Raw genomic sequence first — 47,691 nt, 5'->3', positions numbered from 1 at the left:
CTTGGCCATCGAGACGCCGATCTTGGCGGCCATGGCCGATGAACTCATCAGCGCCGCGAAGGCGACGCCCAAAAGCAATTTCTTCATTGTATCTCTCCTCCACTTTTGGTGTCCGGTTGCACCGATCTCTCCGGAATCCCCGATCTGCCTGGGGAATCTCTCCCTGATATCCATTTCGTTCCGCAGCGTGCCGCCAACGGCTGGACGCCGAACTGCCCTGAACGGATGTTCCGGAACGAAAGAACCAAAACCCACATATAGTGAAATATTTATTCCATTTGACGTTGGGGCGTCAAGGGCGATTCCAAATTCGGGCGCGCGATTTTCTGCCTGCTCTGATAGATTCTATCATTTCTGGCGGGCGGTTCATGGCGGCGGACTGCAGGAGCGCTCTGTCGCTTCATCGAAACGCCCTATCTCTGTCCTGGCGCGTCCCGGACGGAAAGCCGCTGCGCATTTTCGCGAAATTGCTTCAGATGTTTTCCGGCAAATAGATGTCGAAGGGCAGGAAGATCTGACCCGGCGCATTGGCCGCGCCGGCTTCGATGGCATGCGCCATCCGATCGACGAGCTCACGACAGAGCGCGGCAAGCGGCGTCGAGATCACCATGGTAAGGATGTTGTCGGCGAGCGCGGCGCGCGATTCGGCGTTGATCTCGTTGCAGACGACCACCGGCATGTTGCCAGGCTTCGCTGCCCGCAGCGCCGAGACGGCGCCTTCCATGCCGCCGCCGGCGACGTAGCAGCCGACGAGATCCGGATACCGCGCCAGAAGATCGATCATCGCGTCATGGGTTACCTGATTGGCCTCGAGATTGACCAACGTCTCCAGCACGCTGAAATCCGGCGCATGCTCGCGGAAGAAGGAGCGGAAGCCGATCTCCCGCAGCTCATGGCCATGGAAGCGATGGCTGCCGACGAAAAGGGCGACCTTGCCAGGCGTCCTCGCCGCCCTGGCGATCATCCAGGCCGCGGTGCGGCCGACCTTGCGGTTGTCGAGGCCGACATAGCCCTCACGGACGCCGGCGGCGAAGTCGGACAGAAGGGAGAAGACCGGCAGTCCCCTGGCCTTGAGCGCCTCCACGACGGCGGTCAGCGTCGGATGGTCCGGGCCGACCACGGCAATGGCCCGCGATCTCGCCGCCAGCCTGCGCATCTGGGCGGCGATGTCGTCCGGGGCCAGAGAGCTGGCGAAATCGACGGTTGCGACGCCGCGGAAGCGCTGCGATTGCGCGACCGCCAGCTCGAGTTCCCGAGCGAAATCACCATAGAAAACGTCATTGCCCCGAAGCAGCAGAAAGCCCAGACGATACTCGGGCAGTTCCTGGCGCATCCGCTGCTTGATCAGGCCGGCGGCGTGATAGCCGATCTCGGTCGCGGTTTCGTAGACGCGGCGCGCGGTTTCCTCCCGCACTGGGAGGCGATTGTTGAGCACGCGGTCCACCGTGGCGACGCTGACGCCGGAGACTCGCGCCAGATCAGTAATGGTCGGCCGTTTCGCCATGATCGCCCTCGTTCGATTGCCTGATATCGATACCTGACTTTGATATGAAATGATAGAAACTATCTTTGTGATGTTGATTCTATCATGGCTCGGCGTTATTTCTGAGCAAGGAGTTAGTTGATGATCGGTATTCGCATGGCGAATGCCCCGCCATGGGAGGCAATCATGACCGCAGCGCCGTCCCGGCGTGATTACAGCCTGATCGGCCGCGACGCCCGGCTTGCGGTCGAACACGGGCTGTCGGCGGCCGAGTGGTATCACACCGACATTCCCCGCAAGCAGATGAAGGAGCTGATGCAGCGCTCCGATGGCCCAGCGATCCGCGACACGGCGATCTGGCTGGCCGCCCTCATCATCAGCGGTGCCGGCGCTGCCTGGTTCTGGGGCAGTTGGTGGTGCGTGCCCTTCTTCTTCGCCTATGGTGTGCTCTACGGCTCATCCACCGATTCCCGCTGGCACGAATGCGGCCACGGCACGGCGTTCCGCACGCAGTGGATGAATGACGCAGTCTATCAGATCGCCTGCTTCATGATCATGCGCAATCCGGTGACCTGGCGCTGGAGCCACACGCGCCATCACACCGACACCATCATCGTCGGCCGCGATCCTGAGATTTCGGTCATGCGGCCGCCGGACCTGGTGCGCCTCGTTCTTGGTTTTGTCGGCGTGCTCGACGCCTGGCATGCGATATCAGACATGCTGCGCAATGCCGCCGGCAACATCAGCGCGGCGGAGAAGACCTTCATTCCCGAACAGGAGCAGCCCAAAGCGATCCGTGTTGCCCGCATCTGGACGGCGATCTATGCCGCGACCATCGCGCTGGCGCTCTCCACCGGATCTTTCCTGCCCCTGATGCTGGTCGGCCTGCCCAGGCTTTATGGCGCCTGGCATCACGTGATGGTCGGCCTGCTGCAGCATGGCGGCCTTGCCGACAATGTCACCGACCATCGGCTGAACAGCCGCACCGTCTACATGAACCCGATCAGCCGCTTCATCTACTGGAACATGAATTACCACGTCGAGCATCACATGTTCCCGATGGTGCCCTACCATGCGCTGCCGAAGCTGCACGCGCTGATCAAGCACGATTTGCCGGCGCCGACCCCGTCGATCCTGGCCGGCTACCGCGAGATGATCCCGGTCTTCCGCCGCCAGCTGCGCAACGAGGATTATTTCCTCAAGCGCGAGCTGCCGCCGACCGCCAGGCCGTACCGCGAGGAATTCCGCAACGACGCCGTCGCGGTCGCGGCTGAATAATCACGCGCCGCCGTGCGATCCCAGGGGAGGACTGAATGAACGATTGGGTCGAGGCGTGCGCCGCCGGCGACATCGACGAAGAAGACGTGATGCGCTTCGATCATGGCGGGCGCACCTTCGCCATCTATCGCAGCCCGGACGACGAATATTTCGCCACCGACGGACTTTGCACGCATGAGAAGGTGCATCTCGCCGATGGGCTGGTGATGGACGACATCATCGAATGCCCCAAGCACAATGGCCGCTTCAACTACAAGACCGGCGCGGCCAGGGGCGCGCCGGTCTGCGTCAACCTCAGGACCTATCCGGTCAAGGTCGACGCCGGCAAGGTCCTGGTTCAGATCGGATGACCGGCATGGCGCGGGGGATGCTGATCATCGGAGCCGGCGAATGCGGCGGACGGGCCGCGCTTGCCTTGCGCGATCTCGGCTATGACGGGCCGGTGACGCTGGTGGGTGACGAGCCGCATTTGCCCTATGAACGTCCGCCTCTGTCCAAGGAGGCGATGGCCAGCGATGCGCCCGCAATCAAGGCGATCGCCAGCGACGAGATCCTGACCGAAAAATCGATCCGGCACGTCCATTCCGTCGAGGCCGTGGCGATCGAGCGCGCGTCGCACATGGTACGCCTGTCGGACGGTTCGGTGCTGGCCTACGACAAGCTGCTGCTGGCCACCGGTTCGACGCCGCGCAAGCTGCCGATGCCTGGGCTTGGCGTGCGCTGCGTCTATCTCAGAACCTTCGCCGACGCGCTGGCCATTCGCGCCCACCTTCGTGCCGGCAACCGCATCGCCATCATTGGCGGCGGGTTCATCGGCCTTGAACTTGCGGCAGCCGCGCGCAAGCTCGGCGCCTCGGTCACCGTCATCGAGGCGCAGCCACGTATCCTGATGCGCGGCGTTCCGGCCGAGATCGCCGAAATCATCCATGAAGCGCATGTCGCCGAGGGTGTCGACGTGGTCTGCGGGGAAGGCATCGCCTCCATCGCCGACGAGGGCAAGGAGGTGCGGGTGACGCTTGCCGGCGGGCGCGAAATATCGGCCGACCTCGCCGTCATCGGCATCGGCGCCGTGCCGGTGACCGGGCTCGCGGCCGAAGCCGGCCTGACCATTGAAAACGGCATATCAGTCGATGCCTATCTGCAAACCGCTGATCCCGACATTTTCGCCGCCGGCGATTGCTGCTCGTTTCCGCTCGCCGTCTATGGCGGCCGCCGCGTGCGGCTGGAGGCCTGGCGCAATGCACAGGAACAGGGCGCACTGGCGGCAAAGAACATGCTTGGCGCCGGCGAGGCGCATGCGGCTGTTCCGTGGTTCTGGTCGGATCAGTATGGGCTGAGCTTGCAGATCGCCGGCCTCTCCGACGAAGGCCGCGGCCTTGTGCGCCGCGATCTCGGTGACGGCGCCTTCATCCTCTTCCATCTCGCCGAGGACGGCAGGCTGGTGGCGGCGAGCGGCATCGGCCCGGGCAATGCGGTCGCCCGCGACATAAGGCTGGCCGAAATGCTGATCGGCAAGCGTGCCAAGCCGGCGCCGGAGGCGCTGGGCTCGCCTGAAGTTAAGCTGAAGGCGTTGCTGGCCGCCTGAGTGAAGTTGGCCGCCCTCTGCCTTGTTGCAGGGCAATTGCGTATGACTGCACCGGCCCCTACCCGGATCTTTCGGTCCGATCTCGCCACGAAGGGGAGGTAGAGGTCCTTAGAACAGCGCCTTGAGCTCCGCCAACTTGTCGTTGACGAGCCAGCCGTAGTAATTCTCTTCGGGCAGCTTCTCCGGCTCACCGGTGGCGCGGCGCCTGTCGTTTTCCGACTTCAGCGCATAGGCGCGCTGCTCCGGATTGCCGACATTGTACAGCGTGGCCGTGATGCCCGGATTGCCAGAGATGTCGAAGCCGGCGATGCTCCTATAGGCGTCGATCGACTTTTTGATCGTCGCCGCGACATAGGGCAGCGTCAGGTCCGGATCCATGATGGTCTTGTAGACCGAATTGGGATCGGAGACGTCGAGCTTCGGCAGGCCCGACACCTTGTGCACGAGGTCGCTCATCTGCAGGGCGGTCAGGGGATTGAGCTGGCCGAGGCCGAAGGTCTGGCCGGCATAGTAGGGCTGGAAGAAGGTGGCGCCGAAACGGTTGTCGGGGAAATCCTCGCCGCCGACAGTCTTACCGCGAAACGAGCGGTTCCAGACCTGTTCGCGGCATTCCCACAGATCGTAGCTGTCCGAAATCGCGGCGCATTTCTTGAATTCCGGCCGCTGCACGAAATCGGTGATGTCCTCGCCGTCATAGGCGAAGGAGAGCTTGCTCGAGAGGTAGGAGATCGCCTTGACGTAATAGGTCTGCAGCCGGTCGTAGGCGTCGACATTGTAGGTGTGCTCGCCGACGATGGCGCCGACGATGTGCATGGGGTCGATGCCATAGGCGCTTGCTGCCTTCTTGATCTTGGCGCGCAGATCGGCGTCGTTCTGCAGCAGCGCGTAGACCTTGCGGTACTTCGCCTGGAAGGTGGTGTTGGTCGCCTGCGTGCGGCGGCTCGAGGCGCCGGGAATGTCTGGCTGCTCGGTATTGCGATTTCCCGCCGGCACCAATGTCGCCGCGTCGGCGGCGAACAGCGTCGCCGCCAGCGTCAAGCCGAGAATGACCAAGATGAGTTTTTTCATGCGCCGCCGCCTAGAGAATTGCGGCGCAAACTAGGTAAAGCACTTGGTCGAGTCGAGAGCGCCCCATCATCCGGCGAGACGAAAGGTGGCCAGATGGTACCATCTGGCCACACATGGCTCCTGCCGGACGTTGTTGCATGACCGCGCCGGCCTGCTCCGGCGCCCTCGTTCAAAGGATGAACCGCGACAAATCCGTGTTTCTGGAGAGGTCGCCGACATGCTTCTGGACATAGGCGGCGTCGACGGTGACCGCCGTGCCGTTGCGGTCCGGCGCATCATAGGAGATGTCGTCCAGCACCCGCTCCATCACAGTCTGCAGCCGCCTCGCGCCGATGTTCTCGATGCTGGCGTTGAGATCGACGGCGACACCGGCGAGCGAATCGATGGCGTCGTCGGTGAAGGTGAGCTCAACGCCTTCGGTCTTCATCAGCGCGATATACTGCTTGATCAGGCTCGCCTCGGTCTCGGTCAGGATGCGGACGAAGTCCTCCTTCTCCAGCGCGCGCAGCTCGACGCGGATCGGCAGGCGGCCCTGCAGTTCCGGCAGCAGGTCGGACGGCTTGGAGACATGGAAGGCACCGGAAGCGATGAACAGGATATGGTCCGTCTTCACCGGACCGTATTTGGTCGCTACCGTCGTGCCTTCGACCAGCGGCAGCAGGTCGCGCTGCACGCCTTCTCGCGAAGGGCCGCCCGAAATGTCCGACCGGGCGGCGATCTTGTCGATTTCGTCGAGGAAGACGATGCCGTCATTCTCCGTTGCGTCCAGCGCCCGGCGCACCACCTCGTCCTGGTCGAGCAGCTTGTCGGACTCGTCGCCGACCAGCAGGTCGTAGGACTCCTTCACCGTGGTCTTGCGCAGCTTGGTCTTCTTGCCGCCCATCGCCTTCGACAGCATGTCGTTGATGTTGAGCACGCCGATATTGGCGCCCGGCATGCCGGGAATCTCGAAGCCGGGCATGCCGCCATTGCCGGTGTCGGCCACTTCGATCTCGATTTCCTTGTCGTCGAGCTCGCCCTCGCGCAGCTTCTTGCGGAAGCTATCGCGCGTCGCCGGGCTCGCCGTCTTGCCGACCAGCGCTTCCAGCACCCGTTCCTCGGCGTTGACATGGGCGCGCGCCTTCACGTCCTCGCGCATCTTCTCGCGCGTCAGGCCGATGGCGATCTCGACCAGGTCGCGGATGATCTGTTCGACGTCGCGGCCGACATAGCCGACCTCGGTGAACTTGGTCGCCTCGACCTTGACGAACGGCGCGCCGGCGAGCCGTGCCAGGCGGCGCGAAATCTCGGTCTTGCCGACGCCGGTCGGGCCGATCATCAGAATGTTCTTCGGCATCACCTCTTCGCGCATCTGGCCTTCGAGCTGCTGGCGGCGCCAGCGGTTGCGCAGAGCGATGGCCACGGCGCGCTTGGCGTCCTTCTGGCCGATGATGAAGCGGTCGAGTTCCGAAACGATTTCGCGGGGAGAAAATGTGCTCATATCACTAAATTCCACTTTGCCACTGCTTGATGGTCTCGAACGGATGCAGCAGCATGATCACGTTGAGTGTAAGATTGTCCCGGATGAGATAGCCGGTACCCAGTTCGAAGAGGATGGCGAGGCTGACGATCACCCATATAGGTAGCCTTCGCGCCATGACAAATCCCAGCACCATGGCCAGTGTGTCGGACACCGAATTGATGATGCTGTCGCCGTAATAATCGAGCGAAATGGTGCCGGCGCGGTAGCGCTCGATGATGAACGGGCTATTTTCGAGGATTTCCCAGCCTCCCTCGACGAGGACGGCGAATGCCAGCCGCAAGCCGATCGGCGAGCGCGGGAACAGGAACCGGGCCAGCGCGTAGAACAGGAAGCCGTGGATGATGTGCGAAAAGGTGTACCAGTCCGAAATGTGCTGGGAATTCTCCGAACTGTTCACCACGCCATGCCACAGCTTGACATAGCCGCAGGTACAGATCGGCGGATGGCCCATCAGGTAGAGCGCGACGGCCTGGGCGACGAGCAGGCCGGCGACGATCAGCAGCCCCATCCGCCAGCTATCCTCGTAAGCGGAAAGGCTCTTGTCCTCGCTGGCCGTGACCATATCCTGAATTACCCCTCTTGCGCGTCTTCGGCATCGATCGCCATCAGCACGGCGTCGCCATAGATCGACTGTCTGCGATCAATGGCCCGAAATCCCGCCTTTTCATAGGCCCGGATGGCCCTGATGTTGGCTGGGTCGGGGTCGATAATGACACGCGGCACGCCTTCCTCGAACAGGTCTTCGACGAACTGGCGCACGATCGCCGAGCCATGGCCGATGCCGATGAGTTCCGGCCGGCCGATCGAGATATCGATGCCGAGCGTGCCGAACGGCTGATCGGCATAGGGATGGCCGTCTTCCAGATGCGGATCGTAGCTCTGCAGATAGGCGATCGGCTTGCCGTCGAGCTCAACGATCAGCGGCTCGACGGAAATCGAGTCTATATGATCGGCAATCTCCGCGATTTCCGCCTCGGGATCGCCCCACCACTCTGCAACATGCGCCTCGGCCAGCCAGCCTGCGATCATCGGCAGGTCCTTTTTGGTCACCGGCCGAAAATCGTAGCTATTTTCTGGTTGGATCATGGTCTTTCCGAAAACCGGCGTCCACTTTTCGCTTACGCGGTCCTGCGGTTCGGGGCCATGGTCGGCCTGATCAAGCCGCATCGAGCGTTTCGACAACGAAATTATTGTTGGTGTAAACGCAGATGTCGGACGCGATCTGCATCGCCTTGCGGGCGATCTCCTCGGCGTCCTTGTCGCTGTCCATCAGAGCGCGCGCCGCGGCCAGCGCGTAATTGCCGCCCGAACCGATGGCCATGACGCCATGTTCGGGCTCCAGCACGTCGCCGTTGCCGGTCAGCGCCAGCGAGACCGATTTGTCGGCAACCAGCATCATCGCCTCCAGCCGGCGCAGATAACGGTCCGTGCGCCAGTCCTTGGCAAGCTCGACGCAGGCGCGCGTCAGTTGGTCGGGATATTGTTCGAGCTTGGCTTCGAGGCGTTCCAAAAGCGTGAAGGCGTCGGCTGTGGCACCCGCGAAACCGGCAATCACATTGCCGCCCTTGCCGATGCGGCGCACTTTGCGGGCGTTGCCCTTCATGATGGTCTGGCCAAGGCTGACCTGGCCGTCGCCGGCGATCACCACCTTGTTGCCCTTGCGCACGGTCACGATCGTCGTGGCGTGCATGGTCAGATTATCAGACATTTCCTGGCTCCGAGCAGCGCCATCCCAAAAAGGCGATTGGCGCGGTACGAGTAACTTTGATCGGCCATATGTATGCACGGGGCCAATGATTGCAAACGGCTCGATAGCGGCCGGGATCGCAACTGGCAATCGCCGGATCATGCTGCTAGAAGGCTCTCGTTTTCAAGCCCGCTAGCGCTTGAGGCCCGTGAACCGGTCACGATCTGAACCACTGGCACAAGGATAGAGTGATGGCGCCTCGTTCCGCCGACGCAAGCCGAAAGACTGCGGAAACCGACATCTCGGTCTCGATTCATGTCGACGGCTCCGGCAAATCGGACATCGCCACGGGCGTCGGCTTCTTCGACCATATGCTGGATCAGCTTTCCCGCCATTCGCTGATCGACATGACCGTCAAGGCCAATGGCGACCTGCACATAGACGACCACCACACGGTCGAGGACACCGGCATTGCGCTCGGCCAGGCCTTGACCAAGGCGCTGGGCGAGCGGCGCGGCATCATGCGCTACGCTTCGATCGACCTTGCCATGGACGAGACGCTGACGCGTGCGGCGATCGACGTGTCGGGCCGGCCCTTCCTGGTCTGGAACGTTTCGTTCTCGTCGCCCAAGATCGGCACCTTCGACACCGAACTGGTGCGCGAATTCTTCCAGGCGCTGGCGCAGAATGCCGGCATCACGCTGCATGTCACCAACCATTATGGCGCCAACAACCATCATATCGCCGAGACCTGCTTCAAGGCGGTGGCGCACGCGCTGCGCGCCGCGCTCGAGCGTGATCCGCGCCGGCCTGACGCGGTTCCCTCCACCAAGGGTTCTTTGAAGGGATAGTCTCATGACCGCCTATGTCGTGATGGAGCCACCTGGCCGTAGCGAGAAAGTCGACACGACGACGTTGGTCCGCGACGGCTTCACCTGGCTCGGCCTGCTCGTGCCGCCGCTGTGGCTTGCCTGGCACCGGCTGTGGGTCGAAGCGGCGCTCGTCTTTGTCGTCATGGGCGTGCTTTCGATGCTTGGCCAGAAACTTGGCCTCGGTGTCGCTGGCTCGCTGCTGTCGCTGCTCGTCTCGCTCTATGTCGGGCTGGAGGGCCAGGGATTGCGTATCGCGGCGCTGCGCCGCCGCGGCTGGCATGAATGGGGCGTCGTCGAGGCCGGTTGGCTCGCGGACGCCGATATGCGCTATGCCCTGGAAATCGAAGGCCTTTCGGACGAAGCAGCACTCGCGCCGCGCATCGTTCCGGATGCCGCTTTGGCGCGCCCCACGCAGCCCGGCATAGCGCTGGGGCTGACCCACATTCCGGGACGGCGCTGAGATGCGGGTTGCGATCATCGATTACGGTTCGGGCAATCTGCGCTCGGCAACGAAGGCTTTCGAGCGCGCCGCGCGCGAGGCCGGCATATCGGCGCGGATCGACCTGACGGCCGATGCCGACCGTGTACGCACCGCGGACCGCATCGTCCTTCCCGGCGTCGGCGCTTACGCCGACTGCGCGGCCGGCCTGCGTGCCGTCGAGGGCATGTGGGAGGCGGTCGAGGACGTCGCCATCGCCAAGGGCCGGCCTTTCCTGGGCATTTGCGTCGGCATGCAGCTGATGTCGCAGCGCGGCCTCGAAAAGACCATCACCAACGGCTTCGGCTGGATATCGGGCGACGTCAAGGAGATCACGCCTTCCGATCCGGCGCTGAAGATCCCGCAGATCGGCTGGAACACGATCGAATTGAGGCGCCAGCACCCGCTGTTTTCCGGCATTCCGACCGGCGCGTCGGGCCTGCATGCGTATTTCGTCCACTCCTACCATCTCGATGCAAAGAACCCGGACGAGGTCGTTGCGGCCGCCGACTATGGCGGTGCGGTGACGGCCACGGTCGCCCGCGACAATCTCGCCGGCACGCAGTTCCATCCGGAGAAGAGCCAGGCGCTGGGCCTGGCGCTGATCACGAATTTCCTGCGCTGGAGGCCCTGAACACCATGAGCAAGAAGGGCTACTGGATGGTAATGCTGACGGTGACAGATCCGGAAGGGTATCAGCGTTACCGCGACGCCATCGGCGACACGGTTTCGTCTTTCGGAGGCCGCTATCTCGTGCGCGGCGGACAAGTGACCAGTCCCGAAGGGTCGGAATTTGGCAGGCAGGTGGTGGTCGAGTTCGACTCTTATGAAACCGCGCTCAGCTGCTATCGATCCCCAGCCTATCAGACGGCGTTGCAGAACAGGCTGGCGGCTTCGACCGGACATTTCGCGATCGTCGAAGGCGCCTGAAAATATGATCCTGTTTCCAGCCATCGACCTCAAGGACGGCCAATGCGTGCGGCTGAAGCACGGCGACATGGCGACCGCGACCATCTACAATGATGATCCGGCAGCACAGGCCAAAGCCTTTGAAGAGCAGGGTTTTGAGTGGCTGCACGTCGTCGACTTGAACGGCGCCTTCCAGGGTCAGAGCGTCAACAGCGCCGCGGTCGGCGCCATCCTGAAAGCGACAAAGAACCCCGTGCAGCTCGGCGGCGGCATCCGCACGCTGGAGCAGATCGAGGATTGGCTCGACCGTGGATTGGCCCGCGTCATCCTCGGCACGGTGGCGGTACGCGATCCCGATCTGGTCAGGCAGGCCTGCAAGGCGTTTCCGGGCAAGGTTGCCGTCGGCATCGACGCAAAGGGCGGCAAGGTAGCCGTCGAAGGCTGGGCCGAGGCCTCAAGCCTCGGTGTCATCGAACTGGCCAGGAAATTCGAAGGCGCCGGCGTCGCCGCCATCATCTACACCGACATCGACCGCGACGGCGTGCTGACCGGCATCAACTGGGACGCCACCATCGACCTCGCCGACGCCGTGTCGATCCCGGTCATTGCTTCCGGCGGGCTGGCCTCGATCGCCGACATCGTGCGCATGACCATGCCCGACGCGCAAAAACTCGAAGGTGCGATCTCGGGCCGCGCCCTCTATGATGGCCGCATCGACCCGGCCGAGGCGCTGGCGATCCTGCAGGGCCGGCCGGCGACGGAGGCGCGATCGTGAAGGTTTCGCTCATCCTGGCCTCCTATGACAGCGGCCACTATCACGGCGGCATGGGCCAGGGGCCGGACGCGCTGATATCAGGCGGGCTCGTCGATGCCCTGATCCTTGCCGGTCACGACGTCACGGTCGAGGACATCGGCAGGGTCGGCGTCGACCAGGAGCGCGAGATCGCCACGGGTTTTGCCGTCTGCAACGCCGTCTCGGGCGAGGTCCGCATTGCCCGCGACAGGGGGCGGTTTCCCATCGTGCTGGCCGGAAACTGCCTGACCAGTGCCGGCGCGGTCGCCGGCGAAGGCGCCGATGCGATCATCTGGGCCGACCAGCATGGCGACCTCAACACGCCCGAAACGTCCGTATACGGCTTTCTCGACGGCATGGCGCTGTCGACGGTGCTCGGCCTGTGCTGGCGCCCGATGGCGGCGGCCATTCCCGGTTTCAGGCCGATCGATCCCGCGCGCTGCGTGCTCGTCAACGCCCGCGATCTCGATCCGGCGGAGGAAAAACTTCTCGAAACATTGCCGGTCATCCGGACGGAATGTCCCGGCGTGGCGCAAGCGACGGAAAGACTGAAAGCAGCCGGCGCCAACAGCGTGCACATGCATCTCGATCTCGACGTGCATGATCCCAAGGCGCTGCAGGCCAACCGCTACGTCACCCCTGGCGGGCCGAACCCGGAGCAGATGCGCGACGCGGTCTGCGCCATGGCGCTTGCGGTACCGGTCATCGGCATCACCGTTTCCGCTTACGATCCGGCCTTCGACGCCCAGGCCGATGTGCCGCCGCTGGTCGGCCAACTGCTCAACGATCTGCTTGCCACGATAGAGGGCCGCTGATGCTGAAAGCCCGCGTCATCCCTTGCCTCGACGTCAAGGACGGCCGTGTCGTCAAGGGCGTCAATTTCGTCGATCTCATCGACGCCGGCGACCCGGTGGAGGCAGCCAAGGCCTATGATGCCGCCGGCGCCGACGAACTCTGCTTTCTCGACATCACGGCTTCGTCGGACAATCGCGAGACCATCTTCGACGTCATCGCCCGCACCGCCGAACAATGCTTTATGCCGCTGACCGTCGGCGGCGGCGTGCGCCAGGTCTCCGACATCAGGAAATTGCTGCTGGCCGGCGCGGACAAGGTGTCGATCAACACGGCCGCGGTGAAGAACCCGGATTTCGTCGCCGAAGCCGCCGACAAGTTCGGCAACCAATGCATCGTCGTCGCCATCGACGCCAAGAAAGTCTCCGGCCCCGGCGAGGCCGACCGCTGGGAGATCTTCACCCATGGCGGGCGCGAGAAGACCGGCATCGATGCAGTGGAATTCGCGCGGAAAATGGTCGGTCGCGGCGCCGGCGAGATCCTGTTGACCTCGATGGACCGCGACGGCACCAAGGCCGGCTACGACATCGCGCTGACCCGCGCGGTGTCGGACGCGGTGCGCGCGCCGGTCATCGCTTCGGGCGGCGTCGGCACGCTCGACCACATGGTCGAAGGCATTCGCGACGGCCATGCGGGTGCTGTGCTGGCGGCCTCCATCTTCCATTTCGGCATCTACACCATCGCGCAAGCCAAGGCGCATATGGCCGGGGCCGGCCTGCCGATGCGGCTGGACTCGCTGGACAACAGGTCCTAGAGCATGCTCCCGAAGCCGGCTTTCGGGAAAAATCCGGCTTAAACAAGAAGATAGATCGACATGGCCGAGTTTTCGCTCTCCGACCTGGAAAAAATCGTCAGCGACCGCGCCCATTCCGGCGATGCGGATTCGTGGACCGCCAAGCTTTACGCCCGGGGCATCGACAAGGCGGCGCAGAAGCTCGGCGAGGAGGCGGTCGAGACCGTGATCGCCGCCGTCAAGGGCGACAGACAGGGCCTCGTTTCCGAAAGCGCCGATCTTATATATCATTGGCTTGTCGTTCTCGGCATCTCGGGTGTTCCGTTGAACGACGTGCTCAAGGAGCTCGAAGCCCGTACTGGGCGTTCGGGCATCGCCGAGAAGGCGTCACGGCCCAAGGGCTGATCGGGAGGGAGGGCAGGTATCTCGATGGATCAGCTCGCGCCAACCGAGAAATATTCCCCGTTTCGCTTCTTCTCGGCCGAGCAATGGTCGCGGTTCCGGGCCGATACGCCGCTGACGCTGAGCGAGGACGAGTTCCGCCGCCTGCGTTCGCTCAACGACCCGGTCGACCTCGAAGAGGTCAAGCGCATCTATCTGTCCTTGTCGCGGCTTTTGTCGGCGCATGTCGAGGCGAGCCAGCTTCTGTTCAGGCAGCGCCAGGCCTTCTTCAACGCGGTCGACGTGGCCAAGACGCCGTTCATCATCGGCATCGCCGGTTCGGTCGCGGTCGGTAAATCGACCACGGCGCGCGTGCTCAAGGAACTTCTGGCGCGCTGGCCGTCGAGCCCCAAGGTCGATCTCATCACCACGGACGGCTTCCTGCTGCCCAACGAGGTGCTGCGCCGCGAAAACCTGATGGAGCGCAAGGGTTTCCCCGACAGCTACGATGTCGGCGCGCTGCTGCGTTTCCTGTCAGGCATCAAGTCGGCGTTGCCCGATGTCCGCGCGCCGGTCTATTCGCACCTGACCTATGACGTCATCCCCGGCGAGTTCGTCACCATCGACCGGCCCGACATCCTGATCTTCGAAGGCATCAACGTGCTGCAGCCGGGCAAGCTGCCGCAGGACGGCAAGATCGTGCCTTTCCTGTCGGACTTCTTCGACTTCGCCATCTATATCGATGCCGACGAGAAGTTGATCCACAATTGGTATATTTCGCGCTTCATGCGGCTGCGCGAGACCGCCTTCCGCGATCCGGACTCCTTCTTCCACCGCTATTCGCAGCTGTCGGAGGATGCGGCCAAGGCGATCGCCGAAGGCCTATGGACCAACATCAACCTGAAGAACCTGCGCGAAAACATTCTGCCGACGCGCGCCCGCGCCGACTTGATCCTGCGCAAGGGCGCCGACCACCTGGTCCAGGAAGTGGCGCTGCGCAAATTATAGCCGGTAGAATCCGGCGTGGCGGGTTGTCCACAAGCCCGCCACGCCGGTGTCAGGTGTCAGCCATTGGCGAACGGCACGGCGACATAGATCTGCGTGTCGCCACGTTCCACCAGGAGCAGCACCGATTTGCGTCCGGATTTGCCGGCTTGGGCAATCGCTTGGGTCACCTGCTTCGCGCTCTTCACCGGGGCCTGGTTGACGGCGACGATGACATCGCCCGGCTGGATGCCGGCAGCCGCTGCCGGCTTGTCGGGATTGACGCTCGCAACCACCGCGCCGTGCTCGTTCTCGGGGAGGTTCATCTGCTGGCGAATGTCCGGCGTGATATCCATCAAGCCGAGGCCGATGGCCGGCGCGCGGGACCCCTGCTCGGTGCCCGGCGCGCTGGAGTTGCCAGTCGAGGCCGTCTTCACATCGTCGCTGTTGCGTCCGACCTCCACCGAGATCCGCATGGCCTTGCCCTTGCGCCAGACATCCAGTGTCTCCCTGGCACCCGGCGCGACGTCGGCGACAGCCCGCGAAAGATCCTTGGGATCCTTGACGTCCTGCCCGGCGAAGCCGGTGATGACGTCGCCGGTCTCGACGCCGGCCTTGGCCGCGGGCGACCCGTCATTGACCTGCGAGACCAAGGCACCGCTGGGATGGTCCAGCCCGATGGCGCTTGCCACATCCGGGGTGACGGGCTGGATCTCGACGCCGAGATAGCCGTATTCGATGTTGCCGCCCTTCATCAGCTTGGCGACCACCTTCTCAGCCTGGTCCGACGGAATGGCGAAGCCGACACCGACGCTGCCGCCATTGGGCGAAAAGATCGCCGTGTTGATGCCGACGACATTCCCATTGACGTCCACCAGCGGGCCGCCGGAATTGCCGCGATTGATCGGCGCGTCGATCTGAATGAAATCGTCGAAGGGCCCGCTATGCAAATCGCGGCCACGCGCCGAGACGATGCCGGCCGTGACCGTGGTGCCGATGCCGAACGGATTGCCGATCGCTAGCACCTGATCACCCGTCATGAGCTTGTCGGAGTCACCCCATTTCACGGTTGGCAACGACTTGCCCGCGTTGATCTTCAGTACGGCGAGGTCGTTCTTGGTATCGTGACCGACCAGCTTGGCCGGAAGCTCCGTGCCGTCGTCGAGCGTGACCTTGATCGAGGAGGCGCCGTCGACGACGTGGTTGTTGGTGACGATGGTGCCGTCGGCACCGACGATGAAGCCCGAACCGAGCGCCTCGGCGCGCGGCAGCTGCTGTTGCGGAGGCGTCTTGGGACCAGGCATGCCCTGATCGCCGAAGAACTGTCGGAAATAATCGTCGAAGGGCGAATTGCCGTCGAAGGGCGACGCCCCGTTCATTGCTTCAGGCTGTGCTTTCATGAGCGTGGTGATGGTCACGACGGCCGGCTTGGTCGTGGCTACGATCGGCGCCAACGACCCCCTCGGGGCCATGGTCCCGGCAACGGGGGTCTGCGTCGTTGCAACCGTGTTGCCCGTGCCGACGCCGTTCGCGCCGTCGGCGAAGGAGACGACAAAGGGAGATGCCAGCAGCGCGGCGCCCAGCAGGGCGGCGACGCGATGCCTACGAAGAATGCTCAGGTTTGACATGGTCGTTCTGTCCGGGCGAGGGGTTGATCCGCGCCGCGGGTCTTCCTGGGAGAGTGCCCGTCGGCGTGTCGGCGGCCGGGCTTGCCTGCCTCGCCACGCATGGCGGCCGGCCGGATCGACAACAACTATCTAGGGCGCCGATCCGCGCGATTTAGGGGTTTGGCCCGACCTTACGAAGATTTAATTCAGAGCACGCTTACGGACCGCAGATAGGCCGATGCGATTTCGCGCATGCGCCTGCCGTCGAAGCTCGGGCCGTGGCCGCCATGGCCGACGCGGACCGGCAGGTCGAGCAGCCGGCGCATCGTGTCGCGATAGGCCTCCCGGTCGGAATCCGGCAAATCGTCGATCAGCGTGTCGTCATAGATGGCGTCGCCGCTGAAAAACAGGCCGTCGGCCTCGTCGAACAGCGCGATCGAATCCGGCGAGTGCCCGGGCAGATGCAGCACCCGAAACCGGCGATCGCCGAGATCGACCACGTCGCCTTCGTCGAGCATACGCGTCAACGGCGCCGGCGGTATCGCATAGTCGGCCGATTTCCAGCCTGGCGCCGGCAGTTTCGAGACCGCGCCCTCGATATCACGGAACATGTAGGCGTAGGTCGCAGCCTCATCCATGCTCTCGAATTGCGCCGCGCTCATCCTTGGCCCGGCCCGCAGCGGAAATTCGTGCAGCGAGCCGACATGGTCGAGGTGGATATGGGTGGCTACGACCAGAAGCGGCTTGCCTTCGAGCGTCCTTATCTGCGGCGCCAGCGGACAGATGCCCATGCCGGTATCGACCAGAAGGTCGGCATCGCGGCCGGTCAGATGCCAGATGTTGGCGCGCACATAGTCGTGCACGAACGGCTCGGTCAGCATCGTCGTCCTGTCGTCGACGATGCGCCTGGAGAACCAGCCTGAGTTCACGCGAGAATCCGGATAATGTGCAGGCCGGGCATCAGACGAACGGCTTTCCGACCTTGTATTTTTCCGGCACCAGCCGCTTGAGATAGGCCATGCCGGTCTCGGAAAGCTGGCTGGCGTCGGGCTTCATGAAATCGTCGGGCATGTGGCGGGTCTTGCCGGCGACGTTTTTCAGCGGCACCTTCTTCAGCACTATCTTGCTGCCATCATATTGCAACGCCACCGAGCCGCCGCCCTGTTCGGCGACGCCGACGGCGAAGGCGCCGGCATCGAAAGCCTCCCGCGCATCGACCGGGTTGATGGCGCCGACATAGCCGCGCGGCATGTAGCCGAGTGCGTCGACGCGGGCACGCTTGCCCGGCAGCCCCTCGGCCAATGCCCGTTCTAGCGCCGCCGGCAGGTCGCTGCCCGAGAGTTTGACGTTGCCGTGCTGATCGCGCTCGAGCTTATCCGCCGGCACCAGGCTTTCGACCAGCGCCTTGCCGTCGGCGGTGCTGACGCCTTCCGACACGGCGACGATGCAGCGCTTGTGGCGGTCGAGCGTGGCGCGCACGTCGTCGATGAAACCGGCGGCGGAGAACGGCCGCTCCGGCACGTAGACGAGATGCGGGCCGCTGTCGGGATCGAGTTGCCAGGCAGCTGCCGCCGCGGTCAGGAAACCGGCATGCCGGCCCATGACGATGCCGACATAGATGCCGGGCAGCGCGCGGAAATCGAGATCGACGGACAGGAAGGCGCCGGCGACGAATTCGGCCGCCGAAATGAAGCCCGGCGTATGGTCGTTTTCCTCGAGATCGTTGTCGATCGTCTTCGGCGCATGGACGAAGGCGATCTTGCCGCCGGCGGCATCGGTCAGGATTTGCTGCGTGCCCGAAGTGTCGTTGCCGCCGATATAGATGAAGGCGTCGGCGCCAGCCTTCTGCAGGCCCTTCAGGATGACCTCGCAATAGGCGGCATCCGGCTTGTCGCGCGTCGAGCCGAGGGCGGCGCTCGGCGTTCCGGCGATCAGCCGCAGCCGGTCCTCCGGGATGGCGGAAAGGTCGACATAGTTGCCGTCACGGATGCCGCGCACGCCGTGGATGGAGCCCAGCACCTTGGCGCCGGGATAACGCTTGCGGATCTCCAGCGTGGCGCCCACAACGGTCTGGTTAATGACGGCGGTCGGGCCGCCGCCCTGCGCGATGACAAAAGTTCCGGCCATTCCTGACGTCTCCCGAGGCGATGGTTTTCAAGGCACCTTGGCCTGTCTTGTCGCCTCGCGCAACGGAAGAGTCTGGCGGCCGCAAACCGCGGCCACGATCACATGACGACGACCGGGTTTTTCTTCGATGCCCGGCTGTAGAGGTCGATGATGTCCTGGTTGATCAGGCGCACGCAGCCCGACGACATCGCCTGGCCGATGCTCCACCATTCGGGCGAGCCATGGATGCGGTAGCCGGTGTCCTTGCCGTCCTGGTAGATGTAGAGCGCGCGGGCGCCGAGCGGATTGGTGAGGCCGCCGGGCTGGCCGCCCTGCCACTTCACCAGTTCGGGCTTGCGCTGGATCATTTCGGGCGGCGGCGTCCAGGTCGGCCATTCCCGGCCGTACTGGATGTTGGCGCGGCCAGACCAGCGAAAGCCATCCTTGCCGATGCCGACGCCGTAGCGGATGGCGTCGCCGCCCGGCTGGACGAGATAGAGCATGCGTTCCTTGAGATGCACGACGATGGTGCCGGGCGCCTCGCCAGTGGTGTCGACGACGATCTGGCGGCGGAATTCCGGCTTGACCTTGAGATAGGGCACCTCGGGCACGTTGAAGCCGTTGTCCGTCAAGGAGGCGTACATGACGTCGGGACTGGTGATGTTCTTGTCGACGCTGATCGAGGGCCGGATCGGCACCGAACCCGTGACCGTATCGTCGAGCTGGAGCGCCGGCAGGTCGCCGCCACCCGAAGTCGAACAGCCGGCGACGCCGAGCAGCGCCAAAGCGCCGGCCCCGGAAAGGACGGCGCGGCGGGAGAGAAGAAAATCGGTTTCGATTGCGTCGCCGTTTCGTGGCGGCGTCGGACCTTGCGGCAACTCACGCATATACCCAAACCCTACGCTTTCGGCGGGAAGCACAGTCCGGCCGGATAGCGGGCATTTTCATCATTCATGGTTGACAAAGCGTGAATGCCTTGTGCTGCTTGCGTTTGCTGAGCGGCGCGAACTGACACCGAGTTGCCCCTGGCGCAATTGTGCCGGTTGCCGGGCCGGAATGCGCGAAAACAAAGATTCGGCCCTTTACATTCTTCGGGACCCAAGGATTTATCCTCTTCTTTAAGCTCAAGGGAGACGAGCATGTCCTTCGAAAACTGGGCCGCCTTCGCTGCCGCGTCGAGCATCCTTCTCATCATCCCGGGCCCGACCATCCTTCTGGTCGTGTCCTATGCGCTGGGCCAGGGCTGGCGCACGGCCTTGCCGATGGCCGTCGGCGTGGCGCTCGGCGACTTCACCGCCATGACCCTGTCGATGCTGGGCATCGGCGCGCTGCTTGCGGCTTCCGCCACTGTCTTCACCATCCTGAAGCTGATCGGCGCCGGCTATCTGATCTATCTCGGCGTGAAACTGTTCCGCGCCGGCGGTACGCTGAAGGCCGAACCGCGCACCGACACGGTGTCGTCGGCCAAGATGATGGCGCATGCCTGGCTGGTCACCGCGCTCAACCCGAAGAGCATCACCTTCTTCGTCGCCTTCCTGCCGCAGTTTCTCGACCGGCATGCCAATTTCTGGACGCAGATGCTGATTTTCGAGACGACGTTCCTGGCGCTCGCCTTCGCCAACGCCTTCGGTTACGCGCTGATCGCGGCACGCGCCCGCAACGTGGTGCGCAATCCCAAGGCGATCCGCATCTTCAACCGCACCGGCGGCACGCTGCTGGTCGGCGCCGGCATCGCCACGGTGGCGATGCGGTCCAGCAATTGAGAAACGCATCCAAGGTGTGTTGAGATTCAGGTCGGACCATTTGCAGGCAGGCTGAACCTCGTCACAGCTGCTTGCTTCACCATTTGACGCTGAAGCCAAGATTGCCCTCGAGGATGCGGCGTTTGTCGCCGCCGAGGTTGGTGGTGTAGTCGCCGGTGGCGAAGATGCTGACCTTGTCCGTCACTTTGGCGACGATACCGCCGCCGAACTCGAACGAGGTCGACCTGCCCTCCGTGAAGGTGACTTGACAGAAATGGATAACGATTGGCGCAAGTGCCCTGGTTGGCCTGCCCGCTATTGATGCCCTAGGATTGGCCTCGTTCGCAATCGAGGGACAAGAGATGCCGACCCTGGACGAATTCGGGCTGACCCTTTCGGGCGCCACGCAGGCTGGGTTTTCGCCCTACAGCCAGGCTGTGCGCGAGCTGCAGTGTTTCATCGGCGACCCGGTCGGTTCCGCGGACCGGGCGATCGCGGAGAACCCCGGCTTCGTCATGGCACATGTGTTCAAGGGCTATCTGTTCGGCCTTGCCACCGAACGCGACGCGAGCGCGGTGGCCAAGGCATGTCACGAGGCGGCGCTGCCGCTGGCCGCGACCGCACGCGAGCAGGCGCATGTCGCTGCTCTTGGCCATCTCGCGGCGGGGCGCTGGCATCACGCTTCCCGCATTCTTGAGGACGTCGCCATCGACCATCCGCTCGATCTTGTAGCGCTGCTGACCGGGCATCAGATCGACTTTTTCACCGGCAATTCCCGTATGCTGCGCGACCGCATCGGCCGCGCGCTTCCGTCCTGGCGGAACGGCATGCCGGGTTACCATGCCGTTCTCGGCATGCAGGCCTTCGGGCTGGAGGAAATGGGCGAGTATACGCAGGCCGAAAGACTGGGTCGTACAGCGGTCGAGATCGAACCGCGCGATGGCTGGGCGCAACATGCGGTCGCGCATGTGATGGAGATGCAAAGCCGGCAAAGGGACGGCATCGCCTGGATGCGTGCCGATCCCGAAGCCTGGACGAAGGAGAGCTTCCTCCAGGTCCACAATTGGTGGCACCTGGCGCTGTTCCACTACGATCTCGGCGAGACCTGCGAGGTGCTGGCGCTCTATGACGGGCCGATCTACGGCACCAGATCGACGCTGGCGCTCAACATGGTCGATGCATCGGCGATCCTGTGGCGGCTCCATCTCGGTGGCGTCGATGTCGGCGACCGCTGGGCAACACTGGCCGCCAATTGGGTGCCCAAGGCCGGCGCCGGCAACTATGCCTTCAACGACGCCCACGCGATGATGGCCTTTGTCGGCGCCGGGCTCGACGCTCCGGCCCGGATCCTGCTCGAGGCACAGCGCGAGGCGATGCGGGGCAATGACGACAACGCGGTTTTCACGCGGGATGTCGGACATCCCCTGACGCTTGCGATCAAGGCGTTCGGAGAGGGCAACTACGCCGAAACCATCCGGCTGATCGGTCCGATCCGGGCCATCGCCCATCGCTTTGGCGGCAGCCACGCGCAGCGCGACGTCATCGATCTCACGCTGATCGAGGCCGCCCTGCGCGCCGGCGACGGCGCGCTCGCCCAGGCACTGACGACGGAGCGCTCGACGGCGCGCCCGGACAGTCCGCTGGCGGCGCTGTTTTCGCGACGCGCCGCCGATTTGTCAGAGAATTGACCCGGAGCGGATCTTGCCTTAAAAACTGCTCAAGTATATTTTTTCGGACTCCGAAAAAAATAAAGACGTGGGAGGAAACCATGTATCTCGGCCTCGACCTGGGCACATCGGGCGTCAAGGCGCTGCTGATCGATGCCGGACAGGGCGTCATCGGCTCCGGCCATGGCACGCTTGATGTCTCTCGGCCACATCCTGGCTGGTCCGAACAGGATCCGCTGCATTGGATACGCGCCTGCGAGGACGCGATCGCCGAACTGAAGGCGTCCTATCCCAAGCAGTTCGCCGCGGTGAAGGGCATCGGCCTGTCCGGCCAGATGCATGGCGCGACCTTGCTCGATGCGGCCGATCATGTGCTGCGCCCGTGCATCCTGTGGAACGATACGCGCAGCCATCTCGAGGCGGCGGCCCTCGATGCCGATCCACGCTTCCGCGCGCTTACCGGCAACATTGTATTTCCCGGTTTCACCGCGCCGAAACTCGCCTGGGTGAAGAACAACGAGCCCGCTGTCTTCGCCAAGGTGGCAAAGGTGCTTTTGCCGAAGGATTTCCTGCGGCTTTGGCTGACCGGCGAACATATTTCCGAAATGTCCGACTCGGCCGGCACGTCCTGGCTCGACGTCGGCAAGCGCCGCTGGTCCGCGGACCTGCTCGCCGCGACATCGCTTGACGAGAGCCATATGCCAGCGCTGGTCGAGGGCACCGCGAAAGCTGGCGGTCTGCGTGCCGAAATCGCATCGCAATGGGGTATCCAGGCTGGCATCCCGATCGCCGGCGGCGCCGGCGACAATGCGGCTTCCGCCTGCGGCATGGGCACGGTCGGCGCCGGCCAGGCTTTTGTCTCGCTCGGCACGTCGGGCGTGCTGTTTGCCGCAAACGCGTCCTACCTGCCGAACCCGGCAAGCGCGGTGCACACCTTCTGCCATGCGCTGCCCGACACCTGGCACCAGATGGGCGTCATCCTGTCGGCAACGGATTCACTCAACTGGCTGTGCGAGATCACGGGCAAGGGCGCCGGCGAGCTGACATCGGAACTCGGCGAGGCGCTGAAGGCGCCGACCGGCGTGTCCTTCCTGCCCTATCTCTCAGGCGAGCGTACGCCACACAATGATTCGGCCGTTCGCGGTTCCTTCACTGGCTTGGCGCATGAATCGGGCCGCGCCGTGCTAACCCAGGCCGTGCTCGAAGGCGTCGCGTTTGCCTTCCGCGACAGCCTCGAAGCGTTGAAGACGGCCGGCACGACCTTGACGCGCGTGACCGCGATCGGCGGCGGCTCGCGCTCGCGCTACTGGCTGAAGGCGATCGCCACCGCGCTGCAACTGCCGGTCGACATCCCCGCCGACGGCGATTTCGGCGCCGCCTTTGGTGCCGCCCGGCTCGGCCTGATAGCCGCGACCGGCGCCGATCCGCTGGCTGTGTGCTCCGCGCCGAAGACCGACGCCACGATCGAACCAGATTCCGGTCTGGCCGGTGCCTACGCGGATGCTTACCGGCGTTACCGGGCACTGTATCCGGCGATCAAAGCAGTAACCGCGTGAGTTGGCGCCAGGCACTCCCCTCTGCCCTGCCGGGCATCTCCCCCTCAAGGGGGGAGATCGGCAGTTTCACCGCAGGCGACAATTCTGCAACGTTGGGTATTGGCGAAAACAGCCAAAACAGACAATCTCCCCCCTTGAGGGGGAGATTGCCGGCAGGCCAGAGGGGGGCGCCTCGCATCCCCCTTTCCAAGTTGCCCTCACTGAGCCGGCACCTTGTCCAGGAAACCGGTGACGCTCTTCAGGCGGCCGTTCTCGATGATTCCGATATCGGTGCCTTCGATGATGGAAGGGGTGCCCTCGGGCCCGAGGTTCCAGGAGAAGCGGATTTTGTCGGCAAAGCCGTCCGGCGTGCCCTTCAGCGAGAAGCGGAAGCCGGCAAAGCGTTGCTGCACACCGTCGATCAGTGCCGCGACGCCTTCATGGCCGTCGCCCTGCATGAGCGGATCGCGATAGCTGACGTCCTCGGTGAAAACAGCCCTGAGCAAGGCCGCCCGGCGGTCGGCATCGGCTTCGTTCCAGGCGGTGATGTAATTTTGGGCGATCGTGTTGAGGTCGGTCATGGTCTGTCTCCTTCGTTTGACGGTTTGACATGACCGTTTTCGACCAGCGCCGGCGTGAAACCAATTACGCCTGAGGTAATCAGGCAAAACTATCTTGGAGAGGAAGAGAACATGAGCAGCGGCTTTTTCGGCGACATCCAGAAAATCAAATATGAGGGCCCGGATTCGACCAATCCGCTGGCCTATCGCTTCTACAATCCCGACGAAGTGGTGGCCGGCAAGCGGATGGAAGACCATCTGCGCTTTGCCGTCGCCTACTGGCATTCCTTCGCCTGGCCGGGCGGCGACCCGTTCGGTGGCCAGACCTTCGACCGTCCCTGGTTCCCCAAGGCCGGCGGCGTCGACACGATGGAACTGGCGAAACTGAAGGCGGATGTCGCCTTCGAGATGTTCTCGCTGCTCGGCGCGCCTTATTTCTGTTTCCACGACGCCGATGTGCGGCCCGAGGGCAAGGATTTCTCCGAAAGTGCGGTCCGCCTCGATGAAATCGCGGATTATTTCGCCACCAAGATGAAGCAGACCGGCGTCAAGCTTCTCTGGGGCACGGCGAACCTGTTTTCCAATCGCCGTTTCATGTCGGGTGCCGCGACCAATCCCGATCCGGATGTATTCGCCTACGCCGCCGCGACGGTGAAGAGCTGCATCGACGTCACCAAGCGGCTGAAGGGCGAGAATTACGTTCTGTGGGGCGGGCGCGAGGGCTATGAGACGCTCCTCAATACCGACCTTGCCCGCGAGCAGGAACAGGCCGGCCGTTTCCTGAACCTCGTCGTCGACTACAAGCACAAGATCGGCTTCAAGGGCACCATCCTGATCGAGCCGAAGCCGCAGGAGCCGACAAAACACCAGTATGACTACGACGTCGCGACCGTCTACGGCTTCCTCAAGCGCTTCGGCCTGGAGAAGGAGGTCAAGCTCAACATCGAGCAGGGCCACGCTATCCTGGCCGGCCATTCCTTCGAGCATGAGCTGGCGCTGGCCAATGCGCTCGGCGTCTTCGGGTCGATCGACATGAACCGCAACGATTACCAGTCGGGCTGGGACACTGACCAGTTCCCCAACAATGTGCCGGAGATGGCGCTGGCCTATTACCAAGTCCTCCAGGCCGGCGGCTTCAAGACCGGCGGCACCAATTTCGATGCCAAGCTGCGCCGCCAGTCGCTCGACCCGCAGGATCTGCTGATCGGTCATATCGGCGGCATGGATTCTTGTGCGCGCGGCCTGAAGGCGGCGGCCCGCATGGTCGAGGACAAGGCGCTGTCGGCTCCGCTCGCCGAACGCTACGCCGGCTGGAACGGCGCCGAGGCCAAGGCGATGCTGTCGGGCAAGCGCACGCTGGAAGAGATCGCCGAGCGCGTGGTGAAGAAGAAGATCGAACCGCAGCCGCGCTCCGGCCGCCAGGAACTGCTCGAAAACATCGTCAACCGCTACGTCTGACGCTGCCTGACCGCCGGCAATCCAAGCCGGCGCACCATGCGATTCGAGAGCTTGGCGCGCGGAAACCTTTTGCGCGCCATGCTGAAACCGACGACAAGGTTTTGCCCCTAAGCGCCCCTCAATTGCCCAGCTCTTGCCTTCAAACTGCCGTCACGAATCTCGTATAGATATTGCTCGTGGCGGGAGAGGAAGAAGGAGGCGAACCGATATGCAGAACGAACGTGAAATCGACGCCCTGCTCTCACCTGGCGAGGCCGGATCGATCATCGACCGGCTGATGGCAATGCCGCATCCAAAGCAGGGCGCACGCAGCACCAATGAATGGGACCGCGCCGTTGCCAGCCGCTTCGAGACCCATCTCGCGCGGCAGATGCGCTCGCAGATCGATGGCGGCAGCGACCGCCAGAATGCGGCATAAGCTCTCTTATCTGGGCATGTCGTTGCCCCAAAACCGCTACACAGTTTTGGGCGACCTGCACTACCCCCGGCGAAGCCTCACAGGGGCTTCGCCAAAAGCTCTTGAAAACGCTCTGGAAAAGGCCGCGGCAGACGAGAACCCCGTCCGCCCGGCGATATCCGCCATGGCGATCCGCGTGTCGACCACAAGCCGGCGCGCGGCACCCAGGCGCAGCCTGAGATAATAGGCGCCCGGTGTCTCGCCGATCGACTTGCGAAAGATGCTTTCCAGCGTCCGTGCCGTCACCCCGGCGCGCCTGGCAACCGCCTCTATGGTCAGCGGCTGATCGACATGCGATTCCATCAGCCGGATCGCCTGCGCCAGCCGCGGATCATAGCCGTCGAGCCGGCCGAGCGAGACCAGCGGCTGGGCATCGGTCGCGGCCCGCGCCTGGTCGTAGATGAAGACGCTGGCGACATCGAGCGCCACCGCCATGCCGAGGCGCGTGCGAATGAGATGCAGCATCAGGTCGAAGGTCGGCGAGGCTCCGCCCGACGTGAACACCGGCCCGTCGATGACGTAGCGGTCCGGCCGGACATCGACGCCGGGGAATGCCGAGGAAAAGTCCTCCATGTCCTCCCAGTGGGTGGTGGCGCTGCGGCCTTCCAGCAGGCCGGCGCGCGCCACCAGCCAGGTGCCGGCCTCGACGCCGCCGCACGCACGGGCCGCTCGCGCCGCCCGCCGCAAAGCTGAGAGGAGAGCCGACGTCGCATAGTTTTGGGTGCCGAAGCCGGCGACGACGACAAGCACATCGGTTGCCTCATTGGCGTCGAAACGGCCGCTGACCGCCACCGGCAGGCCGCATGTGGTGACCGGCGCCTCGCCTGTCACCGAGACCAGCTTGAAATCGAACAGGGTCTCGCCGGAAATGCGATTGGCGGCGCGCAGCGGGTCGACGGCGGAGGCCACGCACATGATCGACGAGCCGGAAAACACCAGCAACGTCACCTTGAGCGGCGTGCGCTCGGCGCGAAAGATATCCGGTTTTTCGCTTTTGATCATATCGCCTTCGTAAAACGCAAAGCAGCTTTGATCAAGTCGAGCGATGCTAGCGGCTGTTTCGAATGGGAGGAGAGTTTCGATGCCGCTCGCGATGAACCGTGAGGTCTTCATTACCTGCGCCGTGACGGGTTCCGGCGGTTCGCAGGACCGCTCGCCGCATGTGCCGCGCTCGCCCAAGCAGATCGCCGATTCGGCGATCGATGCGGCCAAGGCAGGCGCTGCCATCGTCCACTGCCATGTGCGCGACCCCGAAACCGGCAAGCCCAGGCGCGACGTGCATCTCTACCGCGAAGTGACAGAGCGCATCCGCGCGGCGGACGTCGACGTCATCCTGAACCTGACCGCCGGCATGGGCGGAGACATGGTGTTCGGCTCGCCGGAAGCGCCGCTGCCGCTCAACGAAAAGGGCACCGACATGGGCGGCGCCACCAACCGCGTTGAACATGTGCGCCAATGCCTGCCGGAAATCTGCACGCTGGACTGCGGCACCATGAATTTCGCCGAAGCCGACTATGTCATGACCAACACGCCCGGCATGCTGCGCGCCATGGGCGGCATGATGACGGCGCTCGGCGTCAAGCCCGAGATCGAGGCCTTCGACACCGGGCATCTCTGGTTCGCCAAGCAGCTGGTCGAGGAAAAGGTGCTCAACCCCGACGCGCTGGTGCAGCTTTGCATGGGTGTGCCGTGGGGTGCGCCCGACGACCTCAACACCTTCATGGCGATGGTCAACAACGTGCCGTCGACATGGAACTGGTCGGCCTTCGCCATCGGCCGCAACCAGATGGCCTATGCAGCGGCGGCGGTGCTCGCCGGCGGCAATGTCCGCGTCGGGCTCGAGGACAATCTGTGGCTCGACAAGGGCGTTCTGGCGACCAATGCGCAGTTGGTCGAGCGCGCCGCCTCGATCGTCACCAATCTCGGCGCCAGGATCCTGGGACCGGAGGAAGTTCGCAAAAAGCTCAACCTGACCAAGCGAGCGCCGATAGCGGCATAAATTATTCGCAGGGAGGGTCGATATGGCTACCGTAAAATTCACCGCGATGAAGGATGGCGACAGGCAAGACTACGAGTTCCTGACCGCCCACGAAATAGACTATGCGGCCAAGACCGGCGAGCGGCTGCTCGACGCGCTGGTGCAGCTCGATGAGGGCCTTTCCGGCTACAAGATCACCCGGCTCGGCCATTCGCTGCAGGCGGCGACACGCGCCTGGCGCGACGGCGCCGACACCGACTGGATCGCCTGCACGCTGCTGCACGACATCGGCGACATCTACGCGCCCTACAATCACGACGAATACGCCGCTTCGATCCTGAAACCCTTCGTGCGCGAGCAATGCACCTGGGTGGTCGAGAAGCACGGCGATTTCCAGCGCCTCTACTACGCCCATCATCTCGGCGGCAATCGCCATGCGCGCGACCGCTTCGCCGGCCATGCCTATTTCGACGATTGCGACCAGTTCTGCGAGCGCTGGGACCAGTCGAGCTTCGACCCCGACTATGAGACGCTGCCGATCGAATTCTTCCGGCCCTTCGTCCTCGAAGTTTTCGCCCGCAAGGCCTATGACCCGTCGGTCATTCGCGCCGGCGAGCGCGTGTCTCTGACCGATCCCGAAACCGCCAGGACAAGAACCGGAGCCTCTCAATGAGCATCATCAACAAGGCGGCCGCCATTGGCGGCGGCGTCATCGGCGCCGGCTGGGTGGCGCGCCTGCTCTTGAACGGCATCGACGTCTCGATCTTCGATCCTGATCCGGAGGCCTCGCGCAAGGTCTCGGAAGTGATGAAGGGCGCGCGTCGCGCCTACAAGCAGATGGTTCCCGGTGGCCTGCCCAAGGAAGGCAAGCTGACCTTCGCCAAGACCATCGCCGAAGCGGTGGCCGATGCCGATTTCATCCAGGAGAGCGTTCCGGAACGGCTCGACCTCAAGCATCGCGTGCTGGCCGAGATCGACACCCATGCGCCCGCCAACGCCATTGTCGGCTCGTCGACCTCCGGCATCAAGCCGACCGATATGCAGGTGGCGATGAAGAAGCATCCGGAGCGGCTGGTCGTCGGCCATCCGTTCAACCCGGTCTATCTGCTGCCGCTGGTCGAGATCGTCGGCGGCGACCAGACCTTCCCCGAAGCGATCGAGGTCGCCAGGGAAATCTACGCCTCGATCGGCATGAAGCCGGTCGTCATCCGCAAGGAGATCGAGGCCTTCGTCGGCGACCGCCTGCTCGAAGCCGCCTGGCGCGAGGCGCTGTGGCTGATCAAGGACGGCATCTGCACGGTCGAGGAACTCGACGACATCATGCGCTACGGCTTCGGCCTGCGCTGGGCGCAGATGGGCATGTTCCAGGTCTATCGCGTCGCCGGCGGCGAAGCCGGCATGCGCCACTTCATGGCGCAGTTCGGACCGTGCCTGAAATGGCCGTGGACCAAGCTGATGGACGTGCCGGAATTCAACGACGAGCTGGTCGACCTGATCGCCACCCAGTCGGACGACCAGGCGCACGGCCTGTCGATCCGCGAGCTGGAAAAGATCCGTGACGACAATCTGGTCGCGATCATGGACGCGCTGTCGAAGCAGAACAAGGGCAAGGGCTGGGGCGCCGGCGCGCTGCACAAGGACTATACCAAGCAACTCGCCAAGCTGGCGGCGAAGAAGCCCGTGGCTTCCAAGGCGGCCGAAAGGGCCAAGGCCGCCAAGCCGGTGAAGCGGGCCGAAAAGCCGAAGAAAAAGAAGAAGGGCTGAGACCATGGATTTCGGTCTTTCGGAAGAGCAGAAACTCATTGTCGAGACGACGCGCGCCTTCGTCGAGAACGAGCTTTATCCGCATGAACGCGAGGTCGAGCGCACCGGCGTGCTGCGCCGCGAGCTGATCGAAGAGATCAAGGCCAAGGCGATCGAGGCCGGGCTCTATGCGGCGAACATGCCGGCCGATGTCGGCGGCGCGGGGCTCGATACGGTGACCTGGCTGCTCTACGAGAAGGAGCTTGGCCGAGCCAATTACGCGCTGCACTGGACCTGCGTTGCGCGCCCCTCCAACATCCTGCTCGCCGGCACGCCGGAGCAGCGTGAAAAGTACCTTTTCCCCTGCATCCGCGGCGAGAAATGGGATTGCCTGGCGATGACGGAGCCCGGCGCCGGCTCCGACCTGCGCGGCATGAAGGCGACCGCCGTGCAGGATGGCGACGACTGGGTGCTGAACGGCACCAAGCATTTTATCTCGCACGCCGATCTTGCCGATTTCGCCATCGTCTTCATGGCCTCGGGCGAGGAGGATTCACCGCGTGGAAAACGAAAGAAGATCACCGCCTTCTTCGTCGACAAGGGCACCAAGGGATTTACGGTGCGCGACGGTTATCGCAACGTCTCGCATCGTGGCTATACCAACGCCATCCTCGAATTCGACGACTGCCGCCTGCCGGCATCCCAGGTTCTGGGCGAGGTGCACAAGGGCTTCGATGTCGCCAATTCCTGGCTCGGCGCGACGCGCCTGCAGGTTGGCGCCACCTGCCTAGGCCGCGCCGAGCGGGCGCTTGGCCATGCGGTCGAATATGCCGCGCAGCGCCAGCAGTTCGGCCAGCAGATCGGCAAGTTCCAGGGCGTGTCGTTCAAGCTTGCCGACATGGCGACGGAACTGAAGGCCGCCGACCTGATGGTGTTCGAAGCCGGCTGGAAGTACGATCAGGGCACTGTCACCGACCAGGACATGGCCATGGCCAAGCTGAAGGCCACCGAAATGCTTGCCTTCGTCGCCGACGAGGCGATCCAGATCCATGGCGGCATGGGGCTGATGGATGACCTGCCGCTGGCACGCATCTGGCGTGACGCCCGCGTCGAACGCATCTGGGAAGGCACGTCGGAGATTCAGCGACATATTATTTCGCGGGCGCTGCTGCGCCCGTTCGGTGCTTAGAGCATGATAGCCAAAACCGGCATTCGGCTCTGTCGGGCAAACGGGATCGTTTGTCCTGAGATCGCGCTCAAAACGAAAAGATGATCATGCATAAACTCGAACGCCTTCTGCGCCCGAAATCGATCGCCGTGTTCGGTGGCGTGCAGGCCGCCGCCGTCGTGGCGCAATCGATCAAGATGGGGTTTGCCGGTGAGATCTGGCCGGTGCATCCGACCAAGGACGAGGTTGCCGGGCGCAAGGCCTACCGGTCAGTCGCGGATCTGCCCGGCGCGCCGGACGCGGCCTTTGTCGGCGTCAATCGGCACCTGACCATCGAGGTGATCAAGGCACTGGCCGAGCGCGGCGCCGGCGGCGCCGTCTGCTTTGCCGCCGGTTTCCTCGAAACCGAGGCCTATGACGAGGATGGCGAACGGCTGCAGGCCGAACTGGTTGCCGCCGCCGATCAGATGCCGATCATCGGGCCGAATTGCTATGGCCTGATCAACTATGCCGATGGTGCGCTTTTGTGGCCCGACCAGCATGGTGGCATCAGGCTGGACGAGGGCGGCAAGGGTGTTGCCATCATCACCCAGTCCTCCAACATCGCCATCAACATGACGATGCAGAAGCGTGGCCTGCCGATCGCCTTCCTGATGACCGCCGGCAACCAGGCGCAGACCGGCCTGTCGGAAATGGCGCTTGGCCTGATCGAGGACGAGCGGGTGACTTCGCTCGGCCTGCACATCGAGGCTTTTGATTCGGTAGCCGGCTTCGAGCGTCTGGCGGCCAGAGCGAGAGAGCTCAAAAAACCGATCATCGCCATGAAGGTCGGCCGCTCCGAACAGGCGCGGCAAGCAACCGTCTCGCACACCGCCTCGCTTGCCGGGTCGGACGCTGCTTCAGGCGCCTTCCTGAAGCGGCTTGGCATCGCGCGTGTCGATTCCATCCCCGCCTTCATCGAGGCACTGAAGCTGCTGCACATCACCGGCCCGCTGCCTGGGTACAGGCTCTCATCGATGAGCTGTTCGGGCGGCGAGGCGTCGGTCATGGCCGACAGCGCCGAAGGGCGCTGGGTCAACTTCCCGGTGCTGACCGACAGCCATCGCGCCCATGTCAAATCGACGCTCGGGCCGCTGGTCGCGGTGGCCAATCCGTTGGACTACCACACCTTCATCTGGAACAACGAGCCAGCAATGACCGCCACCTTCACCGCCATGGTGTCGGGCGGCTTCGACCTCAACATGCTGGTGCTCGACTTTCCGCGCCCCGACCGCTGCTCGGTGACCGACTGGTGGGCGACGCTGCGCGCCTTCGAATCGGCGCTGAAGACAAACAAGGCGCATGGTGCCATCGTCTCCTCGCTGCCGGAGAACCTGCCTGAGGAATACACGGCCGAGCTGATGGCGCGTGGCATGGTGCCGCTGTTCGGCATTTCCGAGGCAATGGACGCCGCGCAGGCGGCGGCCTTTATCGGTTGGGCCTGGCGCGAGCCGCAGGCACAGCCGGTCGACACGAGGGCTGCCGGCGCATCCGACGTGCCGCGCGTCACACCTGACGAGGCTGAAGCCAAGGCGCGGCTGATCAAGGCCGGCCTTTCCGTGCCCAAGGGCGAGCGGGCCGGCAATGCGGTCGAGGCCGTGATCTCGTCCATGGCGCTCGGCTTTCCGGTTGCCCTGAAGGCTCTTGGCGTCACCCACAAGTCCGAGGTCGGCGCCGTCAGGCTAAACCTCAAGGACGCCGAATCGGTCAGCACGGCAGCGCATGACTTGCTGCCGCTCGGCACCGGGCTCTATGTCGAACGCATGGTGCGCGACGGCGTCGCCGAACTGCTCGTCGGCTTCACACGCGACCCGATGTTCGGCGCTGTCATGACGCTGGGTACCGGCGGCGTGCTGGTCGAGTTGCTGCGCGACAGCGTCACGCTGATGCTGCCGGCGACCCGCGACGACATCGAGGCCGCGCTGCGCGGGCTGAAACTGTTCCCGCTGCTCGAAGGCTATCGCGGCCGGCCGAAGGCCGATGTCCAGGCCGCTATCGACGCCATCGCGGGTATTGCCGGCTTCGTGCAGGAGAATGCCGGCGAGATCGAGGAACTCGACATTAATCCGCTGATCGTCTGCACGCAAGGCAAGGGCGCCTGGATCGCCGACGCGCTGATGGTGCTGGGAGAAAACAAGAATGTCTGACGTCATTTCGACCCGCCGCGAAGGCTCGATCCTGGAGGTCACGCTCGACCGCCCCAAGGCCAATGCCATCGACCTGAAAACCTCGCGGCTGATGGGCGAGACCTTCAAGGCGTTCCGCGACGATCCCGACCTGCGCGTGGCCATCGTTAAGACCGCCGGCGACAAGTTCTTCAGCGCCGGCTGGGACCTCAAGGCCGCCGCCGGCGGCGACGCGGTCGACGGCGATTATGGCGTCGGCGGCTTTGCCGGCCTGCAGGAATTGCGCGATCTGAACAAGCCGGTCCTCGCTTGCGTCAACGGCATGGCGGTGGGCGGCGGCTTCGAGCTGGCGCTGTCCTGCGACCTCATCTACGCCTCCGACCATTCCTCCTTCGCGCTGCCCGAAATCCGCGCCGGCACGGTGGCCGACGCGGCGACGATCAAGCTGCCGAAGCGCATCCCCTATCATGTCGCCATGGACCTTTTGCTCACCGGCCGCTGGATGGATGTCGCCGAGGCGCATCGCTGGGGCCTGGTCAACGAGGTGCTGCCCAAGGAAAAGCTCGAGGACCGCGTCTGGGAGGTCGCCCGGCTGCTCGCCAGCGGCCCGCCACTGGTGTTCGCAGCGATCAAGGAGACCGCGCGGGTGGCGGAATCGCTGGCCTTCCAGGATGCCATGAACAAGGTGACGCGCCGGCAGTTGCCGACCGTCGACGCGCTCTATGGGTCGGAGGACGGTATGGAAGGTTTTCGCGCTTTCGCGGAGAAGCGCGAGCCTGTGTGGAAGGGGAAATAACTCGGAGATGATGGCGCCAGGCACCCCCCTCTGCCCTGCCGGGCATCTCCCCCTCAAGGGGGCAGATCGGCGGTCTTGCCAACAGCGCTCTTCCGGAAACGTTGGCGGTTGGCGAAAGCCGAGACGACATCCGATCTGCCCCCTTGAGGGGGAGATAGCCGGCAGGCCAGAGGGGGGCGCCTGGGCGCGTTCATTGCTGTCCGGTCTCCGTTCATGACCGACTACGCAAAACTCATAGACACCGAGACCTGGGCCTTCATCGAGCGGACCAATTCCTATTATCCGCCTGATACGATCGACTACACGATCGCGCGGCAGCGCGAGATCTATGACCGCATGTGCCGCGAGTTCTTTGCCGGCTATCCGCAAGGCGTGACGGCCGAGACGACCGCCATCGCCACACCTGCCAACAACATCCCAATCCGCATCTATCGCAACGCGACGCCGGACCGTGCCGCCATGGTGCTCTACATCCATGGCGGAGGCTTCGTCCTCGGCGGGCTGGACAGCCACGACGATGTCTGCGCCGAGCTTTGCGGCCGCACCGGTTATGAGGTGGTCTCGGTCGATTACCGGCTGGCGCCGGAGCATCTACACCCAGCCGCTTTCGACGATGCGATGACCGCCTTCGAATGGGCCGCGGGGGGCTCCGACCGCCCGGTGGTGCTGTGCGGCGACAGCGCCGGCGGCAACCTTTGCGCCGCCGTTGCGCACGCGACGCGTGGCCATGCGAAAAAGCCGGTCGGCCAGATGCTGATCTATCCCGGCCTCGGCGGCGATCGCTCGCGCGGCTCCTATGTGACGCATGCCGAGGCGCCGATGCTGACGGTGCGCGACCTTGAATTCTACAAGCACATCCGCACCGGGGGCGTGGACCAGACCGGTGACATCACGCTGTCGCCGCTGGCCGATGCCGATTTCGCCAACCTGCCGCCGACCGTGCTGGTGACCGCCGAGTGCGACCCGCTGTCATCCGATGGCGAGGCTTATCGCGACCGCATCGTCGCGGCAGGCGGGCGCGCCACCTGGTTCGAGGAACCCGGCCTGGTGCACGGCTATCTCAGGGCCCGGCACAGCGTCGCCCGCGCCCGCGCGAGCTTCACCCGCATCGTCGACGCGGTGGCGACGCTCGGAAAGGGCGGCTGGACCTGGTAGGCGCCAATGGGCTGTCCCGCTCAGGAGGCCTTGGCCAGGAAACTCTGATAGTCCGATTTCGCCTGCAGCAGGCGCAACACGTTCTCGCGCGAACCGCGTACATGGGCGCGCGCCAGCGTTCCGGCGCGGCTGATATCGTTTGCGCAGATCGCCTCGACGATCTCGGCATGCTCGTCGCGGGCGATCTTCCATTCGTCAAGCCACAAGAGTTCCGTCCAGACATAGTGCTGGGACTTGTCGAGGATGCCGCACAGCATGCCGTGCAGCATCGCATTGCCGCTGATTTCGGCAATGACGCGGTGCAGATCGATGCCGACCTCCAGTTCCTGGAATTTTTCGCGCGTGGTGCGATCGGGAATGGCGGCCAGCCGCTCGCACTCAGCCAGCATGGCACGCAGCCGCGCCTTGTCCTTCTCCGTGGCAGCCGCCGCCGCCAGTTCGGTCGCATGGCCGTCGAGCAGTTCGCGGATGTCGAAGGCCTCGCGGAACATGTTGATGTCGAACTCGGTGACGGCATAGCCCTGGCGCGGCCGGCCGGTGACCAGTCCGTCGCGCTCCAGCCGGTTGAAGGCCTCGCGCACCGGCGTGCGGCTGACACTGAGTTTGGCCGCGATATCGCTCTCGGTGACGCGCGAGCCCGGCGGAATCTGGCCGGTCACGATCATCGCCTTGAGCGCGGAATAGACGGAGTCGCGCAGCGTATTTTTTGTTTCCTTGGCCAAGTCCCGTCCCCAGTTCTCCGGCTGCTTTAGCCGAACATTGCCTCGTTTGTAGTCGCAGTCGGCGCAATTTGCCACGCCCTGCGGCACCGTCCCATCGCGTCGAATTGATCGTCCTCGCCGGAGTTGACAACACCGATCTCTCGGCTACATTCGAAATTGTATACAAAATCGCATGCCAAATCAAAAACAAATGGGAACACCGGTCGGAGAACCGAAATGAACAGGAACTTTAGAACTTTCGCGATAGCCGGCCTCATTGCCTCCGTGGCAGTGCCTGCCCTCGCCGCCGACACCATCACCGTCGCCTCGTGGGGCGGCACCTATCAGGAAGCGGAAACCAAGGCCTTCTTCAAGCCGACCGCCGATGCGCTCGGCATCACCATCAAGGAAGACACCACCAACGGCCTCGACGACGTGCGCCTGCAGGTGACCGGCAATGCCGTCAAATGGGATATCACCGAGCTGGGCGCCGACGAATGCGCGCGCGGCTCCAAGGAAGGGCTGTTCGAAAAGCTCGATTACGGGATCATCGACAAGAGCGGCATCAACCCCAAGCTGGTGCATGACGACTGGGTCGGCATTTCCTACACCTCTGTCGTGCTGATCTATCGGACCGACGTCTTCGGCGACAAGGGCCCGAAGACCTGGGCCGACTTCTGGAACGTGGAGAAGTTTCCGGGACGGCGCGCGCTGAGCAGCAGTCAGGCGACGGAGACGCTGAGCGTCGCCGCACTCGCCTCCGGCTTGCCGATCGACAAGGTCTATCCCGTCGACATCGACGGCGCGCTGAAATCGGTCGACAAGATCCGTGGCCATGTCGACGCCTGGTGGACCTCCGGCGCCCAGGCCATGCAACTGGTGAAGGATGGCGAAGTCGACATGGCGAGCATCTGGAACGGCCGTGCCGGCACCCTGAAGAAGGCAGGCGCGCCGGTCAGCTTCTCGTTCGAGCAGGGCGTGCTCACCGCCGACTGCATGGTCATCCCCAAAGGCGCCAAGAACAAGGAAGCGGCGATGAAGGCGCTGGCGATGTTCGTCAGCCCGCAGCTGCAGGCCAATCTGCCGCTCTATGTCGACAATGGGCCGGTGAACGAGAAGGCTTTCGAGACCGGCAAGATCCCGCCCGAGCGGATCAAGGACATCAACTCGGCGCCCGAAAACGTCAAGAAGCAGGTGTTGCAGGATGCCGAGTTCTGGCGCGACACCCTCGTCGAGGCGACGGAAAAGTTCAACAACCTGATCCAGCAATAGGCCGGACCCCTGACATTGCGGGGCGGCGCAAACGCCGCCCCGCTCCTTCAGTCTCTGCCCAGGAGAAAACGATCTTGTCCATTGCACCATCCGCGCTGCCGATCAGCATGCGCCGGATCGAGAAACGATTTGGCAGCGTGCCGGTGTTGCGCGACCTGAATCTCGATGTCGAAGCCGGCGAGTTCCTGACGCTGCTCGGGCCTTCCGGATCGGGGAAGACGACGCTGCTGATGATCCTGGCCGGTTTCGTCAGAGCCAATGGCGGGAGCATCAAGGTCGGCGGCGACGAGATCATCACCACGCCGCCGCACAGGCGCAACATCGGCATGGTATTCCAGAACTATGCGCTGTTTCCGCATATGAATGTCTTCCACAACATCGCCTTTCCACTGAAGCAGCGCGGCGTCGCGGCAGCCGAGGCGGCGCAGCGCGTGGAGAAGGCGCTGGAGCTGGTGAAGCTGCAGGGCTTGGGCGAGCGCCGCGTCGACCAGCTCTCCGGCGGTCAGCGCCAGCGCGTGGCCCTGGCGCGCGCCATCGTCTTCGAGCCGCGCATCGTCTTGATGGACGAACCGCTGTCGGCGCTCGACAAGGGTCTGCGCGAGCATATGCAGATCGAGTTGCGCGCGCTTCATCGCCGTCTTGGCATGACGACGGTCTATGTCACGCACGACCAGCGCGAAGCCATCACCATGTCGGACCGTATCGCCGTGATGAACGCTGGCCGCATCGAACAGCTCGACAAGCCCGAAACCCTCTATGTCGCGCCGAAAACGCAATTCGTGGCCGGTTTCATCGGCGAATCGAATTTCATTCCCGTCGAGTGCCGCAACGGGTCGGTCTGGTATCAGGACAGGCGAATCCAGACCGGCGCACCGACACCGCCGGCGGGTCGGCATCTGATGGTGGTGCGACCGGAGAAGTTGCGGCTGGTCACCGCGGACGAGCCGTCGACCGACATCAATGTGCTCGATGCGACGGTCAGCGATATCATCTACCAGGGCGACAGTTTCGTCTGCTATGCCAGCCTGAGTGACGGCCGCCAGCTGACGTTGCGCGATTATTGCCGCAGCGATGTGCTGGCCAGAATGCCGGCGCCCGGCCAGCCGATCACGCTCGGCCTCGATGCGAAGGACACGATCCTGGTGGCGGCCGAGGGATGAGCGCGCAATCCGCCCTGCTGAAAGAGATCGCCGGCCCGGCGAGGCAGGATCTGAACGCGCAAGAGCTACGCGCCGATGCGCGGCGGGAGTCACTGCGGCTGCTGGCGTTGCTGGCGCCGAGCCTGTTCCTTGTCTGTGCCATCATCATCGTGCCGATCGGCTGGCTGTTCTGGCTGTCGCTGTTCGACGAGACCGGCGCCTTCAGCGCCGCCAACTACGCACGCTTCTTCGAGCAGGCCTCCTACATCAGGACCTTCATCACCACCTTCAAGGTCGCCTTCATCGTTACCGGCGCCTGCGTGCTGCTGGGCTATCCCCTGGCCTACATGCTGTCGCAACTGCCGCGCCGGGCCGCCTCGATCTGCCTGATCTTCGTCATCCTGCCGTTCTGGACATCGGTTCTGGTGCGCACCTATGCCTGGCTGGTGATCCTGCAGCGCAAGGGCCTGATCAACAGCTGGCTGATCGACCTCGGCGTGATCAGCCAGCCGCTGTCGCTGGCCAATAATTTTTCAGGCGTGGTCATCGGCATGACGCACATATTGCTGCCGTTTCTTGTTTTGCCGCTCTACGCCTCGATGAAGACCATCGACACCGACTGCCTGCGCGCCGGCATGAACCTCGGCGCCGGCCCGGCCGCGACCTTTAGGCAGATCTTCTTTCCGCTGTCGCTGCCCGGCCTCGCCTCGGGCGTGGTCATCGTCTTCGTGCTGTGCCTCGGCTTCTTCGTCACGCCGGCACTGATGGGCGGCGGCAAGGTGGTGATGTGGGCGATGCGCATGGAACAGACCACCAGCCTCTATTCCAACTGGGGTGCGGGTGCGGCACTCGGCGTGGTGCTGCTGGTGGTCACGCTCGCGCTTCTGGGCCTGTTCCAGTGGCTGCTCGGCGCGCGCGCCACCGGCGTATGGAGTTCGCGATGAGCGGAGATATCGGCCTGCCGATCTCGCACCGGCAACGCCTGTGGCTCTACGGCCTCGGCGGCCTCGTGCTGTTGTTCCTGATCGCGCCGTCGGTCATCATCGTCATCATGTCGTTTTCGGATTCGACGCTGCTGCAATTCCCGCCGCAGCAATGGTCGCTGCGCTGGTACGAAAGCTATTTCCAGTCGCTGGAATGGCGTGACGCCACCATCGTGTCGGTGAAGGTCGCTGTCATGACCGCGCTGGTGGCGACGCCGCTCGGCACCGCCGCGGCCTATGCCATCAACAGGGGTACGCTGCGCTTCAACGGCACCATCAACGCGCTGCTCACGGCGTCGCTGATCATCCCGGTGATCCTGATCGGCATCGGCACCTTCTTCCTCTATGCGCGCATCGGCCTCAACAACACGCTGACCGGCCTGGTCATCGCGCATACGGTGCAGGCGCTGCCGCTGGTGGTGCTGACGGTGCTGTCGGGCCTGCGCTCCTACGACATGAACCAGGAGCGCGTGGCGCGCAGCCTGGGTGCGGGACGCATCGCTGCCTTCTGGCAGGTGACGATGCCGCAGATCCGCTTCTCGATCGTCTCGGGGGCGCTGTTTGCCTTCATCACCTCCTTCGACGAAGTTGTCGTCTCGCTGTTCATCTCGGGCGGCGAGACCACCACCTTGACGCGCCGCATGTTCAACGCGCTGCGCGACCAGATCGACCCGACCATCGCCGCCATCTCGACCTGCCTGATCGTGCTCTCGGTCCTGCTGTTGTCGCTGGCGCAGATCTTCGGCCGCCGGCATTGATTTCATCGGACCCATTCGCTTCAAGTGACCCTAGGGATATCCAGACCAGATGCGTGATTTCCAGTTTCCCGGCCGCTCGCCGGTTCGTGCCACGGAAGCGATTGCCGCGACATCGCACCCGCTCTCGACGCTGGCGGCCATCGAGATGCTGCGCGCCGGCGGCAATGCCATTGATGCCGCTATCTGTGCGGCCGCCGTGCAGGGCGTGGTCGAGCCGCAATCGACCGGGATAGGCGGCGATTGCTTTGTCCTCTACTGCCCCAAGGGACAAAGCGAGGTGCTGGCCTTCAACGGCTCCGGCCGGGCGCCGGCGGCCGCGACCGTCGACTGGTATCGCGACAAGGGTTTTAGCGAGCTTCCCAAGCAGGGACCGCATGCGGTGACCGTGCCGGGCGCCATCGACGCCTGGTGCCGGCTGCTCGAGGACTATGGCAGCAAGAGCCTGACCGAGGTGCTGGCGCTGGCGATCCACTATGCCGAGAATGGCTATGTCGTGCACGACCGCGTCGCCTTCGACTGGGCCGACCCGGAGACCGATCTTTCCGCCGACGAGCACGCGGCCCGCATCTTCCTGCCCGGCGGCGCCGCGCCGAAGGCCGGCGACGTGCACAAGCAGCCGGAGCTGGCCGCCACCTTGCGGATAATCGCCAAGCACGGCCGCGCCGGATTCTACGAAGGCGCGGTCGCCGACGACATGGTGCGCCGGCTCAAGGAATTGGGCGGACTGCACACGGCCGAAGATTTCGCCATGACCCGAGGCGACTATGTGGCGCCGGTCAGCGTCAGCTATGGCGGTCATGAGATTCACCAGATGCCGCCGAACAACCAGGGCCTGACGGCGCTGATGATGCTGAACGTGCTGTCGGGCTTCAAGCTCGGCGGGCTCAACCCCAACGGCGCCGAGCGCCTGCATCTGGAGATCGAGGCCGGGCGGCTGGCCTATCGCGACCGCGACCGTTTCGTCGGCGACCAGGACCGTGTCCCGGTGCCGGTGAGGGAGCTTCTCTCGGCCGCCCATGCCGAGCGGCTGCGCGCCGAGATCGACCGCGAGCGCGCCATGACCCATCTGCCTGACATCCAGTTGCCCGGCAGCGACACGGTCTACATCTCGATCGTCGACCGCGACCGCAACGCGGTCTCCTTCATCAACTCGACCTATTATTCCTTCGGCAGCGGCGTCGTCGGCCCGAAGACCGGCGTGGTGCTGCAGAACCGCGGCTCGAGCTTCCGCCTCGACGCGGCGCACCCCAACGCCATCGCGCCCGGCAAGCGGCCGATGCACACGATCATGCCAGGCATGGCGACCAAAAACGGCCGCGTGGTGATGCCGTTCGGCGTGATGGGCGGCGGCTACCAGCCGTTCGGCCATGTCCATCTTTTGACCAACATGATCGATTTCGGCATGGACCCGCAGCAGGCGCTCGACGCGCCGCGCGTGTTTTACAATGACGGCATGGTGGAGGCCGAGCGCAACGTGCCCGCCGAGGCGATCGAAGGCCTGCGCCGGCGCGGCCATGCCATCACCGAGCCGCACCATCCGCTCGGCGGCGGCCAGGCGGTGCTGATCGACTGGGACAAGGGAACGCTGACGGGGGCATCAGATCCGCGCAAGGACGGGATGGCGCTGGGATATTGAGGTTTACGGCAGGATGATTGGTCGCAACCTTTGAAAGCCGGGGTTTCCTCTCCCCCACAACGTGGGACAACGTGGGGGAGAGGTGGCTCGGCGAAGCCGAGACGGAGCGGGGGCGGCGCCAACGTCGACTGGACTTTCACAAGCACTCGTCTGAAACATAGCCGGTGACCATGACCCAGACCCACACAGACCTCTCCCGCCGCCTCGTCGCTGGCGCCGACGACGCGCCGGCAATCCTCGCTCCTGACAGACCCACGCTCACCCATGGCGGCCTGCGCGCGCTGATCGCCGCCACGGCCACACAGCTTCATGCCCTCGGCATCGGCCGGGGCGACAGGGTGGCGATCGTGCTGCCGAACGGGCCTGAGATGGCGACGGCTTTCGTCGCCGTGGCGGCCACCGCCTCGACGGCGCCGCTCAACCCCGCCTACCGGGCCGACGAGCTCGATTTCTACCTGACCGATATCGGCGCCAAGGCGATCCTTGTCGGAGTCGATGAAGCCGGCCCGGCTGTGACCGTTGCCGATCGCCTCGGCATCCGCGTGCTGCGCCTCATCGTGCCGCCAGATGCGCCTGCCGGCACTTTCATCATCGAGGGTGCCGCGGTCGGACCGCAAGCGGCGCCCGATATGGCTGGTGACGATGATATCGCGCTTTTGCTGCACACCTCCGGCACCACCTCACGCCCCAAGCTGGTGCCGCTCAGCCATGCCAATGTCGCGGCCTCCGCCCGCCATATCGGCGCGACGCTTGGCCTGACGGCGGATGACCGCTGCCTCAACATCATGCCGCTGTTCCACATCCACGGCCTGATCGCGGCGGTGCTGTCGTCGCTGGCATCGGGCGGCAGCATCTACTGCACGCCGGGCTTCAACGCGCTGCGCTTCTTCCAGTGGCTGAGCGACGCCAAACCGAGCTGGTACACGGCGGTGCCGACCATGCACCAGGCGATCCTGGCGCGCGCGGCGCGCAATGCCGAAGCGCTGGCGGCGGCACGCCCGCGCTTCATTCGCTCGTCCTCGGCGTCGCTGCCGGCGCAGGTGATGGCCGAACTCGAGGCGACCTTCGGCTGCCCTGTCATCGAATCCTACGGCATGACCGAGGCCGCGCACCAGATGGCGTCGAACCGGCTGCCGCCGGGCCTGCGCAAGCCGGGCAGCGTCGGTGCGGCCGGCGGCCCCGAAGTGGCGGTCATGGCGCCGGATGGCCGGCTGGTGGAAGCCGGCGAGACCGGCGAAATCGTCATTCGCGGACCCAATGTCACGTCAGGCTATGAGAAAAACCCGGACGCCAACGCCACTGCCTTCGCGCATGGCTGGTTCCACACCGGCGACCAGGGCGTGCTCGACGCTGACGGCTATCTCAGGGTCACCGGCCGGCTGAAGGAGATCATCAATCGCGGCGGCGAGAAGATCTCGCCGCTTGAGGTCGACGACGTGCTGATGGACCACCCGGCGGTGGCGCAGGTGGTGACCTTCGCCATGCCGCATGACAAGCTCGGCGAGGAGGTGGCGGCGGCCGTGGTGTTGCGCGAAGGCATGAGCGCAACCGAGGGCGAAATCCGCGCCCACGCCGCGATGCGGCTCGCCGACTTCAAGGTGCCGCGCAAGGTGCTGATCTTGGACGAGATCCCCAAGGGCGCGACCGGCAAGCTGCAGCGCATTGGGCTCGCCGCCAAACTCGGGCTCTAATGCATGTCGCTTGGAAGCGTCCCTCGGTTCCGAGATAACGACATGCATAGAATCAAAGGCTCACTACGATGAAGATCACCATCTTCGGTGCCGGCGCCATCGGCGGCTATCTCGCGGCAAAGCTGGCCATCGCCGGCCGGACCGACCTGTCGATCGTCGCCCGCGGCGTGCATCTCGAGGCAATCAAGGCAAATGGCCTGCGCCTGATCGAGGACGGGAAGGAGACGACCGCCCCGGTCCGCGCCGCCGCCAAGGCGGAAGATCTCGGCGCGCAGGATTATGTCGTGCTGGCGCTGAAGGCGCATTCCGTCGCGCCCGCGCTCGACCAGATCGCGCCGCTGCTTGGGGAGAACACATCGGTTGTCACCATGCAGAACGGCGTTCCCTGGTGGTATTTCTACAAGGCCGGCGGCGCGCTCGAAGGCACCAGGCTGCATCAGGTCGACCCTGGCGGCTCGATTTGGGAGCGGCTCGGCCCGCAGCGCGTCATCGGCGCAGTGGTCTACCCCGCCGTCGAGGTCGATGCACCCGGCCTGATCCGCCATGTCGAGGGCAAGCGCTTCTCGCTCGGCGAACCCTCGGGCGAGAAGAGCGAACGGGCCACACTCCTGGCCGGGGAGATGGTCAAGGCCGGGCTGCAGGCGCCGGTGCGCGACGACATCCGCGGCGAGATCTGGATAAAACTGTGGGGCAATCTCTCGTTCAACCCGATCTCGGCGCTGACCGGCAGCACGCTGGCCGCGATCGTCGCCGACGAGGGCACCCGCCAGCTCGCCCGCACCATGATGCTGGAAGCGCAAGCAATCGGCGAAAGCCTGGGCGTGCGCTTCCCCATCGACGTCGACCGCCGCATCAAGGGCGCCGGCGACGTCGGCGAACACAAGACCTCGATGCTGCAGGATCTGGAACGCGGCCGACCGATGGAGATCGACGCGCTGGTGGGCGCGGTGCAGGAGCTTGGGCGGCTGACGGGCAAGCCAACGCCAGCTATCGATGGGGTGCTGGGGTTGGTAAAGAGGCTGGCGGTGGAGCGGGGGTGCTATGGGTGAGGTGGGAAACCGGCATTGGTCAGTGCCTGCCGTCCCGAATGACCCGAGAGAGACGTCCATAACTCTACGGTTGGACGGCCGCTTTGCGCCTCATCTCGATTATCGAAGTCAGCTGTGCCGCCGCCGAAAGCGGACGTTAGTGACGACGCATCAGATGTGACGGGTGCGCCAGGACCGCACCTAGCCGTGACCCATGTGTGATGTCGGCTTGTCCTTAGTTCCCGCTCGTAAAGCGTTGCAGGGCCAAGGTTCCACAGCCGGTAGACACGATCGGGCTCGGCCAAGCCGCGGCCGGGTTCTGTCAAGATATTTTGGGCTCCGACGCGGAGTGAATAGCTGCTTCTGCCGACTTTCTTCCGCAAGGTGGAGAAAAACAGTTGGCGACCTACTTCAGAGGGTAGGACCAAGCGCGGAACGCTGACTTCAGATTGAAAGGAACGCGCAATGCCGAAGATTTGCCCTTGGTACGCCAAGGACGGGGAAGAGGCCGTGGCCCGCTTCTCCCGAGATCTTTTCCGATACGCATTTGGTGCCGATCACCGTGCACGGTCGCCACCGTGACCAAGTGATCCGCTGTACTTCGGTCTTCCGCTTGCAGTGCTTCCCTGCTTAATATGAGTAAATTTGCACAATTATGGGGTTGCGGCATGATACCAATCTACATCGGCTATGATCCACGGGAATCCCGCGTTCTAGACGTAGCGCGATGGAGCGCTTATCGGCGGACAAGCACGCCGTTGCAGATCCTACCATTGGTGCTCAAAGACCTTGAAGCCCAAGGAATTATGAAGCGACCGATGGTGGTACGGGATGGTAAGCTCTGGTGCCCGATTTCCGAAGCACCGATGGCGACAGAGTTTGCCATATCGCGCTTTGCCGTTCCGTTTATAAGGCAAGGCGGCTGGGCCATGTTCTGCGATTGTGATGTCCTGTTTCTGAAGGATCCAGCCAAGCTGCTCGATCTAGTCGATCCTTCCTACGCGATTATGGCGGTTAAGCACCAGCAACGCGAATCCGAAGCGGTCAAGATGGACGGACAAATGCAGACGTTCTATCGCCGCAAAAACTGGTCGTCGGTCGTTTTGTGGAATCTAGATCATCCCTCCAACAAACGGCTGACCAACGAGATGCTCAATACGTGGCCTGGACGTGACCTCCACGCCTTCAAATGGCTTGAGGACCACGAGATCGGGGAATTGCCTCTGGCATGGAACTACCTCGTAGGGGCTTCGGCTTCGGAACTCGATCCCGCCGATGTCTCGCTGGCGCACTACACGCTCGGCGGCCCTTGGTTTGCGGGCTGGTCCGGCACCACGCAATGGGACGAATTGTGGAGGCGAGAAGAGAGCATTCTGCGCGCGTTTGAGGAACATGCCGTTCAGGTTCCCGCATGAAAACTCCGCTTTTGGATTTCTTGCCAATCTTCTCAAAGCCAACTCTTCGGTTGCCCAGGGTCACGGGTCCCGCCTTGGTGATGGGATCGGCGCCGAATTTTCGCCTCCCGGAGGGACATGGTGTCGATTGGGCACTTGTGACCGTCAATGCTTCCCAGCTTTTGGCGGAAACGTTCGGCCTCCGCCTTCCTGATATCGCCGTCATCCGCCGCGGCATTTTAGTTGGTGCGAGCGAACAGGACTTCTACAAGCGCGACTTGTTAAAGGGACGGCAGGCGAAACATCTGATCGTACCGGTTTGGCCGGACGTTGAAGACAAGCTGAAAGCTGGTTGTCGCACCTTCAATTATGGTTTTGATACCTTGCAGGCGCTCACCAAATGGCAACTTGCCAACATCGTCTGGCGGCTTAGCGGCACATATCATGTATCCCGCGGCTGGCACCGGAAAATCTCCACCGGAGCCTTCGCGATCATGTTGACGCGTTTCGCCGGTTTCGCCCCTGTTGTAGTCAGCGGGTTTTCCCTGTCCCAGGCTGGGCATGGATACGACACCCGAAATGCCTTTCGATATCATGCCGACGAAGATGCGGATTTGCTTCGCCTGGTAGTGAGTAGAGGCGAGCCAATCTACGCAGAGGATAGGGACTTCGCTGCGGAAACTGGATTGCCCTTGTGGCAGGGACAGATGCCATGACAAGTGCTTCTTAGGGGAGTTTGCAACATGGGCTGTCCCGAACGCTATAGCAAGGATGATCTAGCTCCGATGAGATATCCATTTCTCGGAGATGCGAACCGACCAACGACCAACATTACCCGCCCTTCAGGAGGTTGGTGTGCTGAATATCTCGATGGTTGATCGGCAGACTATCAAGTCCATTCTCGTTATTCAGACGAAGTACATCGGGGACATCATTCTGACCTCGGTGCTCGTGCGAAATTTGCGCCTCGCTTACCCAAACGCTGCGATAGCCATGCTCTGCGCTCCTGGCCTGCGAGACTTCGTAATCAGCCAGAATATCGCGGACGTGGCCATCGGGTTCGACGGTAGAAGTGCTGGTAGAAGTCTGCTTCAGCGGATGAAGGAATATTCAAGCTTGGTCGCTGACCTCCGTCGCCGAAAATTCGATCTCACCATTGATGTAACTGACTCGAAGACGTCAAGGATATTGCACAGGTCAACCAGCGCTCCGCTGCGCGTTGGGTACAACCCCCCGGAAAAGCCCCTGAAGTTTTGGGAAGGTCAGCCTGCTAATATATTTGCTGAAACCTTTGGTCATGGAGGCGCGCACTATTTGTACCGATATTTGTCCCCGCTTGAAGCTCTTGGGATAGAATTACGCGAAGTGACGCCGAGGCTTGAACCCACGCCGGTTGGGCGAAGCGCGTCTACCCAGGTTCTGGCGCAAAGCAAGCTGGCTGTAAAAGCTTTCGTCGCTGTGCACGCTGGAGCAAGGTTCGAAGGGCGGTGTTGGCAACCTGAACGGTTCGCTGCAATAATCGACGAGGTTTATGCCGCGACGGGCCTGCGGTCACTACTGGTTGGTGGACCTAATGAAGGCCCAACCGCGCAGACAATCTTGGACATGGCAGCGTCACCATTGGCGAGCGTTGTTGGTAAGATCTCGCTTGAGACATTAACTGCTTTGCTTGCGGATGCATTTATCTTTCTGGGAAACGAGAGCGGCCCAATGCACCTGGCTGCGTCAGTCGGAACCCCGGTTGTGGGCCTTTATGGCCTCACGCCACCCGACATCTGGGGACCTCTTGGGGTGCTTCACCGCACCGTTGAGCCGCCGTTGCCTTGCCAGTGCATTGCGCCCGATTTGTGCAAGCCCGGCAATCCGGGCGGCGTGTACTGCGTTCATCGACTACCCGTTGCCAAGGTCGCTCAGGCGACACGAGACCTGATAGATGCAGTGAGGCAGCAGGCGAACGAGACGGCCAATCAAACCGACTCACTCCGGTAGAAACAGCGATGACCGGCCCGCGTGAAACCGTGAAGAAGGCACTGCAGACCTATGTCGACGAGATCGTGCGATCATCAATTCGGTGATAGGCAGGCGGTAAAGCTTCACCAGTCCGCGCAGCAATGCGCTCAGTCGCGAAAACATTTTGAACGCTGCTGGCTGTCATCTATTTTATCCCAAATGTGCACATCTAACCTGCCTAGACTAGCTGCGGCGCTCGGGCGGTACTGCCTTCATCCTGATAGCGGATAACCGGGTTCCGGCCCCAAGCCGGTCACTACCTCGCAAGTGCCGGATCGCCGGTAGCGATGCAAACCCTAAGTCACCCCTTCCCCGCC

At 63.6% G+C, this 47,691-nt stretch carries 47 protein-coding genes and 1 pseudogene; 34 read left to right on the top strand and 14 right to left on the bottom strand.

Annotation, left to right across the window (positions count from 1 at the left end):
* Window positions 1-472: 472 nt before the first annotated feature.
* Window positions 473-1,504 (bottom strand): LacI family DNA-binding transcriptional regulator, encoded by a 1,032-nt coding sequence (locus tag FJ434_RS27225; RefSeq protein WP_140509608.1) that lies wholly within the window; start codon window positions 1,502-1,504, stop codon window positions 473-475.
* A gap of 165 nt (window positions 1,505-1,669) precedes the next feature.
* Here FJ434_RS27225 and FJ434_RS27220 point away from each other — a divergent pair, with 165 nt between their 5' ends.
* The 3 genes from FJ434_RS27220 to FJ434_RS27210 are packed head-to-tail and all read left to right on the top strand — an operon-like array spanning window position 1,670 to window position 4,346.
* Window positions 1,670-2,761: a fatty acid desaturase family protein gene (locus FJ434_RS27220; protein WP_140752649.1), complete on the top strand. Its 1,092-nt coding sequence runs from the start codon at window positions 1,670-1,672 to the stop codon at window positions 2,759-2,761.
* Between the two features lie 35 nt (window positions 2,762-2,796).
* Entirely contained in the window at window positions 2,797-3,111 is a 315-nt protein-coding gene (locus tag FJ434_RS27215) for a MocE family 2Fe-2S type ferredoxin (RefSeq protein ID WP_140509611.1), read from the top strand.
* Window positions 3,108-4,346 (top strand): FAD-dependent oxidoreductase, encoded by a 1,239-nt coding sequence (locus FJ434_RS27210; protein ID WP_181166145.1) that lies wholly within the window; start codon window positions 3,108-3,110, stop codon window positions 4,344-4,346. Before FJ434_RS27215 ends, FJ434_RS27210 begins: the two co-directional genes overlap by 4 nt.
* Window positions 4,347-4,454: 108 nt before the next feature.
* On the opposite strand, the gene FJ434_RS27205 is transcribed toward FJ434_RS27210, so the two are convergent.
* The 5 genes from FJ434_RS27205 to hslV all read right to left on the bottom strand — a co-directional run bounded on the left by FJ434_RS27205 (window position 4,455) and on the right by hslV (window position 8,644).
* Window positions 4,455-5,414: a DUF1402 family protein gene (locus FJ434_RS27205; RefSeq protein WP_140715294.1), complete on the bottom strand. Its 960-nt coding sequence runs from the start codon at window positions 5,412-5,414 to the stop codon at window positions 4,455-4,457.
* Between the two features lie 169 nt (window positions 5,415-5,583).
* Window positions 5,584-6,894, bottom strand: coding sequence for an ATP-dependent protease ATPase subunit HslU (hslU, locus tag FJ434_RS27200; RefSeq protein ID WP_140752645.1), 1,311 nt, complete (start codon window positions 6,892-6,894; stop codon window positions 5,584-5,586).
* 4 nt (window positions 6,895-6,898) lie between these two features.
* Window positions 6,899-7,498 (bottom strand): DUF2585 domain-containing protein, encoded by a 600-nt coding sequence (locus FJ434_RS27195; RefSeq protein ID WP_140509619.1) that lies wholly within the window; start codon window positions 7,496-7,498, stop codon window positions 6,899-6,901.
* Window positions 7,499-7,506: 8 nt separating this feature from the next.
* Window positions 7,507-8,022: a GNAT family N-acetyltransferase gene (locus FJ434_RS27190; protein WP_140509620.1), complete on the bottom strand. Its 516-nt coding sequence runs from the start codon at window positions 8,020-8,022 to the stop codon at window positions 7,507-7,509.
* Between the two features lie 70 nt (window positions 8,023-8,092).
* Window positions 8,093-8,644, bottom strand: a complete 552-nt coding sequence (gene hslV, locus FJ434_RS27185; RefSeq protein ID WP_027142430.1) for an ATP-dependent protease subunit HslV — start codon at window positions 8,642-8,644, stop codon at window positions 8,093-8,095.
* A 230-nt stretch (window positions 8,645-8,874) separates the two neighbouring features.
* On the opposite strand from hslV, the gene hisB reads away from it, so the two are divergent.
* The 9 genes from hisB to coaA are packed head-to-tail and all read left to right on the top strand — an operon-like array spanning window position 8,875 to window position 14,649.
* A complete protein-coding gene (hisB, locus tag FJ434_RS27180; protein ID WP_140509622.1) occupies window positions 8,875-9,474 on the top strand; it encodes an imidazoleglycerol-phosphate dehydratase HisB in 600 nt (199 codons plus the stop codon).
* Between the two features lie 4 nt (window positions 9,475-9,478).
* The gene (locus tag FJ434_RS27175; RefSeq protein ID WP_140752643.1) at window positions 9,479-9,955 is read left to right on the top strand and encodes a DUF2628 domain-containing protein; all 477 of its coding nucleotides are present in this window, start codon (window positions 9,479-9,481) and stop codon (window positions 9,953-9,955) included.
* Window position 9,956: 1 nt separating this feature from the next.
* Window positions 9,957-10,607 (top strand): imidazole glycerol phosphate synthase subunit HisH, encoded by a 651-nt coding sequence (gene hisH, locus FJ434_RS27170; RefSeq protein ID WP_140715286.1) that lies wholly within the window; start codon window positions 9,957-9,959, stop codon window positions 10,605-10,607.
* Between the two features lie 5 nt (window positions 10,608-10,612).
* Window positions 10,613-10,903, top strand: a complete 291-nt coding sequence (locus FJ434_RS27165) for a DUF1330 domain-containing protein (protein ID WP_140752641.1) — start codon at window positions 10,613-10,615, stop codon at window positions 10,901-10,903.
* Between the two features lie 4 nt (window positions 10,904-10,907).
* The gene (hisA, locus tag FJ434_RS27160) at window positions 10,908-11,657 is read left to right on the top strand and encodes a 1-(5-phosphoribosyl)-5-[(5-phosphoribosylamino)methylideneamino]imidazole-4-carboxamide isomerase (protein ID WP_027142435.1); all 750 of its coding nucleotides are present in this window, start codon (window positions 10,908-10,910) and stop codon (window positions 11,655-11,657) included.
* The gene (locus tag FJ434_RS27155) at window positions 11,654-12,490 is read left to right on the top strand and encodes an arginase family protein (protein WP_140752639.1); all 837 of its coding nucleotides are present in this window, start codon (window positions 11,654-11,656) and stop codon (window positions 12,488-12,490) included. Before hisA ends, FJ434_RS27155 begins: the two co-directional genes overlap by 4 nt.
* Complete coding sequence (gene hisF / locus FJ434_RS27150) at window positions 12,490-13,281, top strand: imidazole glycerol phosphate synthase subunit HisF (RefSeq protein ID WP_140752637.1); 792 nt, start codon at window positions 12,490-12,492, stop codon at window positions 13,279-13,281. Before FJ434_RS27155 ends, hisF begins: the two co-directional genes overlap by 1 nt.
* 60 nt (window positions 13,282-13,341) lie before the next feature.
* Window positions 13,342-13,665, top strand: a complete 324-nt coding sequence (locus FJ434_RS27145; protein WP_140509632.1) for a phosphoribosyl-ATP diphosphatase — start codon at window positions 13,342-13,344, stop codon at window positions 13,663-13,665.
* A 24-nt stretch (window positions 13,666-13,689) separates the two neighbouring features.
* Window positions 13,690-14,649 (top strand): type I pantothenate kinase, encoded by a 960-nt coding sequence (coaA, locus tag FJ434_RS27140; RefSeq protein WP_140752635.1) that lies wholly within the window; start codon window positions 13,690-13,692, stop codon window positions 14,647-14,649.
* A 56-nt stretch (window positions 14,650-14,705) separates the two neighbouring features.
* Here coaA and FJ434_RS27135 read toward each other — a convergent pair whose 3' ends face one another.
* The 4 genes from FJ434_RS27135 to FJ434_RS27120 all read right to left on the bottom strand — a co-directional run bounded on the left by FJ434_RS27135 (window position 14,706) and on the right by FJ434_RS27120 (window position 19,225).
* Entirely contained in the window at window positions 14,706-16,253 is a 1,548-nt protein-coding gene (locus FJ434_RS27135; protein WP_140752633.1) for a DegQ family serine endoprotease, read from the bottom strand.
* Between the two features lie 185 nt (window positions 16,254-16,438).
* Window positions 16,439-17,113: an MBL fold metallo-hydrolase gene (locus FJ434_RS27130; protein WP_140752651.1), complete on the bottom strand. Its 675-nt coding sequence runs from the start codon at window positions 17,111-17,113 to the stop codon at window positions 16,439-16,441.
* Window positions 17,114-17,192: 79 nt separating this feature from the next.
* Window positions 17,193-18,359: a diphosphate--fructose-6-phosphate 1-phosphotransferase gene (locus FJ434_RS27125; RefSeq protein ID WP_140752631.1), complete on the bottom strand. Its 1,167-nt coding sequence runs from the start codon at window positions 18,357-18,359 to the stop codon at window positions 17,193-17,195.
* 98 nt (window positions 18,360-18,457) lie between these two features.
* Window positions 18,458-19,225, bottom strand: a complete 768-nt coding sequence (locus FJ434_RS27120) for a L,D-transpeptidase (protein ID WP_140752629.1) — start codon at window positions 19,223-19,225, stop codon at window positions 18,458-18,460.
* A 252-nt stretch (window positions 19,226-19,477) separates the two neighbouring features.
* Between FJ434_RS27120 and FJ434_RS27115 the strand changes: the two genes are divergently transcribed.
* Window positions 19,478-20,101 carry a LysE family translocator gene (locus FJ434_RS27115; RefSeq protein ID WP_140752627.1) on the top strand — a complete coding sequence of 208 codons (624 nt, stop codon included), beginning with the start codon at window positions 19,478-19,480 and terminating at the stop codon, window positions 20,099-20,101.
* 76 nt (window positions 20,102-20,177) lie between these two features.
* On the opposite strand, the pseudogene FJ434_RS27110 reads toward FJ434_RS27115, so the two are convergent.
* A pseudogene (locus tag FJ434_RS27110) lies at window positions 20,178-20,336 on the bottom strand (autotransporter outer membrane beta-barrel domain-containing protein); the annotation flags it as partial.
* A gap of 106 nt (window positions 20,337-20,442) precedes the next feature.
* Between FJ434_RS27110 and FJ434_RS27105 the strand changes: the two are divergent.
* Complete coding sequence (locus tag FJ434_RS27105; protein ID WP_140752625.1) at window positions 20,443-21,768, top strand: tetratricopeptide repeat protein; 1,326 nt, start codon at window positions 20,443-20,445, stop codon at window positions 21,766-21,768.
* An 80-nt stretch (window positions 21,769-21,848) separates the two neighbouring features.
* Complete coding sequence (xylB, locus tag FJ434_RS27100; protein WP_140752623.1) at window positions 21,849-23,303, top strand: xylulokinase; 1,455 nt, start codon at window positions 21,849-21,851, stop codon at window positions 23,301-23,303.
* Window positions 23,304-23,500: 197 nt separating this feature from the next.
* On the opposite strand, the gene FJ434_RS27090 is transcribed toward xylB, so the two are convergent.
* Window positions 23,501-23,863 carry a nuclear transport factor 2 family protein gene (locus FJ434_RS27090; protein ID WP_140752621.1) on the bottom strand — a complete coding sequence of 121 codons (363 nt, stop codon included), beginning with the start codon at window positions 23,861-23,863 and terminating at the stop codon, window positions 23,501-23,503.
* Window positions 23,864-23,974: 111 nt separating this feature from the next.
* On the opposite strand from FJ434_RS27090, the gene xylA reads away from it, so the two are divergent.
* Both xylA and FJ434_RS27080 read left to right on the top strand, forming a co-directional pair.
* Window positions 23,975-25,300 carry a xylose isomerase gene (gene xylA, locus FJ434_RS27085; protein ID WP_140752619.1) on the top strand — a complete coding sequence of 442 codons (1,326 nt, stop codon included), beginning with the start codon at window positions 23,975-23,977 and terminating at the stop codon, window positions 25,298-25,300.
* Window positions 25,301-25,508: 208 nt separating this feature from the next.
* Entirely contained in the window at window positions 25,509-25,718 is a 210-nt protein-coding gene (locus tag FJ434_RS27080; RefSeq protein WP_027142450.1) for a hypothetical protein, read from the top strand.
* Window positions 25,719-25,778: 60 nt separating this feature from the next.
* Here the strand turns inward: FJ434_RS27080 and FJ434_RS27075 are convergent, their stop codons facing one another.
* Window positions 25,779-26,759 carry a GlxA family transcriptional regulator gene (locus FJ434_RS27075; RefSeq protein WP_140509652.1) on the bottom strand — a complete coding sequence of 327 codons (981 nt, stop codon included), beginning with the start codon at window positions 26,757-26,759 and terminating at the stop codon, window positions 25,779-25,781.
* A 79-nt stretch (window positions 26,760-26,838) separates the two neighbouring features.
* On the opposite strand from FJ434_RS27075, the gene FJ434_RS27070 reads away from it, so the two are divergent.
* The 7 genes from FJ434_RS27070 (at window position 26,839) to FJ434_RS27035 (ending at window position 34,762) form a co-directional block, all read left to right on the top strand.
* Window positions 26,839-27,756, top strand: coding sequence for a 3-keto-5-aminohexanoate cleavage protein (locus tag FJ434_RS27070; protein WP_140509654.1), 918 nt, complete (start codon window positions 26,839-26,841; stop codon window positions 27,754-27,756).
* A 22-nt stretch (window positions 27,757-27,778) separates the two neighbouring features.
* Window positions 27,779-28,408: an HD domain-containing protein gene (locus FJ434_RS27065; RefSeq protein WP_140509655.1), complete on the top strand. Its 630-nt coding sequence runs from the start codon at window positions 27,779-27,781 to the stop codon at window positions 28,406-28,408.
* Window positions 28,405-29,499, top strand: coding sequence for a carnitine 3-dehydrogenase (locus tag FJ434_RS27060; RefSeq protein ID WP_140752617.1), 1,095 nt, complete (start codon window positions 28,405-28,407; stop codon window positions 29,497-29,499). The genes FJ434_RS27065 and FJ434_RS27060 overlap by 4 nt, the downstream gene beginning before the upstream one ends.
* Window positions 29,500-29,503: 4 nt before the next feature.
* The gene (locus tag FJ434_RS27055; RefSeq protein ID WP_140752615.1) at window positions 29,504-30,667 is read left to right on the top strand and encodes an acyl-CoA dehydrogenase; all 1,164 of its coding nucleotides are present in this window, start codon (window positions 29,504-29,506) and stop codon (window positions 30,665-30,667) included.
* Window positions 30,668-30,753: 86 nt separating this feature from the next.
* Window positions 30,754-32,832: an acetate--CoA ligase family protein gene (locus tag FJ434_RS27050; protein ID WP_140752613.1), complete on the top strand. Its 2,079-nt coding sequence runs from the start codon at window positions 30,754-30,756 to the stop codon at window positions 32,830-32,832.
* The gene (locus tag FJ434_RS27045; RefSeq protein ID WP_140752611.1) at window positions 32,825-33,607 is read left to right on the top strand and encodes a carnitinyl-CoA dehydratase; all 783 of its coding nucleotides are present in this window, start codon (window positions 32,825-32,827) and stop codon (window positions 33,605-33,607) included. The genes FJ434_RS27050 and FJ434_RS27045 overlap by 8 nt, the downstream gene beginning before the upstream one ends.
* Window positions 33,608-33,820: 213 nt before the next feature.
* Window positions 33,821-34,762, top strand: coding sequence for an alpha/beta hydrolase (locus FJ434_RS27035; protein ID WP_140752609.1), 942 nt, complete (start codon window positions 33,821-33,823; stop codon window positions 34,760-34,762).
* A 20-nt stretch (window positions 34,763-34,782) separates the two neighbouring features.
* Here the strand turns inward: FJ434_RS27035 and FJ434_RS27030 are convergent, their stop codons facing one another.
* On the bottom strand, window positions 34,783-35,484 hold the full coding sequence (locus FJ434_RS27030) for a GntR family transcriptional regulator (RefSeq protein ID WP_181166143.1): 702 nt from the start codon (window positions 35,482-35,484) through the stop codon (window positions 34,783-34,785).
* Window positions 35,485-35,700: 216 nt separating this feature from the next.
* Here FJ434_RS27030 and FJ434_RS27025 point away from each other — a divergent pair, with 216 nt between their 5' ends.
* The 10 genes from FJ434_RS27025 (at window position 35,701) to FJ434_RS26980 (ending at window position 47,353) form a co-directional block, all read left to right on the top strand.
* Complete coding sequence (locus FJ434_RS27025) at window positions 35,701-36,735, top strand: ABC transporter substrate-binding protein (RefSeq protein WP_140752605.1); 1,035 nt, start codon at window positions 35,701-35,703, stop codon at window positions 36,733-36,735.
* Window positions 36,736-36,809: 74 nt separating this feature from the next.
* Window positions 36,810-37,895 carry an ABC transporter ATP-binding protein gene (locus FJ434_RS27020; protein ID WP_140752603.1) on the top strand — a complete coding sequence of 362 codons (1,086 nt, stop codon included), beginning with the start codon at window positions 36,810-36,812 and terminating at the stop codon, window positions 37,893-37,895.
* Window positions 37,892-38,818, top strand: coding sequence for an ABC transporter permease (locus tag FJ434_RS27015; protein ID WP_140509669.1), 927 nt, complete (start codon window positions 37,892-37,894; stop codon window positions 38,816-38,818). Before FJ434_RS27020 ends, FJ434_RS27015 begins: the two co-directional genes overlap by 4 nt.
* Entirely contained in the window at window positions 38,815-39,615 is an 801-nt protein-coding gene (locus FJ434_RS27010; RefSeq protein WP_140752601.1) for an ABC transporter permease, read from the top strand. The genes FJ434_RS27015 and FJ434_RS27010 overlap by 4 nt, the downstream gene beginning before the upstream one ends.
* A gap of 49 nt (window positions 39,616-39,664) precedes the next feature.
* Entirely contained in the window at window positions 39,665-41,251 is a 1,587-nt protein-coding gene (gene ggt / locus FJ434_RS27005; protein ID WP_140752599.1) for a gamma-glutamyltransferase, read from the top strand.
* A 170-nt stretch (window positions 41,252-41,421) separates the two neighbouring features.
* Window positions 41,422-42,942 (top strand): acyl--CoA ligase, encoded by a 1,521-nt coding sequence (locus FJ434_RS27000; RefSeq protein WP_181166141.1) that lies wholly within the window; start codon window positions 41,422-41,424, stop codon window positions 42,940-42,942.
* Window positions 42,943-43,010: 68 nt separating this feature from the next.
* A complete protein-coding gene (locus FJ434_RS26995; protein ID WP_140752595.1) occupies window positions 43,011-43,991 on the top strand; it encodes a 2-dehydropantoate 2-reductase in 981 nt (326 codons plus the stop codon).
* 755 nt (window positions 43,992-44,746) lie between these two features.
* Entirely contained in the window at window positions 44,747-45,385 is a 639-nt protein-coding gene (locus tag FJ434_RS26990) for a hypothetical protein (protein ID WP_224525446.1), read from the top strand.
* Window positions 45,382-46,080: a hypothetical protein gene (locus tag FJ434_RS26985; RefSeq protein WP_140718552.1), complete on the top strand. Its 699-nt coding sequence runs from the start codon at window positions 45,382-45,384 to the stop codon at window positions 46,078-46,080. Before FJ434_RS26990 ends, FJ434_RS26985 begins: the two co-directional genes overlap by 4 nt.
* A 139-nt stretch (window positions 46,081-46,219) precedes the next feature.
* On the top strand, window positions 46,220-47,353 hold the full coding sequence (locus FJ434_RS26980; protein WP_246678416.1) for a glycosyltransferase family 9 protein: 1,134 nt from the start codon (window positions 46,220-46,222) through the stop codon (window positions 47,351-47,353).
* Window positions 47,354-47,691: the final 338 nt, after the last annotated feature.

This window comes from Mesorhizobium sp. B2-5-13, assembly GCF_006440535.1.
GTDB classification, from domain to species: Bacteria; Pseudomonadota; Alphaproteobacteria; order Rhizobiales; family Rhizobiaceae; genus Mesorhizobium; species Mesorhizobium salmacidum.
Note: the sequence above shows the minus strand (reverse complement) of the source record. Positions and strands in the feature narration are given on the sequence as shown.

What these genes read in the sequence shown, in the direction of transcription:
- FJ434_RS27225 (WP_140509608.1), bottom strand. Translation starts at nt 1,504, where the DNA reads ATGGCGAAACGGCCGACCATTACTGATCTGGCGCGAGTCTCCGGCGTC.
- FJ434_RS27220 (WP_140752649.1), top strand. Translation starts at nt 1,670, where the DNA reads ATGACCGCAGCGCCGTCCCGGCGTGATTACAGCCTGATCGGCCGCGAC.
- FJ434_RS27215 (WP_140509611.1), top strand. Translation starts at nt 2,797, where the DNA reads ATGAACGATTGGGTCGAGGCGTGCGCCGCCGGCGACATCGACGAAGAA.
- FJ434_RS27210 (WP_181166145.1), top strand. Translation starts at nt 3,108, where the DNA reads ATGACCGGCATGGCGCGGGGGATGCTGATCATCGGAGCCGGCGAATGC.
- FJ434_RS27205 (WP_140715294.1), bottom strand. Translation starts at nt 5,414, where the DNA reads ATGAAAAAACTCATCTTGGTCATTCTCGGCTTGACGCTGGCGGCGACG.
- hslU (WP_140752645.1), bottom strand. Translation starts at nt 6,894, where the DNA reads ATGAGCACATTTTCTCCCCGCGAAATCGTTTCGGAACTCGACCGCTTC.
- FJ434_RS27195 (WP_140509619.1), bottom strand. Translation starts at nt 7,498, where the DNA reads ATGGTCACGGCCAGCGAGGACAAGAGCCTTTCCGCTTACGAGGATAGC.
- FJ434_RS27190 (WP_140509620.1), bottom strand. Translation starts at nt 8,022, where the DNA reads ATGATCCAACCAGAAAATAGCTACGATTTTCGGCCGGTGACCAAAAAG.
- hslV (WP_027142430.1), bottom strand. Translation starts at nt 8,644, where the DNA reads ATGTCTGATAATCTGACCATGCACGCCACGACGATCGTGACCGTGCGC.
- hisB (WP_140509622.1), top strand. Translation starts at nt 8,875, where the DNA reads ATGGCGCCTCGTTCCGCCGACGCAAGCCGAAAGACTGCGGAAACCGAC.
- FJ434_RS27175 (WP_140752643.1), top strand. Translation starts at nt 9,479, where the DNA reads ATGACCGCCTATGTCGTGATGGAGCCACCTGGCCGTAGCGAGAAAGTC.
- hisH (WP_140715286.1), top strand. Translation starts at nt 9,957, where the DNA reads ATGCGGGTTGCGATCATCGATTACGGTTCGGGCAATCTGCGCTCGGCA.
- FJ434_RS27165 (WP_140752641.1), top strand. Translation starts at nt 10,613, where the DNA reads ATGAGCAAGAAGGGCTACTGGATGGTAATGCTGACGGTGACAGATCCG.
- hisA (WP_027142435.1), top strand. Translation starts at nt 10,908, where the DNA reads ATGATCCTGTTTCCAGCCATCGACCTCAAGGACGGCCAATGCGTGCGG.
- hisF (WP_140752637.1), top strand. Translation starts at nt 12,490, where the DNA reads ATGCTGAAAGCCCGCGTCATCCCTTGCCTCGACGTCAAGGACGGCCGT.
- FJ434_RS27145 (WP_140509632.1), top strand. Translation starts at nt 13,342, where the DNA reads ATGGCCGAGTTTTCGCTCTCCGACCTGGAAAAAATCGTCAGCGACCGC.
- coaA (WP_140752635.1), top strand. Translation starts at nt 13,690, where the DNA reads ATGGATCAGCTCGCGCCAACCGAGAAATATTCCCCGTTTCGCTTCTTC.
- FJ434_RS27135 (WP_140752633.1), bottom strand. Translation starts at nt 16,253, where the DNA reads ATGTCAAACCTGAGCATTCTTCGTAGGCATCGCGTCGCCGCCCTGCTG.
- FJ434_RS27130 (WP_140752651.1), bottom strand. Translation starts at nt 17,113, where the DNA reads ATGCTGACCGAGCCGTTCGTGCACGACTATGTGCGCGCCAACATCTGG.
- FJ434_RS27125 (WP_140752631.1), bottom strand. Translation starts at nt 18,359, where the DNA reads ATGGCCGGAACTTTTGTCATCGCGCAGGGCGGCGGCCCGACCGCCGTC.
- FJ434_RS27120 (WP_140752629.1), bottom strand. Translation starts at nt 19,225, where the DNA reads ATGCGTGAGTTGCCGCAAGGTCCGACGCCGCCACGAAACGGCGACGCA.
- FJ434_RS27115 (WP_140752627.1), top strand. Translation starts at nt 19,478, where the DNA reads ATGTCCTTCGAAAACTGGGCCGCCTTCGCTGCCGCGTCGAGCATCCTT.
- FJ434_RS27105 (WP_140752625.1), top strand. Translation starts at nt 20,443, where the DNA reads ATGCCGACCCTGGACGAATTCGGGCTGACCCTTTCGGGCGCCACGCAG.
- xylB (WP_140752623.1), top strand. Translation starts at nt 21,849, where the DNA reads ATGTATCTCGGCCTCGACCTGGGCACATCGGGCGTCAAGGCGCTGCTG.
- FJ434_RS27090 (WP_140752621.1), bottom strand. Translation starts at nt 23,863, where the DNA reads ATGACCGACCTCAACACGATCGCCCAAAATTACATCACCGCCTGGAAC.
- xylA (WP_140752619.1), top strand. Translation starts at nt 23,975, where the DNA reads ATGAGCAGCGGCTTTTTCGGCGACATCCAGAAAATCAAATATGAGGGC.
- FJ434_RS27080 (WP_027142450.1), top strand. Translation starts at nt 25,509, where the DNA reads ATGCAGAACGAACGTGAAATCGACGCCCTGCTCTCACCTGGCGAGGCC.
- FJ434_RS27075 (WP_140509652.1), bottom strand. Translation starts at nt 26,759, where the DNA reads ATGATCAAAAGCGAAAAACCGGATATCTTTCGCGCCGAGCGCACGCCG.
- FJ434_RS27070 (WP_140509654.1), top strand. Translation starts at nt 26,839, where the DNA reads ATGCCGCTCGCGATGAACCGTGAGGTCTTCATTACCTGCGCCGTGACG.
- FJ434_RS27065 (WP_140509655.1), top strand. Translation starts at nt 27,779, where the DNA reads ATGGCTACCGTAAAATTCACCGCGATGAAGGATGGCGACAGGCAAGAC.
- FJ434_RS27060 (WP_140752617.1), top strand. Translation starts at nt 28,405, where the DNA reads ATGAGCATCATCAACAAGGCGGCCGCCATTGGCGGCGGCGTCATCGGC.
- FJ434_RS27055 (WP_140752615.1), top strand. Translation starts at nt 29,504, where the DNA reads ATGGATTTCGGTCTTTCGGAAGAGCAGAAACTCATTGTCGAGACGACG.
- FJ434_RS27050 (WP_140752613.1), top strand. Translation starts at nt 30,754, where the DNA reads ATGCATAAACTCGAACGCCTTCTGCGCCCGAAATCGATCGCCGTGTTC.
- FJ434_RS27045 (WP_140752611.1), top strand. Translation starts at nt 32,825, where the DNA reads ATGTCTGACGTCATTTCGACCCGCCGCGAAGGCTCGATCCTGGAGGTC.
- FJ434_RS27035 (WP_140752609.1), top strand. Translation starts at nt 33,821, where the DNA reads ATGACCGACTACGCAAAACTCATAGACACCGAGACCTGGGCCTTCATC.
- FJ434_RS27025 (WP_140752605.1), top strand. Translation starts at nt 35,701, where the DNA reads ATGAACAGGAACTTTAGAACTTTCGCGATAGCCGGCCTCATTGCCTCC.
- FJ434_RS27015 (WP_140509669.1), top strand. Translation starts at nt 37,892, where the DNA reads ATGAGCGCGCAATCCGCCCTGCTGAAAGAGATCGCCGGCCCGGCGAGG.
- FJ434_RS27010 (WP_140752601.1), top strand. Translation starts at nt 38,815, where the DNA reads ATGAGCGGAGATATCGGCCTGCCGATCTCGCACCGGCAACGCCTGTGG.
- ggt (WP_140752599.1), top strand. Translation starts at nt 39,665, where the DNA reads ATGCGTGATTTCCAGTTTCCCGGCCGCTCGCCGGTTCGTGCCACGGAA.
- FJ434_RS27000 (WP_181166141.1), top strand. Translation starts at nt 41,422, where the DNA reads ATGACCCAGACCCACACAGACCTCTCCCGCCGCCTCGTCGCTGGCGCC.
- FJ434_RS26995 (WP_140752595.1), top strand. Translation starts at nt 43,011, where the DNA reads ATGAAGATCACCATCTTCGGTGCCGGCGCCATCGGCGGCTATCTCGCG.
- FJ434_RS26985 (WP_140718552.1), top strand. Translation starts at nt 45,382, where the DNA reads ATGAAAACTCCGCTTTTGGATTTCTTGCCAATCTTCTCAAAGCCAACT.